Source organism: Virgisporangium ochraceum, assembly GCF_016863655.1.
Taxonomy (GTDB): Bacteria; Actinomycetota; Actinomycetes; order Mycobacteriales; family Micromonosporaceae; genus Virgisporangium; species Virgisporangium ochraceum.
Genome location: NZ_BOPH01000073.1, coordinates 56,789 through 110,918, shown reverse-complemented (window position 1 = coordinate 110,918; position 54,130 = coordinate 56,789). Strand labels below are relative to the sequence as shown.

The following is a 54,130-nucleotide window of genomic DNA, read 5'->3' as shown; positions in this document are numbered from 1 at the left end:
GCAGTACGACGTCGTCGTCGACGAAGTGCTCGACTCCATCCGGCCCGCATAAGGGTCAATCGGCTACTGTCGGGAGCGTGCTTCCGGTAACCCACTACCCTGTCGAGCGCTTCACGCTGCCCAACGGTCTCCGCGTGGTGCTGACCCCCGATTCCAGCGCACCGGTCGTCGGCGTGGCCGTGGTCTACGACGTGGGCATCCGGTCGGAACCGGAAGGGAGAACCGGGTTCGCGCACCTGTTCGAGCATCTGATGTTCCAGGGCTCGGCCAACCTGGAGAAGCTCGCCCACTTCCGGCACGTGCAGGGCAGTGGAGGCACCTTCAACGGGTCCACCCACTTCGACTACACCGACTACTACGAGACGCTCCCGGGCAACGCCCTGGAGCGTGCGCTGTTTCTGGAGGCCGACCGCATGCGCGGGCCGCGCCTCACCGAGGAAAATCTGCGCAACCAGGTCGATGTGGTCAAGGAGGAGATCCGGGTCAACGTGCTGAACCGGCCGTACGGCGGGTTCCCGTGGCTCAAGCTGCCGCCGGTCATGTTCGACACCTACCCGAACGCGCACGACGGGTACGGCTCGTTCACCGACCTCGAGGCGGCCACCGTCGCCGACGCGGCCGAGTTCTTCGACAAGTACTACGCCGCCGGCAACGCGGTGGTCGCGGTCGCGGGCGCCTTCGACGTCGCGACGGCGAAGGCGCTCGTCGAAAAGCATTTCAGTGACGTGCCGGCGCGGCCGGCCCCCGCGTTGCCCGACTTCTCCGAGCCCGACCTGACCTCCGAACGGCGCGAGACCTACACCGACAAGCTCGCCCCGCTGCCGGCCGTGGCCAGCGCGTGGCGGGTCCCCGACCCGCTGAAGGACCTCACCGGCTACCTGCCGTACGTGGTGCTCGCCGAGGTGCTCACCGACGGTGACGCGTCGCGGCTGGTCGAGCGGCTCGTGCTGCGCGACCGCGCGGTCACCAGCGTCGGCGGCTACATCGGGTTCATGGGCGAGCCGTTCGCCGTCCGCGACCCCACCGCCCTGCTGCTGCAGGCGCACCTGCCCCCGGGCGGCGACGTCGAGAAGGTGCTGCGCACCATCGACGAGGAGGCCGACCGGCTGGCCAACGACGGGCTCGCCGAGGGCGAGCTGGCCCGCACCCAGGCCCGCATGGTGACCCACCTGCTCCGCGACACCGACGCCGTGCTCGGCCGGGCGATGCAGATGGCGGTGCTCGAGGTCCAACGGGGCGAACCCGGGTTACTGAACGACCTGCCCCGCCTCGTCGGCGAGGTCACCGAGGAGCAGATCCGGGCCGCGGCCGCGTCACTCACCGTCGGGCGCCGGGCCACCGTCGAGGTCGTTGCCGGGGGCGCGTCATGACCACTCACGTTCTTCCCGAGCTGGGACCGGTCAACGACCTGCACGTCCCGTCGACCGTCGAGCGGAAGCTGCCCAACGGGCTCACCGTGCTGGCCATCCGGCGGGCGTCGGTGCCGTTGGTCGAGGTGCGGCTGCGGGTCCCGTTCGCGCGGGCCGAACTCGCGTCGAGCGCGGTGCTCACCCAGACGCTGTTCTCCGGCACCGCCACCAAGTCGACCGTCGACATCGCCGCCGCCCTGCAGAGCGTCGGTGGCGCCCTGTCGGCCGGAGCCGACCCCGACCGGCTGCTGATCTCCGGCAACGCGCTGGTCACCGGTCTCGACCGGCTGCTCGACATCATGGCCGACGTGCTCACCGGCGCCACCTATCCGGGCGACGAGGTCGAAACCGAACGGGCCCGGCTCGCCGACCGCATCCGGGTGGCCCGCAGCCAGCCGGCGCACCTGGCCCGCGTCGCGCTGCTCAAGCGGATCTACGGCGAGCACCCCTACGCGGTGCAGACCCCGGGCCCCGACGAGGTGCTCGCGGTCGACCGGGAGGCGCTCGCCGCGCTGCACTCGTCGCGGCTGCAGCCGACCGGCGGCACGCTGGTCCTCGTCGGCGACATCGACCCCGAGGGCGCGATCAGCGCGGCCGAGCGGGCGCTGAAGGGCTGGGCCGGCGAGTCGGAGCGGGTCGACCTCCCGGCGGCGCCGGCGCTGGAGTCCGGTCCGCTGACGCTTGTCGACCGGGCCGACGCCGTGCAGTCGTCGCTGCGGATGTGCCTGCCGGCCGTGCCGCGCACGCACCCCGACCACGCCGCGCTGCAACTGGCCAACCTGGTCTTCGGCGGGTACTTCTCCTCGCGGTGGGTGGAGAACATCCGCGAGGACAAGGGGTACACGTACGGGCCGCACTCGATGATCGAGCACTCGGTCGCCGGGTCGGCGCTCACCGTCTCGGCCGAGGTGGCCACCGAGGTCACCGCGCCGGCGATGCTGGAGACGATCTACGAGCTGGGCCGGCTGGCCACGCTGCCGCCGAAGCCCGAGGAGCTGGAGCAGGCCCGCCAGTACGCGCTCGGCACGCTGCAGCTCGGCATGTCGACGCAGAGCGGGCTCGCCGGGCTCGCCTCGACGTACGCCGGGTTCGGGCTGCGCCTGGACTACCTGGCCGAACACGCGGGCCGGCTCGCCGCCGCCACCGTCGACGACGTGGCCGCGGCCGCCGCGAGATACCTCGCTCCGGCCGGTGCGGTCGCGGTGGTCCTCGGCGACGCCTCGAAGATCGAGTCGTCCCTGGCGACCCTGGGCCCGTTGACCCGGGCGTCTGTGTGACCGTGACCGGTCCGCTGCTGTCCCGCGACGGGCTCGACCGGTCCGCTCACCGGCGGACCGATCAGGCCTGGCTCGACGAGGCGTGGGCCAAGGCGCGCGTCGTGGTCGTCGACGAGGGTCGGGTGCTGGTCCGCGATGAGGCTCTGGTCTTCCTGGACGCGGGGCAGGCGCCCGACGGCGAGCGGTACTTCCTCGGCGTCGACGACGACGAGGTGCCGTACTTCGCGGTGGCGGCCGAGACGCCCGAGATTCCCGGGGCGAAGAAGCGCGACCTGCGCGGCGTCGGGCTCACGTTGAGCGGCCGCGACGTCGGGATCGTGGCCACCGCGGTGGCCCTGGCGAACTGGCACGTGCGGCACGCGTACTCGCCGCTGTCCGGCCAGGCGACCACGCTGGGCGAGGCCGGCTGGACGCGGGTCAGCGACGACGGCAGCGAGACGCTGTGGCCGCGCACCGATCCAGCGGTGATCATGCTGGTCCACGACGGGGTCGACGGCCCCGACGGGCGCTGCCTCCTCGGCCACAACGCCGCCTGGAAGACGCCCGGCTGGGAGAACCGGTACTCGTGCCTGGCCGGCTTCGTGGAGCCGGGCGAGTCGGCCGAGATGTCGGTGGCCCGCGAGGTGTTCGAAGAGGTCGGCGTCGAGGTCCGCGACATCACGTACGTGTCGAGCCAGCCGTGGCCGTTCCCGGGTTCGATCATGCTGGGCTTCCACGCGGTGGCCGATCCCGAGGCCGAGTTGACGTTCGAGCCGACCGAGATCAGCCACGCCCGCTGGTTCACGCGGGAGGAGATCCGGGCGGTGCTCGCCGGGGAGCCCCGCGACTTCGGTCTGCCGACGCCGATTTCGATCGCACACTACCTCGTGGAGACCTGGGCCAACCGTTAGAACGTCTGCACGAACTCGTACCAGTCACCCGTGACGTGGGTGTAGGTGATCTCGTGCGGAACGGACCGTGGCGCGCCGCCCGGGCTGTAGGCCCAGCCGGTGACGTCGAGGAAGCCGGTGTCCTCGAGGCTGAACTGCGCGCCGGCGCCGGGTAGCCGCTCGGCGACCAGCACCCGGTACGGGCCGACCCGCTTCGGATCGGCCGCGTCCGGGTCGCGTGCGAACGCGAGCATGTCGCCCTTCGCCGCGGCGAGCCCCAGTCGCCCCGGCGCGCCCGACGCGGCGACCGCGAACGACGCCACCAGCACCACCGGGAACACGAACCAGAGCGCGATCGCGCGCCGGGTCGGCCGCTCGTCGGCGAGCGCCAGCGACACGATGAGCCGGACCCCGAACACGCCGATGAGCACCACCCACGCGCCGATCGCGAACAGCACGAAGTCGAAGAGGCCGCCCGGCGGGGAGACGGCGTAGACCGAGATGACGACGGTGAGCAGCACAGCCGCACCGAAGGCATACCCGGGTGGGTCGGCGAGCCAGCGGCGCGCCAGGGAGGCGCGCGCGGCCGGCTCGTCAATGGTGGTCATGCCACCCGAGGTTAGGAGGTGGCCGCCAGGGCCGCCGTCAGCTGAGGCAGCGTCGGGTTGGTCAGGGCGCGACCATCGGGGAGCCGGACCGTCGGGACGGTCTGGTTGCCGCCGTTGACCGACTCGACGAAGGCGGTCGACTCCGGGTCGTCGGTGATGTCGATCTCCGTGTAGGGGATGCCGGCCCGGTCCATCTGGGACTTCAGGCGGCGGCAGTAGCCGCACCACGGGGTCGAGTACATGATCAGCTGATTGTCGGTTGCCACGTCCTGAGAAACGTCGGACCGGGCTGCCATGATTCCTAGCTGTGGTGAATTCGTCTGTGCCGTCCGCGGCGCGCGCCGTGCTCGCTGGTCTCGACGACGAGCAGCGGGCGGCCGTCACGGCGCCGGCCGGCCCGGTGTGCATCCTGGCCGGCGCCGGCACGGGCAAGACGCGGGCGATCACGGCCCGCATCGCGTACCGGGTACTCACGGGCGAGGTCCGGCCGCAGCACGTCCTCGCTGTGACGTTCACCAACCGCGCGGCGGCCGAGATGCGGTCGCGGCTGTCGGCGCTCGGGGTGCCCGGCGTGCAGGCCCGCACGTTCCACGCGGCGGCGCTGCGCCAGCTGCGGTACTTCGCGGCCCGGTTGTTCGTGGGCCGCGAGCTGCCCGAGCTGGTCGAGAGCAAGGGGCGGCTGGTCGGGCTGGCCGCGTCGCGGGCCGGGCTGCGCCTGGAGCGCACCATGGCCCGCGACCTCGCCTCCGAGATCGAGTGGGCCAAGTCGTGCCTGATCGAGCCCACCGAGTACCCGATCGAGGTGGCGAAGGCCGGTCGCGAGCCGCCGATCGACGCCGAGAAGATGTCCGCGGTGTTCGTGGAGTACGAGCGGGTCAAGCGCACCGCCGGCACGATCGACTTCGAAGACCTCCTGCGCGCCGCCGCCTGGGGCATCGACCTGCACTCCGACGTCGCCGAGCAGATCCGGGCGCAGTACCGGCACTTCGTGGTCGACGAGTACCAGGACGTCAACCCGGTGCAGCAGAAGCTGCTCGACGCGTGGCTCGGCTACCGTGACGACGTCACGGTGGTCGGCGACGCCAGCCAGACGATCTACTCGTTCACCGGCGCGTCCTCGGAGCACCTGATCGACTTTCCGCGCCGGTTCCGCGGCGCCACCGTGGTGCGCCTGGTGCGCGACTACCGGTCCACCCCGCAGGTGGTGGGGCTGGCCAACGACGTCATCGGGCAGGCGCGGGGTGAGCTGGCGCGGCTGCGGCTGAAGCTGGTGGGGCAGCGGGCTCCCGGTCCCGAGCCCGAGCTGCGCGCCTACCCCGACGAGCCGGCCGAGGCGTCCGCCGTCGCCCGGCGCTGCGCCGAGCTGATCGCCGCGGGCCTGCCCGCGAAGGAGATCGCGATCCTGTTCCGGGCCAACGCGCAGTCCGAGGCGTACGAGGAGGCGCTGGCCGAGGCCGGGGTGCCGTACGTCGTCCACGGCGGCGAGCGCTTCTTCGAGCGCGCCGAGGTGCGGCAGGCGATGGTGGCGCTGCGGGCGGCCACCCGCACCGAGGAGGTGTACCCGTCGCTGCGCGACACCGTGGTGGCGGCGCTGGAGGCGGTGAAGTGGCGGCCCGACCGGCCGCCCGGCGGCGGTGCCGCCCGCGAACAGTGGGAGGCGCTGGCGGCGCTGGTCGCGCTCACCGACGAGCACCCCGACCACACGCTGGTCGAGTTCAACTCCGAACTGGCCCGGCGGGCGGCGGCCCAGCACGTCCCGGTGCTCGACGGGGTCACGCTGTCGTCGCTGCACTCGGCCAAGGGCCTGGAGTGGGACGCGGTGTTCCTCGTTGGGCTGGTCGAGGGCATGCTGCCCACGGCGTACGCGAAGTCGCCCGAGGCGTTGGAGGAGGAGCGCCGGCTGCTGTACGTCGGCATCACCCGCGCGCGGCAGTGGCTGTGGCTCTCGTACGCCGGCGCGCGGGCACCGGGCGGGCGGCAGCGGCGGGCCTGCCGGTTCCTGCCGTCCCTCAATCCCGACCGGCCGAAGACGCGCATGGCCGCGGTCCGCACGAAGCGCGACCCCGACGGGACCCGCCGGCGCGTGCTCGTGTCGTGCCGGGTGTGCGGTGCCACGCTGCTCAGTGGCGGCGACCGCAAGCTCGGCCGGTGCGCCGGCTGCCCGTCGGACCTCGACGAGGAACTGCTGGAGCGGTTGCACGAGTGGCGGGCCAACCGGGCGGGCGCCCAGAAGCTTCCCGCGTTCGTGGTGTTCACCGACGCGACGCTCACCGCACTCGCCGAACGGCGGCCGGCGAGCACCGAGGAGCTGGCCGGGATCGCCGGCATCGGCCCGCGCAAGCTCACGATGTACGGGCCCGAGGTGCTCGCCATCGTCGCCGGCGCCACGGTCGGGCCCCGCCCCGGCGGTGACGCAGCCGAGGTGGAAGACCTGTGACAGGGGCGTTCGGTTGCAGCCGACCCCTGTCAGAAAAGTGTCTGCAAGTTTCCCCCGTAATTCGTTTGCCTTGATCGCAGTAGCGGGCTTAGCCTGCCTGTACACCTTGCACCGACGGTGCCTGGTGACCACTGAGAGAAGCACACGACGAGACGCCCGGAAGGGGGTGCCACCGGTGAGGACACACATGATCAGCGAGCCGATGGCAGTGCCCTGCCCGACGTCCCTGTCGCGCGCTCTGGTGCTCGAATCGCCGCTGGCTGCCTCCGCCGAGGCCCACCTCATCGTGGGTTACGGCGCTCTGGCGGCGTTTGGTGGCGGTACGAGCGCTCCGACCGCTCTGCTCGCCCGGCCCCAGGTCCAGGTCCAGGGGACCAGTGTGCCGAATGGCAAGCCAGTTGCCACGAAGCAGAGCGTTGTCGGAACGGACCCGGTTGGCGGAGTCCGCGGAATACCACCTCGAGGATGGCCGGTCTAAAAGACCGACAGCCGGCTCACCTCGAGGCCGCGGAACCCGATACCCGGGATCCGCGGCCTCTTTAGTTTTTCGCAAGACCTTCCGTCCACAAGAACGTAGGAAGCGAGGTGACCGGGTAATGAACCTGGTCATGACCCCTCTCGGCGCTGCCGGGTCGGGTGCTGGTGTGTCGGCGAAGTCGGCTCTTCCGTGCCGCAACTTCGACCCGGACCTGTGGTTCGCTGAGGCTCCGGCTGAGCTGGAGCTGGCCAAGTCGCTGTGCGGGGACTGCCCCGTCCGCGTCGAGTGCCTGGCGGCCGCGCTGGACCGGCAGGAGCCCTGGGGCGTCTGGGGTGGCGAGATCTTCGAGCGTGGTGCCGTCGTTCCGCGGAAGCGGCCGCGGGGTCGTCCGCGCAAGGAGGACGTCGCTCGTGACGCGGCTCTGCGTGTCGAAGCCACTGCCCGGGCAGCCGCGGCCGTCGCCATCGTGGCGGCCTGAGATGACCACCATTCCCACCACTGTCCGTCCCACGAACGCCGTTACGACTCACCCGAAGGACTTCGTCATGAAGCTCGTCCGCTCCGTACAACTCATCAACGAAGCTCTATCCAGAGCGCGAATGCGTTCGCCTCAGACCGCGAACTCTGAGGCGACCCGATCGGCCCGACGGATCATGATGGCTGCGCGCCGCGAACATGACCGGATGGCCGGCCTGTAAGGCAACACCCACAGAAGAAGTCCCGCGATTCTCGAACGCCCGCCTCCACTTCTCCCGGAGGCGGGCGTTCGCCCGTGTTGCCGCCTGTCGCGCCTCAATCGCGTTGCTGCGTGAGCTCCCAGTTGTACTGACGGCCTGCGGGGTTCGGGTCGTTCCACACGATGCGCCAGTGTCCACTGGGCGTGGGTTCCGGATCCGACGTGCTTCCCCAGCCCTGCCGCTCGACCAAACCCGGCTTGCGCGTGCTCGGGGGAAAGATGAAATGGATCTCGATGTTGTCGAGGGACGAGGCGCCGTTGTTCATCGTCGGAAGGCGATCCTGCCAGCCCAGCCGATCGGTCCCGGTATCGCGAAGTCGTTTCCACAGGCCCACCGGCTGATAGGTGGACACCCAGTCGACGGGCGTTCTCCACGCAGGTTCGAACATGAGCCAGACGCGCAGGTAGCGCGCCTTCTCCACAAGAGGAAGGACGGTGATCTTGCCGGCCTGGTCGGTCAGCCCGCAGGTGAATCCGATTTCTGCCAGGCGCACTACGCGCTCGTCGTCGGTGGGAATGATCGGTCGGTAGGCGCGGTGGGTCAGTTGAGGCTTTGGCGTCGTGTGCCACTCCTCGACAACCCGGTCCTCGGCGTCGACCTGCCCGATGTGGATCGTGATCTTGATGCGGTCTCGAAAGAGGCTGGTTTCCCAGTCCATCGTTCGCACGAGTGCCTCGACGTACTGCCGCTGCCGCTTGTTCGCCGCGGCCAACTGCTGGCGAAGGCGTCGGTTTCTTGCCACGTAGTACCGGTGCCAGAACCGTACGACGACAAAGAATAGCAACGCGATACAGAGGAGGAAGAGGAGTCGTCGGTTCGTGCCCGCAGAGAGTCCGGCCAGCCCGGCGGTGCCCGATACGAGTCCGACAACGAGCGCGACGATATCGGCGATCCCCCGGTTGGGCCTATCGGGCGGAAGCGACGAAGCCGAAGCTTCGTCATGATTTGCCGTATCTAAGGCCATAAGCCGGATTATTACTTGCTATTTAGATTTCGCTAAGGAGAATCACTCCTGCGGGTGACGGCCTGCTTGGCTCAGACGCCGAATTACCTATAACTCTTATACGGGATTAATCGGACCCGCCGAGGGTGGAATCGGGGCCAGGCTGCGGGTGTCGTTGCTGGTCAGGGGGCTGCTATGCGGTTGGGGTCCACCGACCGCGCCAAACGTCCGCCAAAAGATTGACCGCTACGGGTGGTTGTGATCATCGGACCGATTGGCGATTCTTGCTTGGCGCTACACGCGGTCATCGCGCCATTACTTCCCATCCGGAGGCGATCCGTTATGGATTTCCAGACCTTCGAGACTCCCGTCAATTCCACCGACGCCCCCGCACCGGCGGCTATTCCTGGCGAAGGCGGTTCGGACGGCGGCGAGGGCGGCACCAATCCGGGGGTTTTGCTAGTGGCGTCACTGCTTCTCTCGGCCGCATTCCTCACTGTTGTTTATGTGGCGATGGCGGCCAGCGGCTGACTGCGGATACGACTCGGCCCGAGCATATCTGCCCGGGCCAGGTGCTCTGACTGGTGTCGTCGGCAGACGAGGCGTCTGCCGAGACAACGCGACGCGTCAGACCATTCCGCCGTCACCGCCATCACAGGCGGCGCTCAAGTGAACTGCAGTCGGCTTCTGGTCGTGTGCCATGTCGTTCATCCCTTTCGCGGTACAGCCTGACGATTCAATGCAGGCCAGGCCGCAGGCGACGTTACCACCGGAATCCTTCGGTTGATCTGATAGCGCGGAAACGTGCCCGGACCTATTAACCGATACGTGCGCACGAGCGCGTGTTCACTCCGGCATACCCGCCAGACCGAGCGGATATGCGGTTACTTGCTCAGCGCGGGGCCGCCGGCGAAGCCGGGGAGCCACTCCAGCAGGATGCCGCGGTACGGGGCCTTCGCCTCCAGCTGGCACAGCACGCCGATGGAGCCGAGCGTCACCCGGTGGATCAGCAGGTACGACGGAGGCAGGTTCAACTGCCGGCCCAGCGCGTAGGCCGGGCTCTTCGGGCTGGCGACGCGGGTGGCCTCGGCGCGGAGCCAGGCCCGGGTGAGCCGGAACTCGTCGACCGCGATCGGTTCGAGCATCGGCAGCAGGTAGTCGAGGATCGCCTGCGCGTCGATCTCCAGGTCGGGCTTGATGAACCCCTCCGCGCGCAGGCCCTCGACGACGCCTTCGGCGTCGCCGGCCAGGGCCAGCCGCGTGAGCCGGCCGATCACCTCGGGATGGCCCTCGGGCAGCCGCGCGACGGCACCGAAGTCGAGCACGCCCAGGCGGCCGTCGGCCAGGATGCGGAAGTTGCCCGGGTGCGGGTCGGCGTGCAGCATCCCGGTGCGCGCCGGAGCGGAGAAGTGCAGTAGGGCCAGTCGCCGGCCGGCGTCGTCGCGGGCCTCCTGCTCACCCTCGCGGATGAGCGTGGACATTTGGACGCCGTCGACCCACTCGGTGACCAGCACCTGCGGGGCGGACGCGACCACCTCCGGCACGTAGATGTCGGGGTCGTCGGCGTACGCGGCGGCGAAGGCCGCCTGCGCGGCGGCCTCCAACTCGTAGTCCAGTTCCTCGGTGATCCGGGCGCGTAGCTCGGCGACCAGCGGTTTCACGTCCAGTCCCGGCTGAATGATCTTGAACATCGACGCCAGCCGGCCGAGTTGGTTGAGATCGGCGACCAGCGCCTTGCCGGCACCCGGGTACTGCACCTTGACGGCGACCTGCCGGCCGTCCTCCCATACCGCCCGGTGGACCTGGCCGATGCTCGCGGCCGCGGCCGGCGTGTCGTCGAACTCGCGGAACCGCGACCGCCACTCCGTGCCCAGCTGGCTCGCGAGCACCTTGTGGACGCTGGCGGCCGGTAACGGGGGAGCGGCCTCCTGGAGCTTGGTGAGCGCGGCCCGGTACGGTCCGGCCAGCTCCTCGGGCAGGGCGGCCTCGAATACCGACAGCGCCTGCCCCATCTTCATGGCGCCGCCCTTGAGCTGCCCCAGGACGCTGAACAGGTGCTCGGCGGTGCGCTGCTGCACCTCGGCGGAGATGACCTCGGACGCGAGCCCGGTGACCCGCTTGCCCAGACCCAACGCGGCCCGCCCGGCAAAGCCCAGCGGGAGGGCCGCCAGCTTCGCGGTGCGGGTGACGGCACGGCGCGGGATGTCTGTCATTAGGAACCATTGTTACTCGGCCGGTCCGTCTGCCGGCCCGACCCGGAAGATCGACGTCGGCGAGAACAGTCACACCACGGGTGCGGGGGCCAGGTCCGGCGCCGCGCGGTGCCCGGTCCGGAGATCTCGACGACGGCACCGACCGTGCGGACCGGCCGCCCGTCGATGTGCCGGAGCACCTCCTCCGCCGCGTACGCCGCACCGGCGAGCGCGGTGGTCACCCCGCACACTTCGACGCTGTCGCGGGCCGTCGCGATCTGGGCGGCGAGCTGCGGCCAGGCGCTGTCGCGGTCGCGCCGGTGCAGCTCGAGGCAGGAGCCGCACGGAGACCCGGACGGCGGCACGAGCGGGCCGACCAGCACCAGACCGTCGCGCAGGTAGGCGTCGAGCCGGGCCGCCCCGCGCTCCCGGACCCCGCGGGTCGCCAGCGCCGACCCGGGCCGCGACCCGACCCGGACGACGAACGTGGCGTCGCCTTCACGCAGCGGGGTCAGGACGGCTTCCGGGGCGATCCGGCGCACGGCGTCGGCGGCGGCGCTCGCCCGGGACCGGTGCTCGTCGGTGGGCAGGAGACCACCGAGCATGGCGTCGTCGACGCGGGTCCAGCCGTCGAGGGCGGGGTCGAGCCGTCCGACGCCGGCCGCACCGAGGGCGGCGGCAATCAACGCGCCGAGCCACGCATGACCGGCGACGAGCACCTTGGCCGCCGCGCGGCGGCGGAGCATCTCGGCGGGAGTGGTGGGGTCGGGGCGGATGGCCAACGAGACCCTACCGCCCCGGGGCGAGGCGGATGCGGCCGAAGACAGCGGGGCCGGGGGAGCGTTTCCCGCGGGTGGTCTCGGGCTCCGGCCCGACATCCCCGCCCCGTCGCGCCGGGCGGGTGCACCGGTTCGCCGGCCCACCGGGTCGGCTCGCAGGGCGGCCAGGGCCAGCGCCCCCGCCTCGCGGGCCATGCGGTCGCGCTGGTGGTCGGTGAGCCCGACCGGGAGCAGCGCCTGCCGCGCGACCAGCAGCCCCGTGCCGCGGAGGGCGGTCAGGAGGGCCTCGACCTCCCGGTCGGTCACCGCGAACTCCACCGCCGCGGCCAGCACGGTGCGCAGGCTCCGGGAGCCGTCGAGCAGGTCGAGGACCCGGGCCATCGCCGGGTTCTGGAGCTCGAGCACCGTCGCCAGCTGCGGGTCGGTGCCCAGCTGCAAGGTGTGCGTGTCGCGCCACAGACGGCGCAGGTGGGGGATCAGGAGGGGCCGTCGCATCGACGCACCCTGCCACGCCGGCGGCGGTCGGCGCCCCGTTGTCCACAGGCCCACACGCATGGGCATCAGGGTTGTCCACAGTTCACGCGGGGTTATCCACAGACCTGTGGACGACGAGTCCCTGATCCGACAGGAAGGGCCGGGCCGGCGTCCTGCGCGTTGCGCGGAACGTCGACCCGGCCCTGTCGGTAGCCCGGGTGCGAGGCGGCGGGCGTGCGTACCGGAAGCGTGTCGAAGCGGGCCTGCGAGGATCGGTCAGCCGGTACAGGTGGCGGCCCGCCGCCCTGGGTGGGTCAGGCCTTGCCCAGGATCCGGTTGACCGTGGTGCCGCAGACGGGGCACTTGCCCTTCGCCATGCGCATGCCGGTCTTCGTCTCGGCGATGTCGCCTTCGAAGTCCCGCTTCTCCTTGCACTTGACGCAGTAGCCGTTGTAGGTGTCGGCCACTTCTGCCCTCCTTGAGTCGCGCCGTGCCTTCGTTGGCGCCGGCGTCGCTGACGGCCCGCACGTGCGTGTGACCGTTTCCAAACGGATCGCGCCGGGCGAAAGGCCCGACAGCCTGCCTGAGCAGGCCGATCCCTGTGTGAGTGTGCCTTGTCCGACTGCTGTGGCAGTTGTGCCCAGCCGGGACACGCCGATCTAAGGTGCGTAAACCTCCGTTTCCACAACATGTGGACGGCGCTGTGGGTACCGTGTGGGTGACCGGTGGACAACCGCCCTCTCCAGCGCGGAAAACTGTGTAAACGACCAGACCACCGTCCACTCTGACCTGCGCGTCCGGCGTTCGCATCCTGGGAGCGGGCCGAACGGCGATCATTTAATGGCCGCCAGGGGAATCTTTCCGGAGATAAAGCACCAACTGGGTCGAATCATCCGGGTGTCGGGATTTGACTCTTGCGGAACAAGGGCTGTCGAGCGCTAGGTTCCGTCCGTGGGCGGTTCTCAGGCCGGCCGGCATGGCGCGTAAGCCGGTGGTAGAAGTGCGGCGTAGCCAGCGCCGCAGGCGCACCGTGTCCGCGTACCGAGACGGTGAGCGTGTTGTCGTACTGATCCCGGCCCAGTTCTCGCGTGCTGAAGAGCGCGAGTGGGTCGACCGGATGCTCGAACGGCTGGCCTCCCGAGATCAACGCGCCCGTCGGGGCGACGCGGATCTGCAGGCCAGGGCCGTCAGGCTGGCCATGCGGTACCTGCACGAGTACCCGGGCGCGGCCCGTCCGTCGAGTGTGCGCTGGGTCAACAACCAGAACGGGCGGTGGGGTTCCTGCACCCCGGCCGACCGCACGATCCGGTTGTCGCACCGCGTACAGGACATGCCCGACTGGGTGCTCGACTACGTGCTGCTGCACGAGCTCACGCACCTCGTCGTCCCCAGTCACAACAGCGCGTTCTGGGATCTCGTCTCGCGCTACCCGCGGGCCGAGCGGGCCCGGGGTTTTCTCGAGGGGGTCAGCGCGGCCGCCGGTCTGGACATGTCCGACGATTAGCGGGTGACCCGCCGCGTCGTGATCGCTCTCCTCGGGCCGGTGCCGTGGGCGCCGCCCGGTACCGACCCGGCCACCTGGCGCCGGGCCCTGGCCGAAGACGTGGTCGATCTGATCGCGGCGCTCGCGGCCGCCGACGCGGCAATTGCGATTAGACCGCGTGAGCGCGGCCTGGCAGCAGAGGTGGCCTGGCCGCGGATGCCCGTGTACGACGCCGACACCCCGCGGGCGGCTCTGGACGCGGCCGCCGCCGACGGCTACGAGCAGGCGGCCGTGCTGGCCGGCGACGCCCCCGACGTGCCCGGCCTCCTGGTTGGCAAACTGCTCCAGCCGCTGACCACCCGGCACGCCGCCGTGGCCCCCTCGACCAGTGGCGGTCTGCTCGGGATTGCCGCGCGCACACCGGTCCCGGAGTGGTTTCCCGATCTCGACCTCGACGCTGCCGCACCCGCCGACCTGCGCGACGCGGCACCACGCCGCGCGATGGTGGCGGTGACCCCGGCCTGGCACCGCCTGCGCGGGCCGGCCGACCTGGCCAGGCTCGACCCGGCCCTGGACGGCTGGGACACCACCAGGGCCCTGCTCGGCGGCTGATAGCGCTCTATCAGGTCGCGGCCGCGCCCGTTCCTGTCGTGCGGCCCGCGCCCCGTTCCGCTCCCGCCACGTGCCGCCCCCGCCGATCTTGCAGTTGTGGCCCCCTCGATATGCCGTGATATCCCGACATAAGGGCGGCCACAACTGCAAGATCGGCGCGCTCGGAGCGGTCCCAGCGTCGCGACGGGCGCTCGGGGGCCGTGCGGGCGCTCGGGGGCGGCGCGACGGGCGTTCGAGTCGGGCGGGGCTGGGGCGCGCGACGGGCCGTTGTCGAGGCGCGCGTCGATCTTGCACTTGTGGCCGCCTCTATTTGCGGAAATGTCATGTTTTAGGTGAGGCCACAACTGCAAGATCGGCGGAGAGCGGGCGTCGGGGGCGCCCGGGGGACTGGCGAAGCGCTACTGGGCCTCGGGCTTTTCCTCCGGCGGGTCGTTCTTGGCCAGCTCCTCGAAGAGCTGGTCGAAGTCGACCTCGGCGTTGGCCTGCCCGCGGGCGTAGGCCTCCGGGTCGGCGAACGCCTCGGCGTCGGGCATGAGGTCGGGGTGACCCCACAGCGCGTCGCGACCGGCGATGCCGCGGTGCTCGGTGAGCGCGGCCCAGAGCGTGGCCGCCTCCCTCAGCTTGCGCGGGCGCAGTTCGAGGCCGACCAGCGCGGCGAACGTCTGCTCGGCCGGGCCACCGGCCCCGCGCCGGCGCCGGAACGCCTCGCCGAGCTTGACCACGTCGGGCAGCCGCTCGCCGGCCGCCCGGTCGACCACGTGGCTGACCCAGCCCTCGACCAGCGCGAGCATGGTCTCCAGCCGCGCCAGGGCGGCCTGCTGCTGCGGGCTGTCGTCGGGGGTGAAGATGCCGTCGAGGGCGATCTCCTGCATGCCGGTGGGGTTGGTCGGGTCGAACTTGCCGACCGCGTCTTCGATCGCCTCGCGGTCGACCCGGATGCCGGCGGCGTACGCCTCCACCGCGGTGAGAATGTGGCCGCGCAGCCACGGCACGTGGCTGAACAGGCGCTGATGGGCGGCCTCGCGCAGGGCCACGTACAGCCGCACCTGGTCGGCCGGCAGCTCCAGCCCGTCACCGTAGGTCTTGATGTTCGCCGGGACGAGCGCGGCCGTGCCGGCCGGACCCAGCGGAAGCCCGATGTCGCTCGCCGACAGCACCTCGGCGGCGAGTGACCCGAGCGCGGTGCCGAGCTGGCTGCCGAACAGGGCGCCGCCGAGCGACGACACCATCGCCGACATCGGACCCATCTGGCCGCGCATCTCCTCGGGGACCAGCTCCGACATCGCCGCGACGATGCGGCCCGCGACCGGGTCGCACAGCTTGCGCCAGACGTCGAGGGTGGCGGCCAGCCACTCGCCGCGGGTCCAGGCGGTGGGGACCGTGAGCCCCGACGGCAGCTCGGACTCGGGCTCCAGCCACAGGTCGGCGAGCCGAAGCGCCTCGATGAGCTCGGCCTTCTCGGCCGGCGTGACCGGCGGGTCGCCGACCGGCTTCTCCGCTTCCGGCAGCTCGTTGGTCGGCGCCTGCATGCCCATGAGGTTGGGCAGGCCGAACCCGAAGATGCCGCCGGGCATCGCGCCGCCGCCGGTGAGGTGCGCCTGGGCGACCTGGCGCGCCAGGTCCCAGTTCACCGGCCCACCGCTCGTGGGCGCGGAGAACATCTGCTGCAGCTGACTCATGAACTGCTGCATCTGCTGCGGGTCGTTCGGGTCGGGTGCGCCGGCGAATCCGAAGCCGAAAGGAGAGTCTGGCACCCGTCAACCGTACGCCGCCGGGTTGGCGCTGGCTGTGCCCCGGCTGTGAATACGCTCAGGGCTTGACACTGCGTGGTGCGCGTGACGGATAGAGTCGCCGCCATGGGACGTCGCGGAGCCACCCTTCTTCTGGGTGCCGTGCTGCTGTTGCTGCTCATCTGGCAGGCGGGCACGGCGCCGGTTCCGTACGTCGAACTCGGCCCCGGTCCCACCGAGAACACGCTCGGTTCGCACGGCAACAAGCCCATCATCACGATCGAGGGCCGCGCCGAAACGCCGTCCGCCGGGCAGTTGCGGCTCACGACCGTCAATGTCCGCGACAACCTGACGCTGCTCGACGCCGTGCGCGGCTGGATCAGCGGTGACAGCTCGGTGGTACCGCGCGACCTGGTCTACCCGCCCGACAAGACCGAGGAGCAGGTCGACCAGGAGAACGCGAACTCGTTCCGGGCGTCGCAGACCAGCGCGGAGACGGTCGCGCTGCGCAAGCTGGGGTTCCCGGTGCTGGTGACGGTCACCGAGGTCGCGGGCGGCTCGCCGGCCGAGGCGACGCTCAAGCCCGGCGACGTCATCACCACGATCGACGGCACGACGGTGACGTCCAGCCAGAAGCTGCGTGACCTGGTGCGGGCCAAGCCGGCCGGCACCGTGCTGCAGGTCGGCTACACCCGCGACGGCGTCGCGGCGGTCGCCGGGGTCGCCACCGCCAAGGCCGAGGACGGGTCGCCCCGGCTCGGCGTCGTCATCGAGCACAAGCAGCCGGCGCCGTTCGACGTGAAGTTCGACCTCGACCGGATCGGTGGCCCGTCGGCCGGGCTGATGTTCGCGCTGGGCGTAATCGACAAGGTCGATCCGGTCGACCTGACCGGCGGCATCCGGATCGCCGGCACCGGCACGATCGACGACGAGGGCAACATCGGCGCGATCGGCGGCATCCCGCAGAAGCTGCGGGGAGCCAAGCGCGACAAGGCAACCGTGTTCCTCGCGCCGGCGGCCAACTGCGCCGAGGCCAAGGCCAACGCCGTGCCGGGGCTGCCGATCTACCGCGTCGCGACTATCGACGACGCGCTCAACGCACTGCAGGCGCTGCGCGAGAAGCGCACCCCGGCGCTCTGCTGAGCTCCATTTTCCCGTCCGGTTTTCTGGTGGTTTAGGCACTTTCTCGACCGTGCGTACCGGCACGGCCTCCCGCTGTCAGACTGGGTGGCTACGCTGGTGCCCGTTCGGGGAGCCTCTGCAGGGAGTCATCGTGGTAATGCGCACCCCCTTGTCCCGCGTCAGCCGGCGGGGCAGGGTCACCCTGGTCGTCCTCGCCGTGCTGCTTGTGCTCATCGCGGTCACCGACCGCGCCTTCGATATCTGGGCCGACTGGCTGTGGTTCGACGAAACCGGCTACACCGATGTCTACAGCGGCATCCTCACCACCCGGGCACTCCTGCTGGCGACGTTCGGGCTCGGCGTCGGGCTGATCGTGGCGGTCAACCTGTGGCTGGCCTACCGGATGCGCCCGCTGCTGCGTCCCCACTCCGCCGAGCAGCACGCGCTCGACCGCTACCGGATGTTCCTGCTTCCCCGCATGGGCACCTGGATCGCGCTCATCGCGGGTCTCATCGGTCTGTTCGCCGGTATCGCCGCGCAGAACCGGTGGCAGCAGTGGCTGCTGTTCACCAACGGCGGCTCGTTCGGCGTCCGTGACCCGCACTTCGGCGTCGACGTCAGCTTCTACATCTTCGAGTACCCCTTCTACCGGTACCTGCTCGGCGTCGGCTTCTTCGCGGTGGTCGTCTCCCTGCTCGGTGCGCTGGGCCTGCACTACCTGCTCGGCGGCGTGCGCCTGCAGGGCGCCGGCGACCGCATGACCCCGGCGGCCCGCGCGCACCTCACCGCTCTGGTGGCCGCGTTCGTGCTCCTGAAGGCCGCCGCCTACTTCCTCGACCGGCGCGGCCTGCTGCTCGGGTCGAACCCGAGCGTCGACAACCTCAACGGGGCCTCCTACACCGCGATCAGCGCGCTGTTGCCGGCGAAGGAGATCCTGGCCTGGATCTCGCTCGTGGTCGCGGTCGCGATCCTGGTGTTCTCCAACGCGTTCGCCCGCAACCTCGTGTGGCCCGGCGTGGCGCTGGCGCTCCTCGGAATCTCGGCGGTGGTGATCGGCGGGATCATCCCGGCCGGTGTGCAGTCGTTCACCGTCAAGCCGAGCCCGCGCGAGAAGGAGAGCCCGTACATCCAATACAGCATCAACGGCACGCGGGCGGCGTACGGGATCACCGACGTCAAGACGGAGCAGTACAAGGCCGACGTGACCGTGCCACCGGGCGAGCTGCTCACCGACACCACCACGGTGCCGAACGTGCGGCTGCTCGACCCGGCCGTGGTCAACGACACCTACACGCAGAAGCAGCAGGTGCGTGGCTTCTACGAGTTCGCCGAGAAGCTCGACATCGACCGCTACGAGGTCGGCGGCAAGACGCAGGACTACGTGGTCGGCGTCCGCGAGATCAACTACAACAAGCTGAGCGCGACCCAGAGCAACTGGCAGAACAAGCACACCGTGTTCACCCACGGGTACGGGTTCGTCGCGGCGCCGGCCAACCGGCTGGTCTGCGGCGGGCTGCCGTACTTCGTCTCCGGCTTCCTCGGTGAGCAGCAGACCCAGGGGACGGAGGAATGCCAGTCGGCCACGGAGCAGATTCCGACCTCGCAGCCGCGTGTGTACTACGGCGAGCAGATGAGCGAGTACGCGATCGTCGGCAAGACCGGTGGCAACGACTCCGAGTTCGACCGCCCGAGCGGAAACACCGACCAGTACTTCACGTACGACGGCAAGGGCGGCATCGACGTCGGCTCGATGTCACGTCGCATCCTCTACGCCACCCACCTGCGGGAGACCAACTTCCTGCTCTCCAGCGTGTTCAACGAGAACTCGAAGCTCATGTACGTGCGTGAGCCGCGGGCGCGGGTCGAGAAGGTCGCACCGTTCCTCACGATCGACGGCGACCCGTACCCGGCGGTGGTCAACGGTCGTGTCCTGTGGATCGTCGACGGGTACACCACCGCCTCGACCTACCCGTACTCCACCAAGGTCGATCTGCGGGGTGCCACCACCGATGCGACCACCGGTGAGGGCACGTTCGCGCAGCAGCGGCAGGACATCAACTACCTGCGCAACTCGGTGAAGGCCACGGTCGACGCGTACGACGGCACCGTCACCCTGTACTCGTTCGACGACAGCGACCCGGTGCTGCGGGCGTGGAACAAGGCGTTCGGCGGCAAGCTGGTCAAGCCGAGCAGCCAGATTCCCCGGGAGCTCACCGACCACCTGCGCTACCCGGTCGACCAGTTCAAGGTCCAGCGTGACCTGCTCTCCCGGTTCCACGTGACGGCGCCGAACGAGTTCTTCTCGCAGCAGGACTTCTGGCAGGTGCCGGCCGACCCGGCCAACAACGGCCAGGAGAAGCAGCCGCCGTACTACGTGCTCGCCAAGATGCCCCAGCAGGACGACCTGAACTTCCAGCTCACCGCTGCCGTGGTGCCGAGGAACCGGGCCAACCTGGCCGCGCTGGTGAGCGGGTACTACGTCGACGGCAAGCCGGTGCTGCAGGTCTACGAGCTACCCGACAACACGAACATCCAGGGTCCGGCGCAGGTCCACCAGAAGATGGTCAACCAGGACCAGGCGAGGCAGGACATCACCCTGCTCGAGTCCAGCGACTCCAGACCCGTGTTCGGCAACCTGCTGTCGCTACCGATAGCCGGCGGCATGCTGTACGTCCAGCCGCTCTACATCCGGTCGACGAGCCAGGACAACTCGTTCCCGTTCCTGAACAAGGTGCTGGTCAACTTCGGTGACTACGCCGCCTACGCCAACACCTTGCAGGCCGGCCTCGAGGGCCTGGTGACCCAGGCCAACAACGGCCGACCACCGGCCGGCCAGGCCCAGCCTCCGTCCGGTACCCAGCCGCCCCCGTCGAACGGCACCCAGCCGGGCGCCAACCAGGCCCTGGTGACGGCGGCGGCCAACGTCCAGACGGCGATCGCCGAAGTACGGGCCGCCCAGCAGTCCGGCGACTTCGAACGCTACGGCCGGGCCCTGAAACAGCTGGACGAGGCGATGAAGGCCTTCGAGGAGGCCCAGAAGGCCGCTGCGGCGGCCGGCAGCGCCACCCCGTCCACGCCACCGTCGGGCTCGCCGGGTGCCTCGGCCCCGCCATCGGCTCCGGCGTCCTCGGCCCCACCGGGCTGACCCCCGTCCAGACGGATACGCCGTCCGTGCCCCTCGCCGGGGGCGCGGGCGGCGTTTTCCGTGGGTCTTGCCTGGTGGGGAGCCGGTTTGGTGGTGGGTGAGGGCGTGCGCTAGAGTTATCCCAGCGACGCGGGGTGGAGCAGCTCGGTAGCTCGCTGGGCTCATAACCCAGAGGTCACAGGTTCAAATCCTGTCCCCGCTACCACCGGAAACGGCCTTCCAGAGATCATCTGGAAGGCCGTCTTCGCGTCTGGTGTAGCCAGATGTGTAGCCAGCCGTCCCGAGAACGAGGCGGCTTTGAGCAGGCCCGCCACGCTCATACCGCCCTCGGCGAAGCGCTCCGGCTCGCCTATTAACGGGCTTGACGCACGTGAGATGACGTGGGCGCCTTCCAGCCGATCTCGGCGCTCGGTCTGCGGCATGGGAAGTGCGAATGCAGTCGAGGCGGTCGGTTACGAGGCGCACAAACGGGTTTCGCCCGGCAAGAGTCAGCTATCTACCTTGCAAGCGAAGGACTTGGCTCGGCTCCTCAATCTTCCTTTCAGGCGAAGCGGAAATTCCTATTGGCCGTGCCTAGACTAAGCGGATCGTTGCCTCGTTGGTCTGCCGTCCGCGATCATCGTCCCAGGTTACAACGCAACGAGCCTGGACTGGCATGCCCATACCTAAAGCAACCGGAAAGCGCACCTCGCTGTTTGGCGCAAGAACCGCAACATCGAAAGGTGTGTCAACATCGCTAACGATGATTCGCCACGGAACATCGTCGCCCGACCGTTCGTCCTTCACGTCGAATTTAACGTTTCGCGCTGGCGCCTTTCCGGAGTTGAAAAGCGCGATATACCAGTTTCGGCTGGAACTCACTTGACCCCTGGAATTTGTGCGGACCTTTTCCTCGGAAGTCGTCCGCGGCCAGATCTCGGCGTACTGTGCCTTCGCGGCTGAGGGAGAGGCTAGTTGCACCTCAGCACGTCCTCGATTCCTTGAAACGGCGGCGACTAGGATCTGCTCGACGTTCGCGGCCAAGGTGACATTATCCTCGTATTCGAGGACGAGAGAGTTGGTCTTTATGTCGTCTAGGTAGTTCCTCAACCTGCCTAGTTGGTCAGGGTCTATGCTCCGCGTGTCGGCGGGCCGGACCGAACGAAGAATTCCTACGTACCCGCCGTTCTTGTTAACTCGGTCGATCTCTTCGGTGGTTCCCGACTCGGTCGAGGCCGTTGGTGTACCGATACGATTAGCGAATATCGCAATGCATATGTCGCAACGGTCGACCAACTGTTCATTGATCGATTCCTGAGGGGGTCGCCCGAACTCGGCCGCCGCGTTGTGGTTCCACGACACGGGCAATACGACGGCGCCAAAGCGCTCCCCGTATGTACCGTTCCAGCGGGTGATTGCGTTTCGAACCACGGCGAGATCGGATTCGGTGACGTCACCAGGACACGAAATCAGAAGCTGACTCACGACAGCACTAAAAGGCATTTCAACCTTCTACTATCCCTGGCGTCCGGCATCTCGGTCGCCGTGGTTGATATTGGAAAGGAGTGATGGTGTCGCCGGAGCGCCCAAGGCGATGCGCGCTGGCCTGACGGTTGACCAGGCTCAGCTTGTCCACGCTGCGCCCAGCAAACCCCTGCGCCTCATAGGTCGTCCTGCTGACCTGTGGGAGTACAGCAGTAAACAATCTATGGTCTGCGCACTCCGGCGGGCCATACGACAGTGACCTCGAGCGAAAGCTTGCGCGCATATTCGACTACATCTGCGGTTCCGCCAAGGCCGCGAGCTGGCATTCCATCCCAAATTGCAACTAAGGATTCTGACTCCCGAACGATCTCGCGGCCGGCCTCCATAAAGGCCTTCTCGCCACAAGGATAGTTGGTCAGCGAAACGACCTGAGTGGCAAACCCAAGAAGGCTCAGGTAGTTGTCTCTTTCGGACGGCGTTGAGAACGTCTGTTCGTACTCGCGGCATGGTATTACCGCTCTAAGATCGCCGCCCGACTCTAGAATTAGGCGAGCGAAGAGCTGATCTGCACCTGCCGCCAGGCAGCCGACACCAATCAATGGTCGTTCGGCGGAGTTCAGTATCTTCTTGACCTCCGATATGATGAAGTCTCTTCCTCGGGCAGGTAAGCGCTGGTGGCCCGATACGCCAAGTATTGTCATATTAAGTCTCTATCGATGAGAATCCAGTAGTGTCTACCGAGCGCGGTTAACTCGCATGCCTTAGAGTTTACGGCCGCGTAGTAGAGGTGCTTCTCGCCAACAGGTCGAAGAAGCTTTGCATCGCGACCTTTCTGAAGAATGGCAAAATCGGCCTCGTTCTTTTCGTCGTGAGGTAAAACGTCCGGTTCATAGGACGGGCTCAGAGGAAACACGAAATCCGACCTTGGAAAGAGCTTCATCATATGGCGGAGCTGCACCAGTTCCATGGCGGGGAGCGTCCGCCGAAGATCGTGCAAGCGATCTATGTTTGCCTTGAACGTGGGCCGCTGATCCCATGCTCCGAACATCTCTGATAGGTGTGCGTAAACCCCAGCGACCGTGACTTTGCCCAAGATATCTGCCGCACCTCCTTCGAGTGCATCGCAGAGATAGGTCGAGAACATCCCTCGTCCCGCTGGGGTTTCAGATGCGGTCTGATCGGCGCGTGCTGCGGCAAGTATGGAGGTCCCGCGACGGATGAAGGTTGCCAAGTCGCCGAGTTGAGGGACACCTCCTGCTGCTCCTGAAAAGCAACAGTCGAGAATGACAATTACCTCGGGAATTGGTGAATTGGCAATCTTGGTCAAGACCTCCGAGAACAAGACACCGGGGGTCGTGGGGGTGCCGTCACTCGTCACGAGTGCCACATCGTTTGCCAGTTGATGTCCATGGCCGGCAAAGTAGAATATGGCGACATCGACGGCAGGGGACAACAGCTGATCGATTGCTTCTAATAGTTCATCACGCGTGACTGGACCTCCCGAACTAAGCATTGTCACACAGTCGAAGTTCTTTGACTCATCGGCATGTCTCGACAGGAGCGGGTGGAGTGCCACAACGTCATTGCAGCAGCCGGAGAGCGCGCCGAAGTTGGCGTAGTCGTCAACGCCGACCAGTAGCGCGCGCTTCACCGTGCGTTCTTTCCTTCTCGCATGCCCTGCTTGATGAGATTTCCAACGTTCGGCCAAGTCCAGATCACGGTCCGGTTGCGCTGAAGCCCGATCGGGAGTGTGCTCGATGGTCCTGCGTTGTCGACGTAAACCCCAAAAACTGGGACGTTCTGGGCTTTCGCCATCGCGATTTCTTTTGTGACGCCAGTGGCGCTGGCCATGTAGCGACCCACAAGGACGATTACCATGTTGGTCTTGTTGATCTTCTGGCGGATCAGGTTTTCCCACTGTGATTGCGGAAGGGCGGCTTTGGACGACCAGTCGGACACATTGAAAGGGGTGGGTGAGTCTTTCGCGCATTGGCCTGCAAACATGCGCTTTGAAACCTCGTCATGATCGAAATCAAAGCTGAGGAAGGCGCGAGGGATGGTCATCGTTGACTCCACGGTAACTGGCGGTTGATCTCTGTCGGTGGCCGCTACGTAGCGTAGCCGCCGCTGGAAGGACCCATCAAACGTGATATTTCTTCACGCGAAGGTTTATTGAGGTACTTAAGATCTTGAATTGCGTCGACTGGCAGGCGACTGCGGCGGCCGGGGCTCGCCTTCAGGGGAGACTTACTGGAGCGAGCCCACCGTTCGGCAATCTTGTTGACCGGGCTACGCCGACACGTGGACCTTGGCTTCGCCTCCGCTGGGGGCACCGCTTGGCTGTAGCCAGATGTGTAGCCAACTCGGGTCGGCACGGCGGCCCACAGGTGAAGACGCCTGCGACGACCGAGCTCTCGGTCGCAGGTCAAGACAGAATCGATGAGTCGGCGTGGGATAGGCGAGACGCCCGCCGGCCTGCTCGTAACCCAGAGGTCACAGGTTCAAATCCTGCGCTTGACCTTGTAGAGAGCTTCCACAACATCCAGAGTGGTTCAAAGTACGTTCGGCGCTTTCCGATGGACAGAGGGCCCACTGTGGCGTCTGTGGTCTGTGACCTCGGACCATATGGAGTGTCGGATGTCCGGACGTCACCCGGTGATTGACCAGGCGACGTCGGTCGCCAGTACTGAAATGCCGCTATGCCAACCGTTCGGAGGGTGATCGAAGCAGTACTTAGAGCGACGATGGCGGGCGTGACAACTACAGGTGGTGAGCCCACCCACGACAACCTGACCACCGCCCAGCCGGGTCCGTTCCAGCCCTTCCCGATCAGCTCGGCGCCGGTTTCTCCAGGCGTCGCTCCGCAAGGCTTCAACGGATCACCTCCGGCAGCCCTTCCACCTCCACGGCCAATGGCACCCGCGCCGAGTCGGCCACGGCGGGGCGTGCCGCTGCCGATTGCGATCGGAGGTGGCATTGCCGCGATCTTGATCTCCTGCTTCGCAGGCCTGGGTATCGGTGCTGCGGGCAGCCAAGACAAGTCGCCCAAGGCGACGTCTGCGACGCCGGTGCCAGATGCCAGAACAGTGACGGAAACAGTGACTGCCTCGGCAGCCGCACCGGCCCCAGTGACCTCGACGGTTACCGTCACAGCCGCCCCACCCGCTGGCGCTGCGCCGCCGGCAGCCGGCGGCGCGACGATCGAGGAGGGTACGTACAGCGTCGGCGTCGATATCCAACCCGGGACGTATCGAGCTATTGGGGCGGGGTCCGACTGCTACTGGTCTATCACCAAGTCTGGCAGCAACGGGTCCGACATCATCGAAAACCATATCGGCGGAGGCAACCTCACCGTCACGCTCAAGGCGGGCCAGGACTTCACTTCGCAGCGCTGTGGCACCTGGTCGAAGACCAAGTAGATCAGCAGGCGGCAGGCAAGGTCCTGCGACCAGATCTGTGACCAAGGACGGATCGAGAAGCGGCGCCCCGTCGGCCGGGCGCGATCTTCCGGAGCCCCACCCGCGCGACCTACGACGTGCCGATCAGGAGTGGCCGTCCCGCGCGGGCCCAGTTCACCGCCAACTCCGAGTCGACCCAGTGGGATTCGTCGTAGAGGCCTTCCGCCAACGCAGACGGAACCTCGGCCCGGCTCAATGTGATCGTCGGCTGGGGCCAGTCGTCCGGGTCGTCGACCGGGGGGTGGGGGTCGGGGAGAGTCGTGGAGAAGCGGCACAGGATGTGGCCGGTGCTTCGCAGGTTCAGGTCACCCTCGTCGCAGATGGTCAGGGGGCAGGTGGTGGTGCCGGCGATCGACAGCGTTCCGTCGTTCGTCGTGAAGTCGATCAGGCGGGATACCTGGGCGCCGCCGAACACGAACAGCATCGTGGCGTCCAGGGTCAGGACCTCCGCCCTCAGGGCGCCGGTCACCATCAGGGCGAACGACTCCTTCACGCCGGCGTCCAGATCCAGCGTGCCGTCGACGGTCAGGTCGCCGTCGACGACGAACGCGGTCAACTCGCCCAGATAGCGGCCGTCGGGGTCGAGGCCGCACCGGCGGAACAGGTCGCCGCCGCTCCAGTCGCCGTCGATGTGCAGAGAACCAGAGTGGACGTAGGCGGCGTCGAAATCCACGTCGAAGTCGAACCTGCTCAGATCCAGCTCCGCGTCGGCGGAGTCGAAAGAGGTCTTGGGCCACGGCGGCATGTCAGCTCCCGGTGATCGACCGGCGTCAGCATACAGAGAACCGGTGATTTCGGGTCCCGGGTTGCATTGCGTGCCGGTGGGCGTCACAGTGCCCGACATGAACAGCTTTCTGGTGCTCCTCAGCCAGGTGAGCGCCGAGGTCGCCGTGGCGACCGATCCCGACGACGTCGGGCCTCGACAGGCTCTCCTGCTCGCCCTCCACGCCGGCGTCAACGCCCCGCGCGACCCCGACAACCGGGTCCCCTGGAACCGCTTCGCGTCGACGCTCGCGGAAGCGGACCGGGAACTGCAGGCCGGCCTCCGCGACCCGGTCGACCTGGTGACGGCCAACGTGCCGCCGATCGACCCGGTGGACGAGAACGGGGAACCCTTGCGCACCAACGTCGTCGTGCTGACCCGTCAGCTCAGCGACCTCTACGACGCGGCCGCGGCCGCCGGCCAGGGTGCGCCGTGGCGGCAGATCGTATGGGCGAAGGTGGCCCAGAACCTCGCCGACGCGGCCGACGACCTGGAATAGCGCTCACGCCCGTCCCAGAAAGCCTATGCACGCCAGAAGTAGACGTTGTCCAGGTCGCCGTGGAACTGGTCGGTGTCCACATCGGACTGTGCCGCGTTGACCCGCTTGCCCGCGATCACCGGTGCCCCCGTGGGCACGATCGGCCCCATCGTCGTCGTCTGACGCGCCGGCGGCGCCACCGGCCGCCCCGTCGTCGGATGGACCACCCGCGTCTCGAACACCGACGCGCTGAGCCGGGTGCACCGCACGCGGTACCACGTCCCCGGAACGAGCGCGAGGTCCGCCGGCAGCAGCACCACGGCGGTGCCGTCGGACCAGCGGCACGACGGCCGGCCGGAGTCGACCTGCAGTTTCCACTGCTGCAGACCCGTACCGGCGGCGCCGAACTGGAACACGTTCATGCCGGCCACAGTGGACGGTGGTTCGGTGAGCCGCACGTCTGCACCGAAGCTGAAGATGCCGTCGCCGGGAACCAGCGTGTCCCCGCGCGAGGGGCGCACGATCGCCTGCGGGCAGGGTGCCACCGGGCACGAGCCACCCGGGAAACGCAGGAACCGGCCGGCCACCGACGTCACGGATCCGCCGCCGCCGGTCTCGATCGTGCCGTCGAGGTCGTGGCCGCTGCTGTCGGCGACCGTGCCCGACGCGCTCAGGCCACCCCGGTACAGCAGTTGGACCCCGCGGCCGGGTGTAGTCAGCGTGCTCCACGGCAGGGCTTCCTCGGGGGCGGAGGGCACGGTGGGCGCAGCAGCGGCCGGAAAGGGTGCCGCCAGCGGCATCAGGACAAAACCCAGGGCGGCGACGATCGCGGGGAGGCGTCTCACGCGGAGAAGTCAAACGGTGGTTACGCTTCGTGGTCAATCGCCGGATCGGGGTCGGCGTGACGGGTGATGACCGTAGGCTGGGCCAACGGACCCCGACCGAGAGGACGCGCGCGATGAGTTTCATCGACCGGGTGAAGGACCTTGCCGACCGGCACGACGATAAAGTGGACCAGGCGCTCGAGAAGCTCGGCGACGAGGTCGACAAGCGCACCGGTCACAAGCACAGCGGCATGATCGACAAGGTCGTCGACGTTGCGCAGGAGAAGACCGGCAAGGGCGACACGACGCGTCCCGCATAGCAGGACCGCCTGAAGCAGGAACGCGGGAGCTTGACGCGCGCTCCGGGCATGGCGGAAGCTGTGCCCAGCGCGCACCAGGGCGCCTCCTGTCCGCGGCAAGCACCGAGTGCACCTGGACTCCTGCAAAAGACGACTCCGTGACTGTGTGCCCTCCCGTCGCGTCCGGTGGTCAGCGGACGCCGGGCGCGGAGACGGAGATGTCCCGTGACCACCGAGCTACCCACCCGGCCCGACCTCACCCAGCTCCGCGGCCAGGCCAAGGACCTGCGCCGGGCCGTCGTCGGCGGTAACCCGGCCGCGTTGAAGCGGGCCGAGGCGCTGAAGAAGCGTCCGGACGAGTTCACCCTGCGCGACGCGCAGCTCGTCGTGGCCCGCGAGTACGGCTTCGCCGGCTGGCACGACCTCATGACCGAGGTCGGCCGGAAGCAGGTCGCCGAGCGCGACCTGCACCGCTGGTTCGGCGTCCAGCTCAACAACGAGACCTGGGACCTGCTGGAGCAGATCGGTCCGCACAGCCCTCTCGCGGATCGCGAGCGGCTCCTCTACGCCGCCTACGCCTCGACCTACCACTGGTTGGAGGCCGGCAACACCGCCAACCACGCCCGTGGCGAGCACCTGATCGCCTCGGTGGCCGTGCGCATCGGCGAACCCGACCTGGCGCTGCGCCACGCCCGGAGGTGCGCTCAGCTCGTCGAGGAGCACCCCGAGGCGATGGAGGACTGGGACCGCCCGCTCGCCGCGGAGGTTCTGGCGCGATCCCTCGCCGCCACCGGTGACGGTCCCGGCGCCCGCGCGGCCTGGGAGCGCGCGAAACAACTGGTCGAAGTCGTAGCCGAGGACGGCGAGCGCCGGGCCGTCGAGGACCTGATGAAGACCGAGCCCGCCTGGCCCTAGCGTGCCGGGACGTGCTCGCGCAGCGGCGGATGGGCGGGCTGGCTGATCTCGTGGTGGTGCTGCGGTTCGGCGTAGTAGCTCAGCCCGATGACCGACGCCAGCGTGCCCACGAAGCCGAGCGCGGCCACCCACTCCCGCCCGGGGTGGATGCTGTCGCCGAGGAACAGCAGTCCGATCACCGCCGCCGGTACGGCCGCGGCCGCGTCCATCGCGGCCACGGCGGCGGTGGTCGAGCCGCGCTGCATCGCGAGCCCCAGCAGGAGCTGGCCGACGACCGAGTGGCCGACCAGGAGGTACAGCAGCGGGTCGGCGAGGAAGAACCCGTCGAGGTGGTGCACCGAGGCCAGCGGACGCGAGGCCACCGCCGCGGCGCCGAAGGCCAGCCCCGCGAGCGAGCCGAGCACCACCGAGCCGGGTGCGCCGTGCATCCGGACGGCGAAGAACCCGCCCAAGGCGATCACCAGCAACGCGAGGGCCAGCAGCGCCACGCCGAGGCTGCCCATCGGGCGCGACGGCATCGGCTCGGCCGAAATGATCAACCCGGCCAGGCCGAAGCACAGCAACGCGAGCAGCAGGATCTCGGTGGTGGGCAGCTTCCACTTCAGCACCAGCACGCCCAGCACGGCCGTGACGCCGAGCCCGGCGGCCACCGCCGACTGCACCAGGAACAGCGGAAGGTCGCGCCGGGCGAGGAACGCCAGCGCGAACGCCGCGAACTGGAATCCGATTCCGAACAGGTACGCCTTGTGCTGTCCCAGGCGCCACAGGAGCCGCGGGCTGAAGCCCTGGTGGAGGTCGGTGTTGGCGGCAGCGATCGACTGCAGGAGGTTCGCCACGCCGTACGCGACGACCATCGCCGCGAGGAAACCCCAACCACCGGTCACCCGGAGAGCTTAGAACGGCCCGGTAGCGATCACCGGGCAGGCCGCGAAACGCGTCGAAGCTAAGAGTCGAGACCGATGCGCTCCAGCACCGTGGCGTGCAGCTTCCCGTTCGTGGCGACGGCACTGCCGCCGCCGGGGCCGCGCCGGCCGGTGAGGTCGGTGAACTCGCCACCCGCCTCGGTGACGATCGGTACCAGCGCGGCGACGTCCCACAGCGACAGTTCCGGCTCGAGCATCACGTCGAGGGCGCCCTCGGCGAGCAGCATGTAGCCGTAGAAGTCGCCGTAAGCCCGGGTGCGCCACGACGACCGCATCAGGTCGAGCATCGCGTCGAGCTTGCCGACCTCCTCCCACGAGGTCAGCGACGAGTAGCAGAAGGACGCGTCACCCATTCGCGACACGCCGGAGACCTTGATCGGCGTGGCCGCCGCGGCGTGCCGCCCGGCGTAGGCGCCGTGGCCGACGCCGGCCCACCACCGCCGTCCGAGCGCCGGCGCAGACACCAGGCCGACCACCGGTTCGTCGTGGTCGAGGAGCGCGATGAGCGTGGCCCAGATCGGGACCCCGCGGACGTAGTTCATCGTGCCGTCGATCGGGTCGATGACCCACTGGCGGGAGCCGCCGCCGGGTGCCGGCGCCGCGGCGGCGCCGAACTCCTCGCCGAGCACGGCGTCGCGGGGACGGGCGCGGGACAGGGTCGCCCGTAACGCCTTCTCCACCGCCGTGTCGGCGTCGGTGACCGGGGTGAGGTCGGGCTTCTCGGAGACGTGCAGATCCTGAGCCCGGAAACGGGCCGATGAGATCGAGTCGGCGGTGTCGGCGAGCATGTGTGCGAGCGCGAGGTCATCGGCGTACCGGGCCATGCGGTAAAACGCTAGTCGACCCCGTTAGCGTGGCAACCATGAGACCGGACGTACTCTGCGGCCAGCTTGCCGAGCCAGACCGGCTGCGGGTGTTCGCGGCCGTGGTGCTGGGGGCGTCGGCGCCGGCCGATGTGGTGAACGCCACGGCCCTCCCGATGCGCACGGTGATGGCGGCGTTGCGCAGGCTCGAACAGGGAGGTCTGGTCGGGTCCGCCGGGGGCGCCCTGGTCGCGGAGGTGTCGGCGTTCAAGGACGCGGTCAGAGAACATGGGACCCACGCGGAGCCGGCCGAGCCCATGGACCCCGACCGGCAGCGCGACGCGGTGCTGCGCACGTTCATCGTCGACGGCCGGATCCCCCAGTTGCCCTCGGCGTGGGCGAAGCGCCGGGTGGTGCTGGAGCACATCGTGCTCGCCTTCGAGCCGGGTGTGCGGTATCCGGAGAAGGAGGTCAACGCGGTCCTGCGGGCATGGAACGACGACTACGCCGCCCTGCGCCGCTACCTCATCGACGAGTCGCTGATGGAACGGGAGAAGGGCGAGTACTGGCGCACCGGCGGTTACGTCGACGTGGTCTGAGCGCCGAACGTCACCTCGATCGCCGACACCTGGTCGCCGCGCCAGCGCAGGAGCATCTGCCCGTCGTCGCCGCTCGCGTCCCACATGAACAGGGCGCGGGCGGTGTCCTGGTCGAGCGTCTCCACCGCCTCCAGCGTCATCGTGTCGGTCGGCGGCTGTTCGGCGTAGGCGACGGCGATCTGGTCGCGGCCGTGGAACGGGCCCACCGGCATGTTGGTGAACGCCATCAGCGCGTCGTCGGTGAGCGACGCCGTGAAGGGCGCCCAGTCGCCCGTGCGGACGCACTCGTTGAAGAGTTCGCAGTGCCGCTCCACGGCACGCGTCAGGTCAGCCATGCGTTTGCTCCCCAGGATCATTTTCACCGGCACCGATATCCTCGCGGAACCGGTTCGGATCGTCACCTGCCTTCAGCGCGAGCAGCCGGCGGTACGACGCCAGCCGCCGCGGGTCGGCACCGCCCTCGGCCACCAGCATGTCGAGCCCGCATTCGCCTCCGGCGCCGGTGTGGTCGCAGTTCGGTGGGCACCGGGTCGAGGCCTCGACCAGGTCCGGGAACCCGTGCAGGATGCTGTTCTCGGTGACGTGCGCCAGCCCGAACGACCGCACCCCGGGCGTGTCGACGATCCACCCCACGTCATCGGGCAGCCGTAGCGCGACCGCGCTGGTCGAGGTGTGCCGGCCCTTGCCGACCGCGCTCACCACGCCCACGGCGCGGTCGGCGTCGGGCACCAGCCGGTTCACGAGCGTCGACTTGCCCACCCCGGAGTGCCCGACGAGCACCGACAGCCGGCCGCTCAGCTCGGCGAGGAGCAGGTCGAGCGGCCGGTCGGGCCGGCAGAGCACGTAGGGCAGGTCGAGGTCGGTGTAGTAGTCGAGCAGCGCCTCGGGTCCGGCGAGGTCGGCCTTGGTGAGGCACAGCAGCGGGTCGATCTCGGCGTCGTAGGCGGCCACGAGGCACCGGTCGATGAACCCGGTGCGCGGCGGCGGGTCGGCCAGCGCGCTGACGATCACCATCTGGTCGGCGTTCGCTACCACGACGCGTTCCTGCCGGCCCTCGACCGAGCCCTCGACGTCGTCGGCGGTACGCGTGAGCGTTGAGTCACGCTCTTCTATACGCACGATGCGCGCCAGGGTGCCCGCGTCGCCGGTCGTGTCGCCGACAATGTGCACCCGGTCGCCGACGACCACGCCGTGCCGGCCCAGCTCCCGGGCCCGCATCGTGGTTACGCTGCGCTCCTGGTCGGGCAGCCAGACGGTGTATCGGCCCCGGTCGACGGCGATGACGAACCCCGTCAGCGCGTCGCTGTGCTTGGGCCGTTGACGCGTACGCGGGCGCGAGGACCGACCCGGTCGGATCCGGACGTCGTCCTCGTCGTACTCGCGTTTGCGTGTCAGCCGTTTCCTCCCGCTGTTCCCCGCACCATCGCTGACCATAGTGCCGGAAACTGCGGGAGTGTCTTGGAGGTGCACGCGACGTCGGTGAGGTTCACGCCCGGAACGGTGAGCCCGATGACGGCCGCGGCGTGCGCCATGCGGTGGTCGTCGTAGGTCTCGAAGACCGAGCCGGTGAGCGGTCGCGGGTGGATCTCCAGGCCGTCGGCCAGCTCGTGGACCTGCACACCCAGCCGGCCGAGCTCCCGGGCCAGCGCGGCCAGCCGGTCGGTCTCGTGTGCGCGGATGTGGCCGATGCCGGTCAGGCGCGACGGCGAGTCGGCGAGCGCGGCCAGTGCGGCCAGCACCGGCGTCAGCTCGCCCACCTCGGACAGGTCGGCGGTGAGCCCGTGGATGCGGCCGGTGCCGCGCAGGGTGAGGCCCTCGGGGGTCAGCGTGGCGGCGCCGCCCATCGTGGTGAGCAGCTCACGGAGCTGGTCGCCGGGCTGGGTGGTGCCGATGGGCCAGTCTGCGATCGTCACCTCGCCGCCGGTGACCAGGGCGGCCGCGAGGAACGGCGCGGCGCCGCTGAGGTCGGGCTCGATGTTCCAGGCCCGGCCGGTGAGCCGGCCGGACTCGACGGTCCACACGTTCGGCGTGCTGTCGTCGACGGCGGCACCCGCGAGCCGCAGCATCTGGGTGGTCATGCGCAGGTGCGGCGCGCTGGGCACCTTCGGGCCGTCGTGGCGCACCACGATGCCGCGGTCGAACTCGCTGGCGGCCAGCAGCAGACCGGAGACGAGCTGGCTGGAGGCCGACGCGTCGATGGTCACCTCGCCGCCCTGCACCCGGCCGGAACCGTTGACGGTGAGCGGCAACCCGCCGTTGGCCGAGGCGATGTCGACGCCGAGCGCGCGCAGCGCCGTGATCAGCGGCGCCATCGGCCGCTGCCGGGCCGCCGGGTCGCCGTCGAAGGTCACGGGACCGTCGGCCAGCGCGGCGACCGCCGGCAGGAACCGCATCACCGTGCCCGCGAGCCCCACGTCGATGGAGGCCGGCCCGGACAGCGGGCGGGCCCGCACAGTCCACAGCTCGTCGTCGCGCGAGGAGACGTGGACCCCGAGGGCGCGCAACCCGGCCGCCATCAGCTCGGTGTCACGGGCCCGCAGCGGCGCCCGCAGCGTGCTGGTGCCGGTCGAGACCGCCGCGAGCACGAGGGCCCGTGCCGTCATCGACTTGGAGCCGGGCAGGCGCACCGAGGAGGTCACCGGACCGGACGCGGTGGGTGCCGGCCAGGGAACGGGGGTAGAGGTCGCGATCGCCACACCTACAGTCTGACGCCCGGTCGGTCACGCTGAGATCGCCCGGGCGGGTCTCCTGTTGGATGGGACGCGACGGACAGCCGAGTCACTCTGTTGGCGATAGTGTGGACATATGTGCGGTCGCTACGCCACCTCCCGCAGTTCGGCGGACCTGAGCGCGCTGTTCGACGCCGACGACGACACCGGCGACGGCCTGGAGCCCGACTACAACGTCGCACCCACCGACCCGGTGCCGATCGTGCGCATCTCCCGCAGCGCGGAGGGTCGTGTGCTGTCGCGCGTGAAGTGGGGCCTCGTGCCGTCGTACGCGAAAGACACCAGGGGCGGCGCGCGCCTGATCAACGCGCGTGCGGAGACGGTCACGAAGTCGGGTGCGTTCTCGCCGTCGTTCCAGAAGCGACGGTGCCTGGTGCCGGCCGACGGCTGGTACGAGTGGTTCAAGCGCGGCCCGAAGGACAAGCAGCCGTACTTCATGACCGACCCCTCCGGCGACGTGCTCGCCTTCGCCGGCATCTGGGCGGTCTGGGGACGCGGCGATGACAGGTTGTTGTCGTGTTGTGTCCTGACCACAGCTGCCATCGGCGACCTCGCGGTGGTTCACGACCGGATGCCGCTCGTGCTCCCCCGCGAGCGGTGGGACGACTGGCTCACCGCCGAACCCGCCGACGCCGAGGCCCTGCTGACGCCCTCGGAGGCACTTGTGGAGGGCCTGGAGATCCGTCCGGTAGGTGCCCGAGTGGGCGATGTTCGCAATGACGGTCCGTCACTGGTCGAACGGGTAGAGGCACCCCTGCCGACCGCTTCGACCCCTGATCGCGCCGATCTCACACTGTTTTGACCGCATTTATGCACGTAAAGTTTTTGCTTTCTCTGCGTGAACCCTTGTATCGGGTGTCACGAGTGCGATAGAACAACGCGCCGGCGGGCTTTCATTCGTGCGCCACGATGGCGTTTACGAAACGAGGGTCCGCAATTCTGTTGTTCTTACCCACGGGGGAGGTGGGTGAATGACCCGGGCGCGGATGCCTCGCCCGCACGAGGTCGCTTCGGCACGGCGCGACCCACGTCTGCAACGAGCGGTTGCGGAGCGTGGTCTCGATCCGGCCTGGCGCACGCGCGGAGCGTGTCAGACCGTCGATCCCGAGACGTTTTTTCCGGCTCCGAGCGAACCGGCCGATGCCGCGGTGGCTCTGTGTCGCACCTGCGACGTACAGGGTTCCTGCCTGGCCTGGGCGCTCGAGGTCGGTGACTGTCACGGTGTGTGGGGGGCCACGACACCACGGGAGCGCCGCGCGATGCTTGTCGCGTGGCGTGGCGACCAGCCACAACCGGTCGACTCGCCGATACGCGAAGAACCGCTGCTGCTGCCGCTGATTCAGCTGATCGCACCGCAGAAGGTGGCGGTTCGCGATCCGGTGGGAGCGACGGTCGGCTGAGCCGCAGACTGGTCGGGTGCGCGAAGTACACACACCGACCGGTCCGGCGCAGGTTCAGATCGACGAGCCGGAAGGCAACATCCGGGCGGTCCTCGCCATCGGTCACGGTGCCGGTGGCGGCGTCGACGCCCCGGACATTCTCGCGGTCCGCACGGCCGCCCTCGCGGCGGGCGTGCGGGTCGTGCGGATCACCCAGCCCTACCGGGTCGCGGGTCGTCGAACGCCGGCCCCGGCCGGTCAGCTCGACACGGCGTGGCTCGCCGTGCTCGAAAACCTGGCGGCGGAGACGGGCACGGTTCCGCTGATCGTGGGCGGACGGTCCAGCGGGGCGCGGGTCGCCTGCCGTACGGCGGCCGCCGCCGGTGCGGTGGGTGTGGTGGCGCTGGCGTTTCCTGTGCACCCGCCGGGGCGCCCGGAGAAGTCGCGACTGCCCGAGATCGACGCCGTCGAGGTGCCGGTGTTCGTCGTCAGCGGTGAGCGGGACCCGTTCGGGGTCACCCCGGAGGCGCCCGGCCGGGAGGTTCTGGTGCTGCCCGGCGCGGTGCACGATCTGCGTAAGGGCGTGAACACGATCGGTGCCGCCCTGGTCGGCTGGCTCGCCCGGCACGGTTGGGCGGCCTGATTCCGGGAAGATTCCCAGCCGCCTCCTTGTTGTGTGACCCGGGCGCCAGAGTTTCGGTGCCTGCGCAGACAACGAAAGGAGCGCGGTCCTTGATCCCGACCCGGGAGCGTGACCCGCGATGGTTGGCCACGGTGCTGGCGGGCCCGGAGTGGCCCGTGTCCGGCTCCACCGGGCTGCCGTCTTTCACCACCGAAGGACTGCCGGTCGCGGCCGGCAGCGTATCCTCGCGGGAACGGTCGAAGGGGGTCTCCCGCGTGGTGCGTACTGAGCGGTCCGACGAACGGCAGGCGCGCTTCGAGCGGGATGCCCTGCCCTTCCTCGACCAGTTGTACGCCGCCGCCCTGCGGATGACGCGCAACGCGGCCGACGCGGAAGACCTGGTGCAGGAGACCTTCCTCAAGGCCTACGCGGCCTTCCACCAGTTCGAAGAGGGCACCAACCTCAAGGCGTGGCTGTACCGCATCCTGACCAACACGTACATCAACTCCTACCGGAAGCGGCAGCGGCAACCCGTGCAGGCCCCTACCGAGGAGATCACCGACTGGCAGTTGGCTGAGGCCGAGTCGCACACCTCGAGCGGGCTGAAGTCCGCCGAGACGGAGGCGCTCGACCGGCTGCCCGACACCGACGTGAAAGAGGCGCTGCAGGGGCTCCCCGAGGAGTTCCGGCTCGCGGTGTACCTCGCTGATGTCGAAGGGTTCTCCTACAAGGAGATCGCCGACATCATGGGCACCCCGATCGGCACCGTGATGAGCCGGTTGCACCGCGGCCGGCGCAATCTGCGTCGCCAACTCGAGCAGTACGCCGTCGAGCGCGGGTTCACCCGCAGCGCGACCCCCGAACGTGAGGTCATGTCATGAGTTGTGGCGATCCACACGATACGGACTGTCGTGAGGTACTCGCCGAGGTGTACTTCTACCTCGACCTGGAAAGCACCGACGAGCGGCGCGACCTGATCCGCCACCACCTCGACGAGTGCTCGCCGTGCCTGCGCGAGTACGGCATCGAGCAGGAGGTGAAGGCGCTCGTCGCGCGCTGCTGCGGCGGCGAGACCGCGCCGAGCGAGCTGAAGAGCCGCCTGCGCAGCAAGCTCGCCGACCTGGTCTTCGAGCAGGAGACCCACGAGTTCCTCGCCGAGTAGGCGTCACCGAACCTCGAACACCGGCCCGCGCGGCGTGAACGGCAGCCGCGCGCCGGCCGGTATGAGATAGGCGTGTTCGCGGCGGATCCGCAGGGTGTTCTCGATGTACCCGTCCGTGATGATCAGGATCGGGCCGTCGGCGGGGAAGTCGTCGACGGTCTCGAGCAGGGTCACCGCGGGCTGAAGCGCCGTGCCGCCGCGGCCACGCACCCGTACGCGGCCGGCGATCGTCTCCACCGGTACGTAGCCGGCGTCGTACGCCACCGCGTCGCAGAACACCACCCGGGCCGCGGGCACGTCGCGGGCCAGCGCGTACGACGCGATCGCGCCCAGCGCCTTGCCGATCAGCTCGGCGTCCATCGACCCCGACGTGTCGAGGACCACGCCGAACGTCACCCGCCGGTCGCGCTCCTCGGGCCGGTACCAGCCCGGCCGGGGAATGTCGGGGGTGGACGACTGGCGGCGCGACGGCCGGGCGTACGAGCGCCGCTTCTCGACCGCCGGCACGAACTCCTCGAACCAGCGGGCCAGCTTCGCGTCCCACGGCAGCGGTGGCTGGCTGAGCACGGCGATCTCGTCGACCAGCCCGGCCGGCAGCAGCCCGCGGTGCTGGCTCTCGTGGTTCGACAGGCCGAGCGTCAGCGCCCGGCGGTAGAAGTCGTCGAGCGCCACCGGGTCGCCCACCCCGCGGGTGGGCTCGGTGAGGATGTCGCCGAGCCCGCGCCCGCGCAGGGTCGCGAGGCGCCGCAGCCGCCGCAGGTCGCGAGCGATCAGGTCGTAGACCGCCTCGGCGGACAGGCCCTGGAGCGCCGTGTCGTAGAGCAGGCCGTCGGGCGGCGCGCCGACGCCCATCTCGACCAGCCAGCCGTTGATCACGTAGTCGCAGGCGACGTTCCACAGGTAGGCGTCGCGGGTGCCGGCGCGGTCGCCGTGCCGCAGCGCGGCGTGCAGCATCTCGTGTGCCAGCACGAACCGCCACTGCTCGTCGTTGGTGAGGCCCGCGAGCGGGTTGATGTAGATCTCGGCCCGCTCGGCGTCGACGGCCGCCACGGAGATCCGCAGCCGCCGGGCCAGGTCGAGATCGGCCACGATCGTGAAGCGGCTCGCCAGCGCCGCGAGCAGCGGGTACGACGAGACGAACCACCGCCGCGCCCGCTCCCACTGGGTGTTCGGGTCGGGTGCGGCACCGCGCTCGAACCGCAGCTTGTCGGACTGGTCGAGCGCCGACCGCACCGCGTCGGCCGCCTGGGCCGCGATGCCGATCGAGAACCGGTCGCCCCACTTCGGGTCCGTGGCGGGCGGCGTCGCCGAGCCGAGGTCCGCGATCGCGCCGCCGGCTCCGAGGGTGGCAAATTCCGCCGGGACCCCGGAAGCGCGCCACCGTTCGGTCAGCGTCGCCTCGGGGGTGGCGGGCAGGTCGGAGACGTCGAACGGGGCCGTGCCCAGCCCGAGCGCCTCCTGGTAGCGGCTGACCGCCAGGCAGCACGCCGCCGTGTACGCGCGGTCGAGCCGGCGCCGGCCGTCGACGTGGCCGAAACCCAGGTGCAGCACGCAGTGGGTCAGGGCCCAGAACCACACACCGGCGTCGCCCGGCATCTTCCGGTTGACCTCGATGACGCCGTCGGGGAAAACCTGCGCCCACCCGCGGGCCGAGGCGACGGCGTATCCGGCGTCAGGGTCGTCGTGGATGCGCACCACGGGCCGATCCGAGACGCTGCTGTCGCGGAACAGCTCGCTGAAGATGCGCAGGCCGCGCACCGCGACCAGCGCATCCTCGTATGGCGTCTTCACGCCCGTGCCGCGACCAGGCGCGGAAGATCGCGGCTGACCTCGATGAGGAACCAGCCCGGCAGCACCGGCATGCCGTCGTCGTCGGCCGCGACCACGATCTGCGCGTACTCGAGCGAGATCTCCGCCAGCTCGACGAGCATCACCTTCGCGCGCGCCGCGAACGACCGCACCGACGGCGACGCGTGCTCGCGGCTCGCCGGCAGGTCCTTGATGAGCCGGGCGCGGAACGCCTCGGTGAAGAAGAACAGCAGGTCGCGGTCGTTGGCCGCGCGTGGCCACGGCGCGTCGCCGCGCACGATCGCGTCGAGCCCGTAGCGGTGCCGCACGGTCTTGACGTAAGCGGCGAACCCGGTGGCGTGCCGCGTGCTCAGCGTGCCGTGGGTGAGCACGGTGAGCGTCTCCTCGTCGACGTCCGGGCCGTAGGAGTGCAGGGCGTCGGAGAGCATGTGCCACGACCGCGGCGTAGAGAACGGCTCCTCGGTCTTCGGCGGCTTGCTCCACAGCTGGTCGGGCCGGTCGGTGAGGTAGTCGAAGATCCACGGGTGGACGCCGTTGTGTGCCGCCCACACCAGCCAGTCGGTCGAGCTGGCCCGCAAGTGGACGTGGACGAGCCGGTTGACCAGCGCGCTCGCCATCGGACGGGCGAGCGCGTTGTCGCTGGACCGGTTGCCCGCGCCGAGCACGATCGAGCCCTCGGGCAGTTCGTAGCCGCCGATGCGCCGGTCGAGGATCAGCGAGTAGAACGCCTTCTGCACCTCGGGCGTCGCGGCGTTGAGCTCGTCGAGGAACAGGCAGTACGGCTCGGTGCGGGCGATCACCTCCGGCGGCGCGAAGCGGCTGCGACCGTCGCGGATCTCCGGGACGCCGATGAGGTCCTCCGGCGCGAGCTGGGTACCGAGCAGCGTGACGCAGGGCAGGCCGAGCGCCGCCGCGAAGTCGCGCACGAGTGAGCTCTTGCCGATGCCCGGCGGTCCCCACAGGAACACGGGACGCACCACCGCGAGGTGCAGCAGCAGCGACGGCAGCTGCGCCGGTGTGACGGTGATCGCCGATTCCATGCCATCGAGGATCGCGGTGCGTCGCCTCCGCGAGCGAGTGATTTTCGTCGGACGGCCGTGATTGGATTGCTGGACGTGCCCAGGCGACACAAGCCAGCAGAACGGGGGAGTGACCGGTGGCCGAGGAGATCCGCGCCGAGATGGTGGCCAACGTGTGGAAGGTCGAGAAGGCGGTCGGAGACCCGGTCGCCGACGGCGACACGGTGGTCATCCTGGAGTCCATGAAGATGGAGATCCCCGTCGTCGCGGAGGTCGACGGGGTGGTCACGCGGATCGCCGTCACCGAGGGCGACGTCATCCAGGAGGGCGACCTGATCGCGGTGGTCGCATGAGCGAGCGTCAGCGAGTGAATCATCAGTGCAGTGCCCGCGAACGCATCGCGGAGCGCAGCGGAGCGATCGCATGAGCGAGCGTCAGCGAGCGAATCATCAGTGCAGTGCCCGCGAACGCATCGCGGAGCGCAGCGGAGCGATCGCATGAGCGAGCGTCAGCGAGGAGCGATCGCATGAGCCCGATCGTCGTCCGGGCGGCCGTGCCCGCCGACTATCCGGCGGTGGCCCGGCTCACCGTCGACGCGTACCGGGCCGACGGGCAGCTCAACGAGGCGTCCGCCACTTACGCCGAGACGCTCGCCGACGTCGCGGCCCGGGCCGAGGCCGGCGACCTGCTCGTCGCCGTCGACCGCGCCACAGACGGCGCCGCTGATGATGGCGCTGACGGTGCCGCAGATGGTGCCGCTGATCGTGCCACCGGCGGAGACCGGGTGCTCGGCTCGGTGCTGTACGTGGAGCCCGGCAGCCGGTACGCGGAGCTGAGCCGCGCCGGCGAGTCGGAGTTCCGGATGCTCGCCGTCGACCCGGCCGCGCAGGGCCGCGGGGTCGGCCGCACGCTGGTGCAGGCGTGCGTCGACCGGGCCGCCGCGGCGGGCTGCACCGCGGTGGTGATCTGCGTGCGTGACTTCGCGATGGCGGCGCAGAAGCTGTACATGTCGCTCGGCTTCGCGCGGGTTCCCGAACTCGACTGGTCGCCGCTTCCCGGTGTCTCCCTGCTGGCGCTCCGTTTGGAGATCGAGCCTGGAGATCGACGCCTAGAGATCGACGAGGATCACCGCGGGCTTGTCTGAGCGCAGGTCGTGCGCGGGGAAGCTGACGCTCGCCCGGTTGCCGACGCCGATCACGTACGCGTCCACCCCGCCCGGCACGGCGGTGATCTGGAACGCGAAGTTGCACCGGCCGGCCTCCGCCACGCCCGGCGACAGGGTGCCGGTGCCGAGCGTGTGACCGTCCGGGTCGGCCACCCGCACCGCCCCGCCGGCCTGGACGTCGTCCGCCGCCGGCGGCGCGGTGCACGGCCCGCCGGAGCCGGCCGGTCCGCTCGCGCCGGCATCGACGTTCGGACCCACGGAGACGTAGCCGCGCAGCGTGAACCCATCGGGCTTGTTGGATCCGCGGTCTCCCGAGCTCAGGAACCCGCACCCCGACAGGGCGAGCCCGGCCGCGAGAACGACCGCCACGACGCGACGCACCAGAGGAACGCTACTCCTGGGGTTATGCGAGGCTGTTTGCGTGTCCACCCTGCGTGACCTGGTAGAAGAGCACACCTCGCTGAGCTCGGCCGATGGCGACCACCTGCACCGGCTGGCCGGTGACTGGCAGCTCGTGTCCGACCTGTCCTTCGCCGACCTGCTCATGTGGGTGCCGGTGGGCGACCAGGGCCGGTTCATGTGCGTGGCGCAGGTGCGGCCGGTCACCGCGCCGACCGCGTACCAGGACGACCAGGTCGGCCGCGTCGCCGGTGGGCCCGAGGTGGCGCACCTGGCGGTGGCCCGCCTCCAGGGCCGCATCTGGCGGGAGGGTGACCCGGTCTGGTACGGCGACACACCGGCGCGCCACGAGGCGATCCCGGTGCGCCGGACCGCCGGCGGCGACGTCATCGCGATCATCGGGCGCGACACCAACCTGTCGACCGCCCGCACGCCCAGCCAGCTCGAGCTCAACTACCTCACCACGGCCGACGACCTCGCCCAGATGATCACCGACGGCGCGTTCCCGCCGGTCCGCATCCCGGGCGAGACCACCAGCGCGCCGCGCGTCGGCGACGGCCTGGTGCGGCTCGACGCGAGCGGCAAGGTGACCTACGCCAGCCCCAACGCGCAGAGCGCCTTCCGCCGGCTCGGCCTGAACGCGCACCTGGTGGGGGAGGACCTGGCGGCGGTCTTCGCCCGGCTCGCCAGCGACCCGCTCGAGGGCAGCGACATGGGCGAGCGCATCGAGGCGGCGCTCCGGGGCGAGGCGCCGGCCCGCAAGGAGATCGAGGCCCGTGGTGCCACCGTGCTCACCCGGGCGCTGCCGCTGATGCCGGCTGGCGTGCCGATCGGCGCGCTGGTCCTGATCCGCGACGTCACCGAGGTGCGCCGCCGCGACCGGCAGCTCATGACCAAGGACGCGACGATCCGCGAGATCCACCACCGGGTGAAGAACAACCTGCAGACGGTGGCGGCGCTGCTGCGGCTGCAGGCGCGGCGGGTCAAGCAGCCGGCGGCCCGGGAGGCGCTGGAAGAGTCCGTGCGGCGGGTCGCGTCGATCGCGCTGGTGCACGAGACGCTCTCGCACTCGGTGGAGGTCTCCGACGAGATCGTGGAGTTCGACGGGATCGTCGACCGGGTCGCGGCCGCCGCCGCGGAGGTCACCGCCTCCGAGGCCCAGGTGACGATGCGCCGCGACGGGACGTTCGGGGTGCTGCCGGCCGAGATCGCCACGCCGCTGGTGATGGTGCTCAACGAGTTGCTGATCAACGCCATGGAGCACGCGTTCGAGAAGGGTGACAAGGGTGAGGTCGTGGTGCGCATCCAGCGCAGCCGGCGCGAGCTGACGGTCATCGTGGCCGACACCGGCCGGGGCCTGCCCGACGGCTTCGACCTGGCCGCCAGCGACCGGCTCGGCCTGCAGATCGTGCGCACCCTCGCCACCGGCGAGCTGGGCGGAACGATCGCGTTGCGGGGCGGCGCGGCGGGCGGCACCGAAGCGGTGTTGTCATTCCCCCTAGCAAAACGGTAGGATTTGTAGTTAAGCCCAGGGATTGAGACGAACCTCACCTTGTTCCGCCACTCGTGTCCCGGCCATGGCACCATGGATCGCATGGTGCCCGGCTTGCGGCTGATCAGCCGCCGTCACGTCGACTTCGGTCGCGTACGCAGCGCCATGTGTCCGGCCGTCTGATTGTCGCCCGCTCTCGGGCGCGCTGACGTGCCGCAGCCTTCGACAAAGTAGTCGCCCCATCGTTCGAGATGGGCGCTGGTTGGCGCCTCAGCGACGTCCCCACAGCTTGAAGGACGCCGCATCTGATGACCGTCACCGAAAACGCACCGACCAAGCGGACGCCGCCGGCGGCCCGACCCGCGCGGAAGCCGCGCGGCGAGGGCCAGTGGGCCGTCGGCCACCGCGAACCGCTCAACCCCAACGAGCGCATGAAGAAGGACGACGGGGGCCTCAACGTCCGCCAGCGCGTCGAGACGATCTACGCGCACCGCGGCTTCGCCTCCATCGACCCGCAGGACCTCCGCGGCCGCCTCCGCTGGTGGGGCCTGTACACGCAGCGCAAGCCCGGCATCGACGGGGGTCGCACCGCCGTGCTCGAACCGCACGAGCTCGAGGACGAGTACTTCATGCTGCGGGTGCGCATCGACGGCGGTCAGCTGTCGGTGGCGCAGACCAGGGTGATCGCGAGCATCTCGGAGCGGTTCGGCCGCGACACCGCCGACATCACCGACCGGCAGAACATCCAGCTGCACTGGATCCGCATCGAGGACGTGCCGACGATCTGGCGCGAGCTCGAAGCGGTCGGCCTGTCGACCACCGAGGCGTGCGGTGACACGCCCCGCGTCATCCTCGGCAGCCCGGTCGCCGGCGTCGCCGAGGCCGAGGTGATCGACCCGACCGAGGCGATCACCGAGATCAACGAGCGCTTCATCGGCGACCCGACGCTCGCGAACCTGCCGCGCAAGTTCAAGTCGTCGATCTCCTGGCTGCCCGACACGCCGTACGAGTCCAACGACATCGCGCTCGTCGGTGTGATCCACCCCGACCACGGCCCCGGCTTCGACCTGTGGGTCGGCGGCGGGCTGTCGACCAACCCGCGGCTCGCCGAGCGGCTGGGCGTGTGGGTGCCGCTGCACGAGGTCCCCGAGGTCTGGCTCGGCGTCGTGCAGATCTTCCGCGACTACGGCTACCGGCGGCTGCGCAACCGCGCGCGGTTGAAGTTCCTCATGGCCGACTGGGGTCCGGCCAGGTTCCGCGAGGTGCTGGAGACCGAGTACCTGAAGCGGTCGCTGATCGACGGTCCCGCCCCCGAACTGCCCGAGCGGCCCGTCGACCACGTCGGCGTCCACAAGCAGTGGGACGGCAACTTCTACGTCGGCGCGGCGCCGCTCGCCGGCCGGGTGTCGGGGACCCTGCTCACCGCCATCGCCGACGCCGCCGAGGCCGCGGGCAGCGACCGGGTCCGCCTGACGCCGTACCAGAAGTTCATCGTCTGCGACGTTGCCCACGATCGCGTGGAGACGTTGGTCCGCACGTTGCGGTCACACGATCTCGAGGTGACCCCGTCAGCGTGGCGCCGCGGCACGATGGCGTGCACCGGCATCGAGTTCTGCAAGCTGGCGATCGTCGAGACCAAGGCGCGCGCCGCCACGCTGGTGGCCCACCTCGAGGAACGGCTCGCCGACTTCGACGTCGACATCTCCATCCACCTCAACGGGTGCCCGAACGCGTGCGCCCGCACGCAGGTCGCCGACATCGGCCTCAAGGGCCAGTTGGTTCCCGGACCGTCCGGGGACCTGGTGGAGGGCTTCCAGATCCACCTCGGCGGAGGGCTCGGCATGGCCGCCGGTCAGACCGCCGGCTTCGGCCGCAAGCTGCGCGGCCTGAAGACGACGGCGGCAGAGTTGCCGGCGTACGTCGAGCGGGTCGCCCGCCGCTACCTGGCCGAGCGCACCTCCGCGGACGAGTCGTTCGCGGTGTGGGTCTCGCGCGCCGACGAGGACTCACTGAAATGAGCGAGCGCGCGGCCCCCATGTACTGCCCGTACTGCGGCTCCGAAGACCTCCGTCCCCACGAGGCGTCGCACGGCGCCTGGGAGTGCCGGTCGTGCGTTCGCGTCTTCTCCGTCAAGTTCATTGGACTCTCGCCAACCCTGTTGGAGGCAAAGCGATGAGCACCGCAACCGCCACTGATCTGAAGGCCCTCGCCGTCGAGGCCTCTGCCCGTCTGGAAGGCAAGTCGGCCGAGAAGGTCGTCGAGTGGGCCGCCGCCGAGTTCGGCGAGCGCTTCTGTGTGACCAGTTCCTTCGCCGACGCTGTTCTCGCCCACGTGGTGTCGAAGGTCGTGCCCGGCATCGACGTCGTGTTCCTCGACACGGGCCTGCACTTCGCCGAGACGCTGCGCGTCCGCGAGGTCGTGCAGCGGTCGCTGCCGGTGACCGTCCGGTCGGTGCGGCCGGAGCAGACCGTCGCCGAGCAGGCCGAGGAGTACGGCCCGAAGCTGTGGGCCCGCAACCCCGACGAGTGCTGCGCGCTGCGCAAGGTCGAGCCGCTGGAGCGGGCCCTCGACCGGTACGACGCGTGGGCCGCGGGCCTGCGCCGCGACGAGTCCCCGTCGCGGGCGAACACGCCGGTGGTGCAGTTCGAGGCCGCCCGCAGCAAGGTGAAGGTCGCGCCGCTCTACAACTGGACGCAGGCCGACGTCGACGCGTACATCTCCCGCTACAACGTGCCGGTGAACGCGCTGCTGCGTCAGGGCTACGCGTCGGTGGGCTGCTGGCCGTGCACCAAGCGCACGCCGCCCGGCTCCGACCCGCGCGCCGGCCGCTGGCCCATGTTCGACAAGTCCGAGTGCGGTCTGCACAAGTGACGTTGGTTCTGGTCGCGCACGGGTCCGCGGACCCGCGCGCGGCGTTGCAGACCCGGGCCCTGGCCCGCGCCGTCGGGGGAGTGGCGACGTTCCTGGACCACGCCGGCCCCCGACCCGGCGAGGTGCTGGCCGGTCTGCGCCCGGCGGTGGTGGTTCCGCTGCTGTTGACGTCGGCCTACCACGGCCGGGTCGACATTCCGGCGGCGCTGGCCGGGCTGGGTACCGAGGTGGCGCTGGCCGACGTCCTCGGCCCGGTCGACGGGGTGGTCCCCCCCGAGCTGCTCGACGCCCTGGCCGGTCGTCTGACGCCCGGCCCGGGGTTCGACGGTCTGGTGCTGGCCGCGGCCGGCACCCGCGACCCGGACGCCCGGGAGACGGTGGCGCTGAGCGCGTCGGCCCTGGGGCGGCGTCTCGGGGTGCCCTGCATGGCCGCGTTCGCCACCTCCGACGGCATCCGCCCCGCCGACGCCGTGGCCCACCTTCGCGCCGGGGGTGCCCGCCGCGTGGCGATGTCGTCGTACTTCCTGGCCCCCGGCAAGCTGTGCGACCTGGCCGCCGCCGGTGCCCTCCGGGCCGGCGCCGTGGCGGTCAGCCCGCCGCTGGGTGCCCACCGCGACCTGGTCGCCCTGGTACGCCGACGCGCCGCGCGCGCTCGCACGCTGGTTGCCGCGTAACGGTCCGCCCGGGCGAGGTGGCGTTACGGTGTGGGAATGCGACAGCTGACGTGCCCCAAATGCCGCGGCGACATGCGCGTGCTCGAAAAGGTGGGCGTTGCGATCGACGAGTGCGTCGAGTGCCGGGGCATCTTCCTCGACCGGGGAGAGCTCGAGAAGCTCTTCGACGCCGAGAAGGCCTGGCAGGCCGAGCAGTTCGGCCCGCCGGTGCCGCCAGGGCCGGGAGTTCCCGGCGGACCGGGGCTCGGAGTTCCCGGCGGGCCTGGAGTTCCCGGCAGGCCTGGAGTTCCCGGCAGGCCTGGAGTTCCCGGCGGGCCCGGAGTTCCCGGTGGGCCCGGGCCGTCCGCTCCCGGCGTTCCCGGGGTGCCGCCCGCTCCCGGGGGCCCGCCTCCGGCTGGATTCCCTCCACCGGGATCACCACCCGGTCCCGGCGGCTACGCGCCACCGCCGCCTCCGGGGTCACCGCCAGGTGGGTTTGCGCCACCGCCGCCTCCCGGGTCGCCGCCGGGTGGTGGGTTCGCGCCGCCGCCGCCTCCGGGGGCGCCGCCCGGTGGGTTCGCTCCGCCACCGCCGCCTCCGGGTGGCCCGGGAGGCTTCGTGCCGCCTCCGCCGCCTCCACCCGGCCACCGGCCACAGGGCTCGCCCTACGGCCACGGCCACCACGGAGGCTCCCACCACCGGCGCGGGTTCCTCGAGGATCTCTTCGACTAGCGGCACAGTGGGAACCCCACACGTAGAACGGCCCCCGGACATCGTCCGGGGGCCGTTCTACGTGTGGGCAGCCGAGCTGGTGCCCGGCTCGCGTATCAGGCGGAGTGGGCACGCACCCGAAGGCCACCGCGGCGCTTGACGGCGCGGCGCTCTTCTTCGCTCATGCCACCCCACACACCGGCATCCTGCCCGGAGTCGAGAGCCCATCGAAGGCACTCATCGACAACCGAGCAGCGGCGGCAGACCGCCTTGGCCTGTTCCACCTGAAGCAGCGCGGGTCCGGATGTTCCAATCGGAAAGAACAGCTCCGGGTCCTCGTCGCGGCAGGCGGCAACGTGGCGCCAGTCCGACATGACGGCAACACTCCTTGCTTCGCGGATTACCAGATCATTTCTATGCATCTCGCGGTACCGGTCGAGTATTGGCGGTGTTGATGTCCGGCAGCGCGTGAGCAGGCGTCTTCGCTTGTGAATACTTTCACGAACTGCCGTGATGTCAAGGGGGCGACTGAGAAAAAATACGGCCGGTGAGCAACCTCACGCACCGTTTGTCCGTATTTATTCGAAAGGCGTTACCCCTGCTCGCAACAGTCAGTAACCAATGTAGTACCGCAGCAGGTTAAACGACGGACCTTCGTTGAGGTGTCGCGCCATATCCACTTGGACTCTCAACACACGACGCGGATCGCCTCGGGAACCGCGACAAACTCCACCTTACCCCGCTCTCCGAGGTAATCACCGTCAAGCTGCAACGCCATAGGACGTTCTGCCCGGAGCACGAACGAGTAAACGTCATGGACGATCATCACCTGTTTCCCGCTGATCCGGGCACGACCGCGCAGCAACTGGGACGCCAGCCGCGCCGTGCTCGGCACCCGCAGCACCTTGATCCCGAGCACGTCGAGCCCTGTGTCGAACGACGCGTCAACCGAGGCGTGGATCTCGCGTTCGCCCAGGTAGGTCCATGGGGCCGTGTTCTGGACGATCGCGCTCGCCAGGCCGAGCTCATCGGGGAAGCCCGATCTCGACAGGGTCATCCCCGGGGTCTTGCGATCGGTCTCGGTGAAGTACTGCGCCACGGCCGACCGGATGTAGAGGCCCGACGTCGACACGCGGCCCTTGAGCCGGGCCCGCTCGACGCGCCGCACCACCTCGGCGTCGAGGCCGAGGCCCGCGCAGAACGTGAAGTAGCGGTCGTCTGCTCGGCCGACCCCGATCGTGCGGGTGCGGTCGTCGCGCAGAGCACCGAGGATCACCTGGGTGGCCTCGGCCCAGTCACGGGGCAGCCCGACCGCGCGGGCGAAGACGTTTGTCGATCCGCCGGGAACGACGGCCAGCCGGGGACGCCGAGCGGCGCCGTACGCCGCGCCCTCGGTGCCGGCCGGATCCGCCGCGAGCAACCCGTTGACCGCCTCGTTGACCGTGCCGTCGCCGCCGAGCGTCACCACGAGGTCGACCCCGTCGCGGGCGGCGTCACGAACCAGCGACACGGCGTGACCACGCCGCATCGTGTACTCCAGCCGCAGATCCACCGTGCCGCGCAGCGCGCGGATGAGGAGATCACGGTTGTATTCGCTGGTCGTCGTCGCCTTGGGGTTGACGACGAGGAGCGCCCGCATGGGCCGAAGGGTACTCCGGCCGCCGGGTTAGGGTGGTTGGCGTGCCGGCCCGGTCGACGACGCTCTGGATCGCCACCGCGATCGTTGTGCTCGAAGCGGTGGCGGTGTGGGCGTACATCGTCTTCCTGGCGGTCGCCACGTCCGGCGAGGCCGGCGCCTGGCGCGTCATCGGCTACTTCGCCCTGTACGCGGTGGCGTTCACGGTACTGAGCGTCGGCCTGTGGCGGCGTCGCAAGTGGACGCGCGCCCCGCTGATCGTGCTGCAGCTGCTGCTCTCGGTGGCCGGCTTCAGTCTCGTGAACAACGGCGCACCGGCCGGTGCGGTGCTGGTGGTGCTGGCCGTCGGGTGCGCGGGCCTGCTGCTCGTGTCACAGACCCGCGAGGCGCTGGGCTAGAACCCGTCGATGGCCGGACGGCGCTTGGTCATGCGGATCGAGGCCCGCCCGTTGGCGATCGCGGCGTCGATCTCGTCGGCGAGCGCGCTGAGTACCTGCCACGAGAACGACTCGGCCGGCAGGCGCGGGCCGGACGACGTGGTGGGGACGCTGGTCTCGACCATCAACGCGTCGTCGGTGACCGTGAACAGGCACGACAACTCGGCTTCGGGGGTCGCGATCGGCAGCAGCATCGCGCACGCCTCGTCGACGGCGATGCGCAGGTCTTCGATCTCGTCGAGGGTGAACTGGAGGCGGGCGGCGAGACCCGCGGTGGCCGTGCGCAGGACGCCCAGGTACGCCCCGGCGGCGGGCACGGAAAGAACGACGACGTCATCTGCCCAAGGCTCTTGAATCACCTGCGTCACACCCGTAATCCCCCTCGCACCGACTCTATGGTCTATGCGTGACTGACATCGCGGCCCCCATACCCGTACCCGGGCGATGGGGGCCGCAACCGTCGAATCGATCAGGCCTGCTTGGTTTCCCAGAAGATCTTGGAGATCTCGTCGATCTTGCCCAGCAACTGCTCGGCAACGGCGGCGTCGACCGAGCCCTTGGCGCCGCTGGCGCCGGCGAGCTTGGTGGCCTCGTTGAAGAGGGCGTGCAGGTGCGGGTACTTCTCGAAGTGCGGCGGCTTGAAGTAGTCGGTCCACAGCACCCAGAGGTGGTGCTTCACGAGCTCGGCCCGCTGCTCCTTGATGACGATCGCCCGGGTGCGGAACTCGGGGTCCTCGTTGGCGGCGTACTTCTCGGCGATGGCCTTGATCGATTCAGCCTCGATGCGGGCCTGTGCCGGGTCGTACACGCCGCACGGCAGGTCACAGTGGGCGCTGACGACGGTACGCGGGGAAAGAACACTGGAGATGAGACGCGTCAACCGCATCGAACCCTCCCGGATGGTTTGCGATGATCCTCCGGTCTGACCCTACTCCGCTCCGCAGAAGCCGGCACAGCAACCCCGAGGCGGTGTGATGCGGTTCTTCACGGCCCGGGTGAGCGGACCGTCGATGGTGCCGACGCTGCGGTCGGGCGACCTGGTTCTCGTGCGGCGCACCGGGGTCGCCCGGCCCGGCGACGTCGTGGTCGCGCGCTTCCGCAGCCGACCCGACCTGCTCGTCGTGAAACGGGCGGTCCGCGCCGAGGCCGGCGGCTGGTGGCTGGTCAGCGACAACGGTCTCACCTCCGACGACTCCCGGGCGTACGGGGTGGCCGACGTCGTGGGCAGGGTGCTCTGCAGGTACTGGCCGTCTCCGGGGTCGGTTAAAGTGGGTCGGGACGTCGGCTGACGCAGGTAACCCCACGCTGCCGCCCTTTCGCCTCGACCCACCGGTCGCCTCCGCGAGAAGTTCATTTTCGAATCGCCAGCGCAATGAAGCGCACCCTGGAGGGCACCGTGACATCGTTCGACCCTGCTGATCCCATCTTCGCCATGCACAAGGGCGGCAAGCTCGCTGTGCATTCGACCGTTCCCCTCGCGACGCGCGAGGACCTCTCGATGGCCTACACGCCCGGGGTCGCCCGGGTCTGTGAGGCGATTGCCGCCGACGAGTCGCTGGTCCACGACTACACGTGGGTCGGCAGCACGGTCGCGGTGGTCACCGACGGAACCGCCGTGCTCGGCCTCGGCGACATCGGGCCCCGCGGCGCCATGCCCGTCATGGAGGGCAAGGCGGTGCTGTTCAAGCAGTTCGGAAACGTCGACGCCGTGCCGATCTGCCTCGACACCAAGGACCCCGACGCGATCGTCGCCGCGGTGACCGCCATGGCGCCGTCGTTCGGCGGCATCAACCTCGAGGACATCTCCGCCCCGCGGTGCTTCGACATCGAGCGCCGGCTGATCGAGGCGCTCGACATTCCGGTGTTCCACGACGACCAGCACGGCACGGCGATCGTGGTGCTGGCGGCGCTGCGCAACGCGTCCACCCTTCTGCGCCGCGACCTGGGTGACCTCCGCGTGGTGATCTCCGGGGCGGGCGCCTCCGGCACGGCCGTGGCGAAGATGCTCATCGCCGGCGGCGTCGACGGCGCCGAGGTGATCGTGCTCGACTCGCGCGGGACGATCCACAGCGGGCGCGGCGACCTCAACGAGGCGAAGCGCGGGCTGGCCGAGATCACCAACGAGAAGCGCACCGACGGCGGCATCCACGAGGCGCTCAAGGGCGCCGACGTGCTGATCGGCCTCAGCGGCGGCACCATCCCCGAAGACGCGTTGGCCGGCATGAACGCCGGTGGCGTGATCTTCGCGTTGGCCAACCCGACGCCCGAGGTGCTGCCGTCGATCGCGCACCGGCACGCGGCCCTCGTCGCCACCGGCCGCAGCGACTTCCCGAACCAGATCAACAACGTCCTGGCGTTCCCGGGGGTGTTCCGCGGCGCGCTCGACGCCCGCGCCACCCGCATCACCGAGGGCATGAAGCTGGCCGCGGCGGAGGCGATCGCCGGCACCGTCGCCGGCGACCTGAAGCCCGACGCCATCGTGCCCAGCGCGCTCGACCCGAGCGTCGCATCGGTGGTCGCGCATGCTGTGGCAGAGACCGCACGGCGGGAAGGGGTCTGTCGCGGTAGCGTCACCTGATGCGCGCCGCCTACGCCGTCACCGCCAACGACGACGACCCGCTCGCCGCCCTCGAGGTCGGCGAGCGGCCCGAACCCCACACCGAGTTCGACCCGAAGACCGGGCTCGACGACTGGGTGACGGTGGAGGTGAAGGCGAGCTCGCTCAACCACCACGACCTGTGGTCGCTGCGCGGGGTCGGTCTCCCGCCCGACAAGCTGCCGATGATCCTCGGCTGCGACGCGGCGGGCATCGGCCCCGACGGCAACGAGGTGGTGGTCAACTCGATCATCCTCGACGCACCAGGTGCCCCGCCGTTCTCGATCCTGTCGGAGCACTTCCAGGGCACCTTCGCCGAGCGGGTGGCCGTACCGGCGGCGAACCTGCTGCCGAAGCCGGCCGAGCTGAGCTTCGCCGAGGCGGCCTGCCTGCCGACCGCGTGGCTCACCGCCTACCGGATGCTCACCACCAAGGGACGCCTGCCCGAGAACGGGTCGGTCCTGATCCAGGGCGCCGGCGGCGGGGTGGCCACCGCGGCGGTGGTGCTGGCGCAGGCGCTCGGTGCGCGCGTCTACGCCACCAGCCGCGACCCGGGCAAGCGCGAGAAGATCGCGGCGCTGGGCGCCACGGCGCTGGAGCCCGGCGCCCGGCTGCCCGAGCGGGTCGACGTGGTGATCGAAACCGTCGGTGCGGCCACCTTCGAGCACTCCATGAAGTGCGCGAACTTCGGCGGCCGCATCGTGGTGTCGGGCGCCACCGCCGGTCACCTGCCGGAGGTCAACCTGCGGCGGGTGTTCGCCCTGCAGTTGGAGATCCTCGGCACGAGCATGGGCACCTCGGAGGAGCTCGGCGCGCTGCTGGCGCTGTGCGCGGCCCGCGGCGTCCGGCCGGTGATCGACTCCGAGTTCGGCTTCTCGGAGATCCGCGACGCCTTCGCGAAGCTCCACAAGGGTGACGTCTTCGGCAAGCTCGTCATCGACCACACGCGGTAGCTCACAGGCGGTTGTCGAGCACGCCCGTCGGTTTGGCGTCGGTCGCCAGGCGGGTCTTGGCCTCGGGGTCGCCGTAGAGGGTGTAGCGCAGGAAGTCCAGCGACGAGGTCGCCACGATCGTGAACTCCGGGCTCGACTCGCGCTGGTACGGCGTCGAGTGGTTGCCGCCGGGCAGCGTGAGCAGCGCCTTCGGCCACTTCAACGCGTCGAACACGGCCCTGCCCGACGCGTACGCGACCACCTCGTCGGCGTCGCCGTGCACGAAGAACAGCGGCACCGCCGCGCCCAGGAAGTTGGTGCCCACCCCGAGGCCCGTGCCGGCGAACACCACACCGCCGGTCAGGCGCTCGTCGCGTCCGATCGTGAACAGACCGATCGTGGTGACCGCGCCGCCGCTGTGACCGGCGGCGCCGATGCGGGCCGGGTCGATGCGGTCCTTGACCGCGCCGGCGAGCACCTGCGTGATCACGAAGGACGCGTCGGCGGGCTGGTTGAGGACGTCGAGCACGTCGAAGGTGGCCGCGCCGCGGCTCGTCTTCGGGTACGCCGGTGCCACCACCACGAAGCCGGCCGCCGCCCACCGCCGCAGCAGCGGCGCGAAGTCGGCGGGCAGCCCCTGCAGGCCGTGGCTGAACAGGACCAGCGGGTACTTCCCGGCCGTGCGCGGGTACCACGTCGTCGTCTTCAGCACGCGCGTCCCATCGCGGGTGAACGTGTCTGTGCGGGTCGCGACCTCGAACGTGCGCGACGGCGCGCGACCCGGGGGCGGCGCCGGCGCGGCCGAGGCGGACCCGCCCGGGATCGGCGCGGCCTCCGACGTGCGGCCGACCCGGTCGACCACGCCGCAGCCGCCCAGGACGAGAGCCAGGGCCAGAGAGAGGATCACGGTCGGTACGCGCACGGCACCGAGGCTAGCGCGGGGACCCTAGAGGGCTAAGGTAGCTGTCCATGTCTGACGAGCAGCAGGACCCGAGCGCGAACACCCAGGCATTCCGGGCATTCGCCCAGGGGAGTGAACCGGCGGAGCCCGCGAAGACCAACCTGGTCATGATCATCAGCATCGCCGCCGCCGCGCTGGTGGCGGTGGTCGTGGCGGTGGTTCTCCTGCTGCTCTAGCCGCTCGGCTACTCGTCGGCTACTCGTCGTCTTCGTCGTCGAGGCGCGCCAGCCAGGTGGCCAGGCGCTCCGTCGCCGTCTCGAACTCCGGGTTCAGGTCGACGAAGTCGCGCAGCCGCTCGGCGAGCCAGTCGAAGGTGACGGATTCCTGACCCCGCCGCTCGGCGAGCTCCTCGATGCCCCGGTCGGTGAAGTACACGCAGCCATCCTAGAACCCGGCCCAGCGGCGGTAGGCGTCCATGTCCGCGTTGCCGCCGCAGACGATCGTCACCACGTGGCGACCGGCGAAGCGACCCGGATCCTCGAGGACGGCGGCGACGCCGAGGGCCGCCGACGGCTCGGCGACGACGCCGGCCTCCTCCAGGAGCAGGCGGAGGCCCGCCACGATCGACGCCTCCTCCACCAGAACGGCGTCGTCAGCGACCTGCAGGAGGTCGTCGAGCACAGCGGCGATCGGGAACCGGCCGGCCACACCATCGGCGATCGTGGCCATCGAGTCGGTGGTGACGACCCGGCGCTCGCGCCACGACAGCGTCATCGCCGGAGCGCCGGCCGGCTGG

At 69.7% G+C, this 54,130-nt stretch carries 60 protein-coding genes, 1 tRNA gene and 2 pseudogenes (2 of these 63 cut by a window edge); 35 read left to right on the top strand and 28 right to left on the bottom strand.

The genetic code is table 11. The features are described 5' to 3' along the window. The 4 genes in view from Voc01_RS25800 to nudC are tightly spaced (at most 25 nt apart) and all read left to right on the top strand, a layout consistent with a single transcriptional unit that may run on beyond the window. Positions 1 to 52: the end of a hypothetical protein gene (locus Voc01_RS25800; protein ID WP_239160482.1), read on the top strand. It extends 764 nt beyond the left edge of the window; 52 of the gene's 816 nt are visible here — the last part of the coding sequence; the start codon falls outside the window, past its left edge; it ends in the stop codon at positions 50 to 52. A 25-nt stretch (positions 53 to 77) separates the two neighbouring features. After that, a complete protein-coding gene (locus Voc01_RS25795) occupies positions 78 to 1,370 on the top strand; it encodes a M16 family metallopeptidase (RefSeq protein WP_239160481.1) in 1,293 nt (430 codons plus the stop codon). Continuing rightward, entirely contained in the window at positions 1,367 to 2,686 is a 1,320-nt protein-coding gene (locus Voc01_RS25790) for a M16 family metallopeptidase (RefSeq protein WP_203930122.1), read from the top strand. The genes Voc01_RS25795 and Voc01_RS25790 overlap by 4 nt, the downstream gene beginning before the upstream one ends. 2 nt (positions 2,687 to 2,688) lie before the next feature. Further along, entirely contained in the window at positions 2,689 to 3,576 is an 888-nt protein-coding gene (gene nudC, locus Voc01_RS25785; RefSeq protein ID WP_203930121.1) for an NAD(+) diphosphatase, read from the top strand. Here the strand turns inward: nudC and Voc01_RS25780 are convergent. Beyond that, complete coding sequence (locus Voc01_RS25780; protein ID WP_203930120.1) at positions 3,573 to 4,163, bottom strand: hypothetical protein; 591 nt, start codon at positions 4,161 to 4,163, stop codon at positions 3,573 to 3,575. The genes nudC and Voc01_RS25780 overlap by 4 nt on opposite strands. 11 nt (positions 4,164 to 4,174) lie before the next feature. Continuing rightward, positions 4,175 to 4,405, bottom strand: coding sequence for a mycoredoxin (locus tag Voc01_RS25775; RefSeq protein ID WP_203930146.1), 231 nt, complete (start codon positions 4,403 to 4,405; stop codon positions 4,175 to 4,177). An 80-nt stretch (positions 4,406 to 4,485) separates the two neighbouring features. Here Voc01_RS25775 and Voc01_RS54695 point away from each other — a divergent pair. The 3 genes and pseudogenes from Voc01_RS54695 to Voc01_RS25765 form a co-directional block, all read left to right on the top strand. Then, positions 4,486 to 5,848 (top strand): annotated as a pseudogene (locus Voc01_RS54695) (ATP-dependent helicase); the annotation flags it as partial. Between the two features lie 17 nt (positions 5,849 to 5,865). Beyond that, a pseudogene (locus Voc01_RS54690) lies at positions 5,866 to 6,600 on the top strand (HRDC domain-containing protein); the annotation flags it as partial. 608 nt (positions 6,601 to 7,208) lie between these two features. Continuing rightward, a complete protein-coding gene (locus Voc01_RS25765; RefSeq protein WP_239160489.1) occupies positions 7,209 to 7,556 on the top strand; it encodes a WhiB family transcriptional regulator in 348 nt (115 codons plus the stop codon). Between the two features lie 314 nt (positions 7,557 to 7,870). On the opposite strand, the gene Voc01_RS25760 is transcribed toward Voc01_RS25765, so the two are convergent. After that, on the bottom strand, positions 7,871 to 8,779 hold the full coding sequence (locus tag Voc01_RS25760; RefSeq protein ID WP_203930118.1) for a hypothetical protein: 909 nt from the start codon (positions 8,777 to 8,779) through the stop codon (positions 7,871 to 7,873). 321 nt (positions 8,780 to 9,100) lie between these two features. Here Voc01_RS25760 and Voc01_RS25755 point away from each other — a divergent pair, with 321 nt between their 5' ends. After that, positions 9,101 to 9,289, top strand: coding sequence for a hypothetical protein (locus Voc01_RS25755; RefSeq protein WP_203930117.1), 189 nt, complete (start codon positions 9,101 to 9,103; stop codon positions 9,287 to 9,289). Positions 9,290 to 9,642: 353 nt separating this feature from the next. On the opposite strand, the gene Voc01_RS25750 is transcribed toward Voc01_RS25755, so the two are convergent. The 3 genes from Voc01_RS25750 to Voc01_RS25740 all read right to left on the bottom strand — a co-directional run bounded on the left by Voc01_RS25750 (position 9,643) and on the right by Voc01_RS25740 (position 12,670). Continuing rightward, positions 9,643 to 10,971, bottom strand: coding sequence for an ABC1 kinase family protein (locus Voc01_RS25750; protein ID WP_203930116.1), 1,329 nt, complete (start codon positions 10,969 to 10,971; stop codon positions 9,643 to 9,645). Then, positions 10,971 to 12,224, bottom strand: a complete 1,254-nt coding sequence (locus Voc01_RS25745; protein ID WP_203930115.1) for a hypothetical protein — start codon at positions 12,222 to 12,224, stop codon at positions 10,971 to 10,973. Before Voc01_RS25745 ends, Voc01_RS25750 begins: the two co-directional genes overlap by 1 nt. Before the next feature lie 293 nt (positions 12,225 to 12,517). Beyond that, a complete protein-coding gene (locus tag Voc01_RS25740) occupies positions 12,518 to 12,670 on the bottom strand; it encodes a DUF5679 domain-containing protein (RefSeq protein ID WP_203930114.1) in 153 nt (50 codons plus the stop codon). 509 nt (positions 12,671 to 13,179) lie between these two features. Here Voc01_RS25740 and Voc01_RS25735 point away from each other — a divergent pair. Together Voc01_RS25735 and Voc01_RS25730 are read left to right on the top strand one after the other, a co-directional pair. Then, positions 13,180 to 13,707, top strand: a complete 528-nt coding sequence (locus tag Voc01_RS25735) for a M48 metallopeptidase family protein (protein WP_203930113.1) — start codon at positions 13,180 to 13,182, stop codon at positions 13,705 to 13,707. Between the two features lie 3 nt (positions 13,708 to 13,710). Continuing rightward, positions 13,711 to 14,298, top strand: coding sequence for a hypothetical protein (locus Voc01_RS25730; protein WP_203930112.1), 588 nt, complete (start codon positions 13,711 to 13,713; stop codon positions 14,296 to 14,298). A gap of 398 nt (positions 14,299 to 14,696) precedes the next feature. Here Voc01_RS25730 and Voc01_RS25725 read toward each other — a convergent pair whose 3' ends face one another. Further along, positions 14,697 to 15,989 (bottom strand): zinc-dependent metalloprotease, encoded by a 1,293-nt coding sequence (locus tag Voc01_RS25725; protein ID WP_203930144.1) that lies wholly within the window; start codon positions 15,987 to 15,989, stop codon positions 14,697 to 14,699. 165 nt (positions 15,990 to 16,154) lie between these two features. On the opposite strand from Voc01_RS25725, the gene Voc01_RS25720 reads away from it, so the two are divergent. From Voc01_RS25720 to Voc01_RS25710, 3 genes are all read left to right on the top strand, one after another. Continuing rightward, complete coding sequence (locus tag Voc01_RS25720; protein WP_203930111.1) at positions 16,155 to 17,171, top strand: YlbL family protein; 1,017 nt, start codon at positions 16,155 to 16,157, stop codon at positions 17,169 to 17,171. A 136-nt stretch (positions 17,172 to 17,307) separates the two neighbouring features. Then, entirely contained in the window at positions 17,308 to 20,295 is a 2,988-nt protein-coding gene (locus Voc01_RS25715; protein WP_203930110.1) for a UPF0182 family membrane protein, read from the top strand. A 128-nt stretch (positions 20,296 to 20,423) separates the two neighbouring features. After that, positions 20,424 to 20,500, top strand: a tRNA-Met gene (locus Voc01_RS25710). A gap of 368 nt (positions 20,501 to 20,868) precedes the next feature. Here the strand turns inward: Voc01_RS25710 and Voc01_RS25705 are convergent. The 4 genes from Voc01_RS25705 to Voc01_RS25690 all read right to left on the bottom strand — a co-directional run bounded on the left by Voc01_RS25705 (position 20,869) and on the right by Voc01_RS25690 (position 23,823). Beyond that, complete coding sequence (locus Voc01_RS25705) at positions 20,869 to 21,759, bottom strand: DUF4062 domain-containing protein (protein WP_203930109.1); 891 nt, start codon at positions 21,757 to 21,759, stop codon at positions 20,869 to 20,871. Positions 21,760 to 21,980: 221 nt separating this feature from the next. Beyond that, entirely contained in the window at positions 21,981 to 22,460 is a 480-nt protein-coding gene (locus Voc01_RS25700; RefSeq protein WP_203930108.1) for a hypothetical protein, read from the bottom strand. Beyond that, positions 22,457 to 23,410, bottom strand: coding sequence for a caspase family protein (locus Voc01_RS25695; RefSeq protein WP_203930107.1), 954 nt, complete (start codon positions 23,408 to 23,410; stop codon positions 22,457 to 22,459). The genes Voc01_RS25700 and Voc01_RS25695 overlap by 4 nt, the downstream gene beginning before the upstream one ends. Continuing rightward, entirely contained in the window at positions 23,407 to 23,823 is a 417-nt protein-coding gene (locus tag Voc01_RS25690) for a TIR domain-containing protein (RefSeq protein WP_203930106.1), read from the bottom strand. The genes Voc01_RS25695 and Voc01_RS25690 overlap by 4 nt, the downstream gene beginning before the upstream one ends. Positions 23,824 to 24,704: 881 nt before the next feature. Between Voc01_RS25690 and Voc01_RS25685 the strand changes: the two genes are divergently transcribed. Next, positions 24,705 to 25,178: an Rv1352/Rv1906c domain-containing protein gene (locus Voc01_RS25685; protein WP_203930105.1), complete on the top strand. Its 474-nt coding sequence runs from the start codon at positions 24,705 to 24,707 to the stop codon at positions 25,176 to 25,178. A gap of 109 nt (positions 25,179 to 25,287) precedes the next feature. Here Voc01_RS25685 and Voc01_RS25680 read toward each other — a convergent pair whose 3' ends face one another. Continuing rightward, a complete protein-coding gene (locus tag Voc01_RS25680) occupies positions 25,288 to 26,061 on the bottom strand; it encodes a hypothetical protein (RefSeq protein WP_203930104.1) in 774 nt (257 codons plus the stop codon). Here Voc01_RS25680 and Voc01_RS25675 point away from each other — a divergent pair. Then, the gene (locus Voc01_RS25675) at positions 26,060 to 26,479 is read left to right on the top strand and encodes a hypothetical protein (protein ID WP_203930103.1); all 420 of its coding nucleotides are present in this window, start codon (positions 26,060 to 26,062) and stop codon (positions 26,477 to 26,479) included. The genes Voc01_RS25680 and Voc01_RS25675 overlap by 2 nt on opposite strands. Positions 26,480 to 26,502: 23 nt before the next feature. On the opposite strand, the gene Voc01_RS25670 is transcribed toward Voc01_RS25675, so the two are convergent. Next, positions 26,503 to 27,303, bottom strand: coding sequence for a hypothetical protein (locus tag Voc01_RS25670; RefSeq protein WP_203930102.1), 801 nt, complete (start codon positions 27,301 to 27,303; stop codon positions 26,503 to 26,505). Positions 27,304 to 27,416: 113 nt separating this feature from the next. On the opposite strand from Voc01_RS25670, the gene Voc01_RS25665 reads away from it, so the two are divergent. Continuing rightward, entirely contained in the window at positions 27,417 to 27,602 is a 186-nt protein-coding gene (locus tag Voc01_RS25665) for an antitoxin (RefSeq protein WP_203930101.1), read from the top strand. 204 nt (positions 27,603 to 27,806) lie between these two features. Continuing rightward, positions 27,807 to 28,496 (top strand): hypothetical protein, encoded by a 690-nt coding sequence (locus tag Voc01_RS25660; RefSeq protein WP_203930100.1) that lies wholly within the window; start codon positions 27,807 to 27,809, stop codon positions 28,494 to 28,496. Here Voc01_RS25660 and Voc01_RS25655 read toward each other — a convergent pair. Together Voc01_RS25655 and hisN are read right to left on the bottom strand one after the other, a co-directional pair. Beyond that, complete coding sequence (locus Voc01_RS25655; RefSeq protein WP_239160488.1) at positions 28,493 to 29,350, bottom strand: hypothetical protein; 858 nt, start codon at positions 29,348 to 29,350, stop codon at positions 28,493 to 28,495. The genes Voc01_RS25660 and Voc01_RS25655 overlap by 4 nt on opposite strands. An 89-nt stretch (positions 29,351 to 29,439) precedes the next feature. Further along, positions 29,440 to 30,243, bottom strand: a complete 804-nt coding sequence (gene hisN, locus Voc01_RS25650; protein ID WP_203930098.1) for a histidinol-phosphatase — start codon at positions 30,241 to 30,243, stop codon at positions 29,440 to 29,442. A gap of 38 nt (positions 30,244 to 30,281) precedes the next feature. On the opposite strand from hisN, the gene Voc01_RS25645 reads away from it, so the two are divergent. Then, positions 30,282 to 30,821 carry a DUF2087 domain-containing protein gene (locus Voc01_RS25645; RefSeq protein WP_203930097.1) on the top strand — a complete coding sequence of 180 codons (540 nt, stop codon included), beginning with the start codon at positions 30,282 to 30,284 and terminating at the stop codon, positions 30,819 to 30,821. On the opposite strand, the gene Voc01_RS25640 is transcribed toward Voc01_RS25645, so the two are convergent. Genes Voc01_RS25640 through aroA form a run of 3 tightly spaced genes read right to left on the bottom strand, consistent with a single transcriptional unit; the run spans position 30,803 to position 33,517 of the window. Further along, positions 30,803 to 31,156: a hypothetical protein gene (locus Voc01_RS25640; protein WP_203930096.1), complete on the bottom strand. Its 354-nt coding sequence runs from the start codon at positions 31,154 to 31,156 to the stop codon at positions 30,803 to 30,805. The two genes, Voc01_RS25645 and Voc01_RS25640, sit on opposite strands and share 19 nt — an antisense overlap. After that, positions 31,149 to 32,255: a ribosome small subunit-dependent GTPase A gene (rsgA, locus tag Voc01_RS25635; RefSeq protein WP_203930095.1), complete on the bottom strand. Its 1,107-nt coding sequence runs from the start codon at positions 32,253 to 32,255 to the stop codon at positions 31,149 to 31,151. Before rsgA ends, Voc01_RS25640 begins: the two co-directional genes overlap by 8 nt. Continuing rightward, complete coding sequence (gene aroA, locus Voc01_RS25630) at positions 32,213 to 33,517, bottom strand: 3-phosphoshikimate 1-carboxyvinyltransferase (protein WP_239160479.1); 1,305 nt, start codon at positions 33,515 to 33,517, stop codon at positions 32,213 to 32,215. The genes rsgA and aroA overlap by 43 nt, the downstream gene beginning before the upstream one ends. Positions 33,518 to 33,626: 109 nt before the next feature. Here aroA and Voc01_RS25625 point away from each other — a divergent pair, with 109 nt between their 5' ends. The 5 genes from Voc01_RS25625 to rsrA all read left to right on the top strand — a co-directional run bounded on the left by Voc01_RS25625 (position 33,627) and on the right by rsrA (position 36,713). Then, entirely contained in the window at positions 33,627 to 34,352 is a 726-nt protein-coding gene (locus Voc01_RS25625) for an SOS response-associated peptidase (RefSeq protein WP_203930094.1), read from the top strand. A 169-nt stretch (positions 34,353 to 34,521) separates the two neighbouring features. Continuing rightward, a complete protein-coding gene (locus tag Voc01_RS25620; RefSeq protein WP_203930093.1) occupies positions 34,522 to 34,950 on the top strand; it encodes a WhiB family transcriptional regulator in 429 nt (142 codons plus the stop codon). 16 nt (positions 34,951 to 34,966) lie between these two features. Continuing rightward, positions 34,967 to 35,572 (top strand): alpha/beta hydrolase family protein, encoded by a 606-nt coding sequence (locus Voc01_RS25615; RefSeq protein WP_203930092.1) that lies wholly within the window; start codon positions 34,967 to 34,969, stop codon positions 35,570 to 35,572. 56 nt (positions 35,573 to 35,628) lie between these two features. Further along, positions 35,629 to 36,432 (top strand): sigma-70 family RNA polymerase sigma factor, encoded by an 804-nt coding sequence (locus tag Voc01_RS25610; RefSeq protein WP_373873870.1) that lies wholly within the window; start codon positions 35,629 to 35,631, stop codon positions 36,430 to 36,432. Beyond that, on the top strand, positions 36,429 to 36,713 hold the full coding sequence (gene rsrA / locus Voc01_RS25605; protein WP_203930090.1) for a mycothiol system anti-sigma-R factor: 285 nt from the start codon (positions 36,429 to 36,431) through the stop codon (positions 36,711 to 36,713). Before Voc01_RS25610 ends, rsrA begins: the two co-directional genes overlap by 4 nt. Positions 36,714 to 36,716: 3 nt before the next feature. Here the strand turns inward: rsrA and Voc01_RS25600 are convergent, their stop codons facing one another. Beyond that, a complete protein-coding gene (locus Voc01_RS25600; protein ID WP_239160478.1) occupies positions 36,717 to 38,504 on the bottom strand; it encodes a vWA domain-containing protein in 1,788 nt (595 codons plus the stop codon). Then, positions 38,501 to 39,562, bottom strand: coding sequence for an AAA family ATPase (locus Voc01_RS25595; protein ID WP_203930089.1), 1,062 nt, complete (start codon positions 39,560 to 39,562; stop codon positions 38,501 to 38,503). The genes Voc01_RS25600 and Voc01_RS25595 overlap by 4 nt, the downstream gene beginning before the upstream one ends. A 140-nt stretch (positions 39,563 to 39,702) precedes the next feature. Here Voc01_RS25595 and Voc01_RS25590 point away from each other — a divergent pair, with 140 nt between their 5' ends. Together Voc01_RS25590 and Voc01_RS25585 are read left to right on the top strand one after the other, a co-directional pair. Then, the gene (locus tag Voc01_RS25590) at positions 39,703 to 39,894 is read left to right on the top strand and encodes a biotin/lipoyl-binding carrier protein (RefSeq protein WP_239160486.1); all 192 of its coding nucleotides are present in this window, start codon (positions 39,703 to 39,705) and stop codon (positions 39,892 to 39,894) included. Between the two features lie 173 nt (positions 39,895 to 40,067). Continuing rightward, positions 40,068 to 40,685, top strand: a complete 618-nt coding sequence (locus Voc01_RS25585; RefSeq protein ID WP_203930087.1) for a GNAT family N-acetyltransferase — start codon at positions 40,068 to 40,070, stop codon at positions 40,683 to 40,685. Here the strand turns inward: Voc01_RS25585 and Voc01_RS25580 are convergent. Beyond that, complete coding sequence (locus tag Voc01_RS25580) at positions 40,650 to 41,087, bottom strand: hypothetical protein (RefSeq protein WP_203930086.1); 438 nt, start codon at positions 41,085 to 41,087, stop codon at positions 40,650 to 40,652. The two genes, Voc01_RS25585 and Voc01_RS25580, sit on opposite strands and share 36 nt — an antisense overlap. Before the next feature lie 40 nt (positions 41,088 to 41,127). Between Voc01_RS25580 and Voc01_RS25575 the strand changes: the two genes are divergently transcribed. From Voc01_RS25575 to Voc01_RS54685, 5 genes are all read left to right on the top strand, one after another. Further along, positions 41,128 to 42,618 carry a sensor histidine kinase gene (locus Voc01_RS25575; protein WP_203930085.1) on the top strand — a complete coding sequence of 497 codons (1,491 nt, stop codon included), beginning with the start codon at positions 41,128 to 41,130 and terminating at the stop codon, positions 42,616 to 42,618. A gap of 287 nt (positions 42,619 to 42,905) precedes the next feature. Next, positions 42,906 to 44,615: a nitrite/sulfite reductase gene (locus Voc01_RS25570; RefSeq protein WP_203930084.1), complete on the top strand. Its 1,710-nt coding sequence runs from the start codon at positions 42,906 to 42,908 to the stop codon at positions 44,613 to 44,615. Between the two features lie 154 nt (positions 44,616 to 44,769). Then, positions 44,770 to 45,468, top strand: a complete 699-nt coding sequence (locus Voc01_RS25565) for a phosphoadenylyl-sulfate reductase (protein WP_203930083.1) — start codon at positions 44,770 to 44,772, stop codon at positions 45,466 to 45,468. A gap of 2 nt (positions 45,469 to 45,470) precedes the next feature. Beyond that, a complete protein-coding gene (locus tag Voc01_RS25560; RefSeq protein WP_203930141.1) occupies positions 45,471 to 46,142 on the top strand; it encodes a sirohydrochlorin chelatase in 672 nt (223 codons plus the stop codon). Positions 46,143 to 46,178: 36 nt separating this feature from the next. Next, positions 46,179 to 46,853, top strand: coding sequence for a TFIIB-type zinc ribbon-containing protein (locus tag Voc01_RS54685; protein ID WP_373873869.1), 675 nt, complete (start codon positions 46,179 to 46,181; stop codon positions 46,851 to 46,853). A gap of 95 nt (positions 46,854 to 46,948) precedes the next feature. On the opposite strand, the gene Voc01_RS25550 is transcribed toward Voc01_RS54685, so the two are convergent. After that, positions 46,949 to 47,206 carry a WhiB family transcriptional regulator gene (locus Voc01_RS25550; protein WP_203930082.1) on the bottom strand — a complete coding sequence of 86 codons (258 nt, stop codon included), beginning with the start codon at positions 47,204 to 47,206 and terminating at the stop codon, positions 46,949 to 46,951. Positions 47,207 to 47,520: 314 nt separating this feature from the next. Next, positions 47,521 to 48,471, bottom strand: coding sequence for a diacylglycerol/lipid kinase family protein (locus Voc01_RS25545; RefSeq protein ID WP_203930081.1), 951 nt, complete (start codon positions 48,469 to 48,471; stop codon positions 47,521 to 47,523). Between the two features lie 41 nt (positions 48,472 to 48,512). On the opposite strand from Voc01_RS25545, the gene Voc01_RS25540 reads away from it, so the two are divergent. Then, on the top strand, positions 48,513 to 48,866 hold the full coding sequence (locus Voc01_RS25540) for a hypothetical protein (RefSeq protein WP_203930080.1): 354 nt from the start codon (positions 48,513 to 48,515) through the stop codon (positions 48,864 to 48,866). Here Voc01_RS25540 and Voc01_RS25535 read toward each other — a convergent pair. Together Voc01_RS25535 and sodN are read right to left on the bottom strand one after the other, a co-directional pair. After that, positions 48,863 to 49,273: an ATP-binding protein gene (locus Voc01_RS25535; protein ID WP_203930079.1), complete on the bottom strand. Its 411-nt coding sequence runs from the start codon at positions 49,271 to 49,273 to the stop codon at positions 48,863 to 48,865. The two genes, Voc01_RS25540 and Voc01_RS25535, sit on opposite strands and share 4 nt — an antisense overlap. A 101-nt stretch (positions 49,274 to 49,374) precedes the next feature. Then, positions 49,375 to 49,791, bottom strand: a complete 417-nt coding sequence (gene sodN, locus Voc01_RS25530) for a superoxide dismutase, Ni (protein WP_203930078.1) — start codon at positions 49,789 to 49,791, stop codon at positions 49,375 to 49,377. An 88-nt stretch (positions 49,792 to 49,879) separates the two neighbouring features. Here sodN and Voc01_RS25525 point away from each other — a divergent pair, with 88 nt between their 5' ends. From Voc01_RS25525 to Voc01_RS25515, 3 genes are all read left to right on the top strand, one after another. Then, positions 49,880 to 50,194 carry a S24/S26 family peptidase gene (locus Voc01_RS25525; protein ID WP_203930077.1) on the top strand — a complete coding sequence of 105 codons (315 nt, stop codon included), beginning with the start codon at positions 49,880 to 49,882 and terminating at the stop codon, positions 50,192 to 50,194. A gap of 143 nt (positions 50,195 to 50,337) precedes the next feature. Continuing rightward, positions 50,338 to 51,483: an NAD(P)-dependent malic enzyme gene (locus tag Voc01_RS25520; protein ID WP_239160485.1), complete on the top strand. Its 1,146-nt coding sequence runs from the start codon at positions 50,338 to 50,340 to the stop codon at positions 51,481 to 51,483. Continuing rightward, positions 51,483 to 52,454 (top strand): zinc-binding dehydrogenase, encoded by a 972-nt coding sequence (locus tag Voc01_RS25515; RefSeq protein WP_203930075.1) that lies wholly within the window; start codon positions 51,483 to 51,485, stop codon positions 52,452 to 52,454. The genes Voc01_RS25520 and Voc01_RS25515 overlap by 1 nt, the downstream gene beginning before the upstream one ends. Position 52,455: 1 nt before the next feature. Here Voc01_RS25515 and Voc01_RS25510 read toward each other — a convergent pair whose 3' ends face one another. Further along, entirely contained in the window at positions 52,456 to 53,355 is a 900-nt protein-coding gene (locus tag Voc01_RS25510; RefSeq protein ID WP_203930074.1) for an alpha/beta hydrolase family protein, read from the bottom strand. A gap of 47 nt (positions 53,356 to 53,402) precedes the next feature. Here Voc01_RS25510 and Voc01_RS25505 point away from each other — a divergent pair, with 47 nt between their 5' ends. Next, on the top strand, positions 53,403 to 53,570 hold the full coding sequence (locus Voc01_RS25505; RefSeq protein ID WP_203930073.1) for a hypothetical protein: 168 nt from the start codon (positions 53,403 to 53,405) through the stop codon (positions 53,568 to 53,570). 19 nt (positions 53,571 to 53,589) lie between these two features. On the opposite strand, the gene Voc01_RS25500 is transcribed toward Voc01_RS25505, so the two are convergent. Then, complete coding sequence (locus tag Voc01_RS25500; protein WP_203930072.1) at positions 53,590 to 53,769, bottom strand: DUF6104 family protein; 180 nt, start codon at positions 53,767 to 53,769, stop codon at positions 53,590 to 53,592. Positions 53,770 to 53,778: 9 nt separating this feature from the next. Further along, positions 53,779 to 54,130, bottom strand: partial view of a threonine ammonia-lyase gene (locus Voc01_RS25495; RefSeq protein WP_203930071.1) — the end only. It continues 602 nt past the right edge of the window; the window shows 352 of its 954 coding nt (coding positions 603–954); the start codon falls outside the window, past its right edge — the gene reads right to left on this strand; the stop codon is at positions 53,779 to 53,781.

What these genes read in the sequence shown, in the direction of transcription:
- Voc01_RS25790 (WP_203930122.1), top strand. Translation starts at nt 1,367, where the DNA reads ATGACCACTCACGTTCTTCCCGAGCTGGGACCGGTCAACGACCTGCAC.
- Voc01_RS25780 (WP_203930120.1), bottom strand. Translation starts at nt 4,163, where the DNA reads ATGACCACCATTGACGAGCCGGCCGCGCGCGCCTCCCTGGCGCGCCGC.
- Voc01_RS25775 (WP_203930146.1), bottom strand. Translation starts at nt 4,405, where the DNA reads ATGTACTCGACCCCGTGGTGCGGCTACTGCCGCCGCCTGAAGTCCCAG.
- Voc01_RS25765 (WP_239160489.1), top strand. Translation starts at nt 7,209, where the DNA reads ATGACCCCTCTCGGCGCTGCCGGGTCGGGTGCTGGTGTGTCGGCGAAG.
- Voc01_RS25760 (WP_203930118.1), bottom strand. Translation starts at nt 8,779, where the DNA reads ATGGCCTTAGATACGGCAAATCATGACGAAGCTTCGGCTTCGTCGCTT.
- Voc01_RS25755 (WP_203930117.1), top strand. Translation starts at nt 9,101, where the DNA reads ATGGATTTCCAGACCTTCGAGACTCCCGTCAATTCCACCGACGCCCCC.
- Voc01_RS25750 (WP_203930116.1), bottom strand. Translation starts at nt 10,971, where the DNA reads ATGACAGACATCCCGCGCCGTGCCGTCACCCGCACCGCGAAGCTGGCG.
- Voc01_RS25745 (WP_203930115.1), bottom strand. Translation starts at nt 12,224, where the DNA reads ATGCGACGGCCCCTCCTGATCCCCCACCTGCGCCGTCTGTGGCGCGAC.
- Voc01_RS25735 (WP_203930113.1), top strand. Translation starts at nt 13,180, where the DNA reads ATGGCGCGTAAGCCGGTGGTAGAAGTGCGGCGTAGCCAGCGCCGCAGG.
- Voc01_RS25725 (WP_203930144.1), bottom strand. Translation starts at nt 15,989, where the DNA reads ATGCAGCAGTTCATGAGTCAGCTGCAGCAGATGTTCTCCGCGCCCACG.
- Voc01_RS25720 (WP_203930111.1), top strand. Translation starts at nt 16,155, where the DNA reads ATGGGACGTCGCGGAGCCACCCTTCTTCTGGGTGCCGTGCTGCTGTTG.
- Voc01_RS25715 (WP_203930110.1), top strand. Translation starts at nt 17,308, where the DNA reads ATGCGCACCCCCTTGTCCCGCGTCAGCCGGCGGGGCAGGGTCACCCTG.
- Voc01_RS25700 (WP_203930108.1), bottom strand. Translation starts at nt 22,460, where the DNA reads ATGACAATACTTGGCGTATCGGGCCACCAGCGCTTACCTGCCCGAGGA.
- Voc01_RS25690 (WP_203930106.1), bottom strand. Translation starts at nt 23,823, where the DNA reads ATGACCATCCCTCGCGCCTTCCTCAGCTTTGATTTCGATCATGACGAG.
- Voc01_RS25675 (WP_203930103.1), top strand. Translation starts at nt 26,060, where the DNA reads ATGAACAGCTTTCTGGTGCTCCTCAGCCAGGTGAGCGCCGAGGTCGCC.
- Voc01_RS25680 (WP_203930104.1), bottom strand. Translation starts at nt 26,061, where the DNA reads ATGTCGGGCACTGTGACGCCCACCGGCACGCAATGCAACCCGGGACCC.
- Voc01_RS25665 (WP_203930101.1), top strand. Translation starts at nt 27,417, where the DNA reads ATGAGTTTCATCGACCGGGTGAAGGACCTTGCCGACCGGCACGACGAT.
- Voc01_RS25655 (WP_239160488.1), bottom strand. Translation starts at nt 29,350, where the DNA reads ATGGTCGTCGCGTACGGCGTGGCGAACCTCCTGCAGTCGATCGCTGCC.
- hisN (WP_203930098.1), bottom strand. Translation starts at nt 30,243, where the DNA reads ATGGCCCGGTACGCCGATGACCTCGCGCTCGCACACATGCTCGCCGAC.
- Voc01_RS25645 (WP_203930097.1), top strand. Translation starts at nt 30,282, where the DNA reads ATGAGACCGGACGTACTCTGCGGCCAGCTTGCCGAGCCAGACCGGCTG.
- Voc01_RS25640 (WP_203930096.1), bottom strand. Translation starts at nt 31,156, where the DNA reads ATGGCTGACCTGACGCGTGCCGTGGAGCGGCACTGCGAACTCTTCAAC.
- rsgA (WP_203930095.1), bottom strand. Translation starts at nt 32,255, where the DNA reads ATGGTCAGCGATGGTGCGGGGAACAGCGGGAGGAAACGGCTGACACGC.
- Voc01_RS25625 (WP_203930094.1), top strand. Translation starts at nt 33,627, where the DNA reads ATGTGCGGTCGCTACGCCACCTCCCGCAGTTCGGCGGACCTGAGCGCG.
- Voc01_RS25620 (WP_203930093.1), top strand. Translation starts at nt 34,522, where the DNA reads ATGACCCGGGCGCGGATGCCTCGCCCGCACGAGGTCGCTTCGGCACGG.
- rsrA (WP_203930090.1), top strand. Translation starts at nt 36,429, where the DNA reads ATGAGTTGTGGCGATCCACACGATACGGACTGTCGTGAGGTACTCGCC.
- Voc01_RS25595 (WP_203930089.1), bottom strand. Translation starts at nt 39,562, where the DNA reads ATGGAATCGGCGATCACCGTCACACCGGCGCAGCTGCCGTCGCTGCTG.
- Voc01_RS25590 (WP_239160486.1), top strand. Translation starts at nt 39,703, where the DNA reads ATGGTGGCCAACGTGTGGAAGGTCGAGAAGGCGGTCGGAGACCCGGTC.
- Voc01_RS25585 (WP_203930087.1), top strand. Translation starts at nt 40,068, where the DNA reads ATGAGCCCGATCGTCGTCCGGGCGGCCGTGCCCGCCGACTATCCGGCG.
- Voc01_RS25570 (WP_203930084.1), top strand. Translation starts at nt 42,906, where the DNA reads ATGACCGTCACCGAAAACGCACCGACCAAGCGGACGCCGCCGGCGGCC.
- Voc01_RS25565 (WP_203930083.1), top strand. Translation starts at nt 44,770, where the DNA reads ATGAGCACCGCAACCGCCACTGATCTGAAGGCCCTCGCCGTCGAGGCC.
- Voc01_RS54685 (WP_373873869.1), top strand. Translation starts at nt 46,179, where the DNA reads ATGCGACAGCTGACGTGCCCCAAATGCCGCGGCGACATGCGCGTGCTC.
- Voc01_RS25550 (WP_203930082.1), bottom strand. Translation starts at nt 47,206, where the DNA reads ATGTCGGACTGGCGCCACGTTGCCGCCTGCCGCGACGAGGACCCGGAG.
- Voc01_RS25545 (WP_203930081.1), bottom strand. Translation starts at nt 48,471, where the DNA reads ATGCGGGCGCTCCTCGTCGTCAACCCCAAGGCGACGACGACCAGCGAA.
- sodN (WP_203930078.1), bottom strand. Translation starts at nt 49,791, where the DNA reads ATGCGGTTGACGCGTCTCATCTCCAGTGTTCTTTCCCCGCGTACCGTC.
- Voc01_RS25525 (WP_203930077.1), top strand. Translation starts at nt 49,880, where the DNA reads ATGCGGTTCTTCACGGCCCGGGTGAGCGGACCGTCGATGGTGCCGACG.
- Voc01_RS25520 (WP_239160485.1), top strand. Translation starts at nt 50,338, where the DNA reads ATGCACAAGGGCGGCAAGCTCGCTGTGCATTCGACCGTTCCCCTCGCG.
- Voc01_RS25515 (WP_203930075.1), top strand. Translation starts at nt 51,483, where the DNA reads ATGCGCGCCGCCTACGCCGTCACCGCCAACGACGACGACCCGCTCGCC.
- Voc01_RS25505 (WP_203930073.1), top strand. Translation starts at nt 53,403, where the DNA reads ATGTCTGACGAGCAGCAGGACCCGAGCGCGAACACCCAGGCATTCCGG.